Origin of the sequence: Brenneria nigrifluens DSM 30175 = ATCC 13028 (assembly GCF_005484965.1) — a bacterium.
Lineage (GTDB): Bacteria > Pseudomonadota > Gammaproteobacteria > Enterobacterales > Enterobacteriaceae > Brenneria > Brenneria nigrifluens.
Genome location: NZ_CP034036.1, coordinates 3,614,790 through 3,672,002 on the forward strand (window position 1 = coordinate 3,614,790; position 57,213 = coordinate 3,672,002).

The 57,213-nt window shown below is 55.1% G+C and carries 55 protein-coding genes and 3 pseudogenes (1 of these 58 cut by a window edge); 21 read left to right on the forward strand and 37 right to left on the reverse strand.

The window, feature by feature from the left end:
* The 4 genes from nusB to nrdR all read right to left on the reverse strand — a co-directional run.
* On the reverse strand, positions 1–32 hold the beginning of the coding sequence (gene nusB / locus EH206_RS16965) for a transcription antitermination factor NusB (protein ID WP_009114050.1). It extends 388 nt beyond the left edge of the window; only the first 32 of its 420 coding nucleotides appear in the window; it begins with the start codon at positions 30–32; its stop codon lies off the left edge, out of view.
* A 10-nt stretch (positions 33–42) separates the two neighbouring features.
* Positions 43–519 carry a 6,7-dimethyl-8-ribityllumazine synthase gene (gene ribH / locus EH206_RS16970; protein ID WP_009114051.1) on the reverse strand — a complete coding sequence of 159 codons (477 nt, stop codon included), beginning with the start codon at positions 517–519 and terminating at the stop codon, positions 43–45.
* Positions 520–608: 89 nt separating this feature from the next.
* A complete protein-coding gene (gene ribD, locus EH206_RS16975) occupies positions 609–1,760 on the reverse strand; it encodes a bifunctional diaminohydroxyphosphoribosylaminopyrimidine deaminase/5-amino-6-(5-phosphoribosylamino)uracil reductase RibD (protein ID WP_009114052.1) in 1,152 nt (383 codons plus the stop codon).
* A gap of 45 nt (positions 1,761–1,805) precedes the next feature.
* A complete protein-coding gene (nrdR, locus tag EH206_RS16980) occupies positions 1,806–2,255 on the reverse strand; it encodes a transcriptional regulator NrdR (RefSeq protein WP_009114053.1) in 450 nt (149 codons plus the stop codon).
* A gap of 215 nt (positions 2,256–2,470) precedes the next feature.
* Here nrdR and EH206_RS16985 point away from each other — a divergent pair, with 215 nt between their 5' ends.
* The gene (locus EH206_RS16985; protein ID WP_009114054.1) at positions 2,471–3,043 is read left to right on the forward strand and encodes a SadB/YajI family lipoprotein; all 573 of its coding nucleotides are present in this window, start codon (positions 2,471–2,473) and stop codon (positions 3,041–3,043) included.
* Between the two features lie 188 nt (positions 3,044–3,231).
* Here the strand turns inward: EH206_RS16985 and secF are convergent, their stop codons facing one another.
* From secF to queA, 5 genes are all read right to left on the reverse strand, one after another.
* On the reverse strand, positions 3,232–4,200 hold the full coding sequence (gene secF / locus EH206_RS16990; RefSeq protein ID WP_009114055.1) for a protein translocase subunit SecF: 969 nt from the start codon (positions 4,198–4,200) through the stop codon (positions 3,232–3,234).
* Positions 4,201–4,210: 10 nt separating this feature from the next.
* Positions 4,211–6,058 carry a protein translocase subunit SecD gene (gene secD / locus EH206_RS16995; protein WP_009114056.1) on the reverse strand — a complete coding sequence of 616 codons (1,848 nt, stop codon included), beginning with the start codon at positions 6,056–6,058 and terminating at the stop codon, positions 4,211–4,213.
* Positions 6,059–6,085: 27 nt separating this feature from the next.
* On the reverse strand, positions 6,086–6,418 hold the full coding sequence (gene yajC, locus EH206_RS17000; protein ID WP_009114057.1) for a preprotein translocase subunit YajC: 333 nt from the start codon (positions 6,416–6,418) through the stop codon (positions 6,086–6,088).
* An 86-nt stretch (positions 6,419–6,504) separates the two neighbouring features.
* Positions 6,505–7,662 (reverse strand): tRNA guanosine(34) transglycosylase Tgt, encoded by a 1,158-nt coding sequence (gene tgt, locus EH206_RS17005; RefSeq protein WP_009114058.1) that lies wholly within the window; start codon positions 7,660–7,662, stop codon positions 6,505–6,507.
* Between the two features lie 106 nt (positions 7,663–7,768).
* Positions 7,769–8,836 carry a tRNA preQ1(34) S-adenosylmethionine ribosyltransferase-isomerase QueA gene (gene queA / locus EH206_RS17010; RefSeq protein ID WP_009114059.1) on the reverse strand — a complete coding sequence of 356 codons (1,068 nt, stop codon included), beginning with the start codon at positions 8,834–8,836 and terminating at the stop codon, positions 7,769–7,771.
* A gap of 113 nt (positions 8,837–8,949) precedes the next feature.
* Between queA and EH206_RS17015 the strand changes: the two genes are divergently transcribed.
* The 3 genes from EH206_RS17015 (at position 8,950) to EH206_RS17025 (ending at position 11,820) form a co-directional block, all read left to right on the forward strand.
* Positions 8,950–9,531: an acyl carrier protein phosphodiesterase gene (locus EH206_RS17015; protein ID WP_040344043.1), complete on the forward strand. Its 582-nt coding sequence runs from the start codon at positions 8,950–8,952 to the stop codon at positions 9,529–9,531.
* Between the two features lie 212 nt (positions 9,532–9,743).
* Complete coding sequence (locus EH206_RS17020) at positions 9,744–10,346, forward strand: peroxiredoxin C (RefSeq protein ID WP_009114061.1); 603 nt, start codon at positions 9,744–9,746, stop codon at positions 10,344–10,346.
* Between the two features lie 202 nt (positions 10,347–10,548).
* Positions 10,549–11,820, forward strand: coding sequence for a mechanosensitive ion channel family protein (locus tag EH206_RS17025; protein ID WP_009114062.1), 1,272 nt, complete (start codon positions 10,549–10,551; stop codon positions 11,818–11,820).
* A gap of 56 nt (positions 11,821–11,876) precedes the next feature.
* On the opposite strand, the gene proY is transcribed toward EH206_RS17025, so the two are convergent.
* From proY to phoB, 5 genes are all read right to left on the reverse strand, one after another.
* Positions 11,877–13,238: a proline-specific permease ProY gene (gene proY / locus EH206_RS17030; protein ID WP_009114063.1), complete on the reverse strand. Its 1,362-nt coding sequence runs from the start codon at positions 13,236–13,238 to the stop codon at positions 11,877–11,879.
* A gap of 72 nt (positions 13,239–13,310) precedes the next feature.
* Entirely contained in the window at positions 13,311–14,630 is a 1,320-nt protein-coding gene (brnQ, locus tag EH206_RS17035; RefSeq protein ID WP_009114064.1) for a branched-chain amino acid transport system II carrier protein, read from the reverse strand.
* A gap of 455 nt (positions 14,631–15,085) precedes the next feature.
* Positions 15,086–16,192, reverse strand: coding sequence for a cobalamin-independent methionine synthase II family protein (locus EH206_RS17040; RefSeq protein WP_009114065.1), 1,107 nt, complete (start codon positions 16,190–16,192; stop codon positions 15,086–15,088).
* 239 nt (positions 16,193–16,431) lie between these two features.
* Positions 16,432–17,754: a phosphate regulon sensor histidine kinase PhoR gene (gene phoR, locus EH206_RS17045; protein WP_009114066.1), complete on the reverse strand. Its 1,323-nt coding sequence runs from the start codon at positions 17,752–17,754 to the stop codon at positions 16,432–16,434.
* Positions 17,755–17,781: 27 nt separating this feature from the next.
* Entirely contained in the window at positions 17,782–18,471 is a 690-nt protein-coding gene (gene phoB / locus EH206_RS17050) for a phosphate response regulator transcription factor PhoB (RefSeq protein WP_009114067.1), read from the reverse strand.
* A gap of 217 nt (positions 18,472–18,688) precedes the next feature.
* On the opposite strand from phoB, the gene sbcD reads away from it, so the two are divergent.
* From sbcD to rdgC, 3 genes are all read left to right on the forward strand, one after another.
* The gene (gene sbcD, locus EH206_RS17055) at positions 18,689–19,915 is read left to right on the forward strand and encodes an exonuclease subunit SbcD (protein ID WP_009114068.1); all 1,227 of its coding nucleotides are present in this window, start codon (positions 18,689–18,691) and stop codon (positions 19,913–19,915) included.
* On the forward strand, positions 19,912–23,595 hold the full coding sequence (locus EH206_RS17060) for an AAA family ATPase (RefSeq protein WP_009114069.1): 3,684 nt from the start codon (positions 19,912–19,914) through the stop codon (positions 23,593–23,595). Before sbcD ends, EH206_RS17060 begins: the two co-directional genes overlap by 4 nt.
* A gap of 146 nt (positions 23,596–23,741) precedes the next feature.
* Positions 23,742–24,653, forward strand: coding sequence for a recombination-associated protein RdgC (gene rdgC, locus EH206_RS17065; RefSeq protein WP_009114070.1), 912 nt, complete (start codon positions 23,742–23,744; stop codon positions 24,651–24,653).
* Between the two features lie 55 nt (positions 24,654–24,708).
* Here rdgC and EH206_RS17070 read toward each other — a convergent pair whose 3' ends face one another.
* The 5 genes and pseudogenes from EH206_RS17070 to EH206_RS17090 form a co-directional block, all read right to left on the reverse strand.
* Positions 24,709–26,499 carry a methyl-accepting chemotaxis protein gene (locus EH206_RS17070; RefSeq protein ID WP_009114071.1) on the reverse strand — a complete coding sequence of 597 codons (1,791 nt, stop codon included), beginning with the start codon at positions 26,497–26,499 and terminating at the stop codon, positions 24,709–24,711.
* Between the two features lie 345 nt (positions 26,500–26,844).
* Positions 26,845–27,129 carry a pyrimidine/purine nucleoside phosphorylase gene (gene ppnP, locus EH206_RS17075; protein WP_009114072.1) on the reverse strand — a complete coding sequence of 95 codons (285 nt, stop codon included), beginning with the start codon at positions 27,127–27,129 and terminating at the stop codon, positions 26,845–26,847.
* Between the two features lie 155 nt (positions 27,130–27,284).
* Positions 27,285–27,806, reverse strand: coding sequence for a shikimate kinase AroL (gene aroL, locus EH206_RS17080; protein WP_009114073.1), 522 nt, complete (start codon positions 27,804–27,806; stop codon positions 27,285–27,287).
* Between the two features lie 180 nt (positions 27,807–27,986).
* A complete protein-coding gene (locus EH206_RS17085) occupies positions 27,987–29,036 on the reverse strand; it encodes a type II asparaginase (RefSeq protein ID WP_009114074.1) in 1,050 nt (349 codons plus the stop codon).
* A 277-nt stretch (positions 29,037–29,313) separates the two neighbouring features.
* A pseudogene (locus EH206_RS17090) lies at positions 29,314–29,550 on the reverse strand (multidrug ABC transporter permease/ATP-binding protein); the annotation flags it as partial.
* A 165-nt stretch (positions 29,551–29,715) separates the two neighbouring features.
* Here EH206_RS17090 and EH206_RS17095 point away from each other — a divergent pair.
* The 5 genes from EH206_RS17095 (at position 29,716) to EH206_RS17115 (ending at position 33,966) form a co-directional block, all read left to right on the forward strand.
* A complete protein-coding gene (locus EH206_RS17095) occupies positions 29,716–30,867 on the forward strand; it encodes an alpha/beta hydrolase (protein ID WP_050815616.1) in 1,152 nt (383 codons plus the stop codon).
* A 108-nt stretch (positions 30,868–30,975) separates the two neighbouring features.
* Positions 30,976–32,250 carry a SpoIIE family protein phosphatase gene (locus EH206_RS17100; protein ID WP_009114076.1) on the forward strand — a complete coding sequence of 425 codons (1,275 nt, stop codon included), beginning with the start codon at positions 30,976–30,978 and terminating at the stop codon, positions 32,248–32,250.
* Positions 32,247–32,801 (forward strand): SiaB family protein kinase, encoded by a 555-nt coding sequence (locus tag EH206_RS17105; protein WP_009114077.1) that lies wholly within the window; start codon positions 32,247–32,249, stop codon positions 32,799–32,801. Before EH206_RS17100 ends, EH206_RS17105 begins: the two co-directional genes overlap by 4 nt.
* Before the next feature lies 1 nt (position 32,802).
* Positions 32,803–33,252, forward strand: coding sequence for a DUF1987 domain-containing protein (locus EH206_RS17110; protein ID WP_009114078.1), 450 nt, complete (start codon positions 32,803–32,805; stop codon positions 33,250–33,252).
* Positions 33,253–33,258: 6 nt separating this feature from the next.
* Positions 33,259–33,966 (forward strand): GGDEF domain-containing protein, encoded by a 708-nt coding sequence (locus tag EH206_RS17115; RefSeq protein WP_009114079.1) that lies wholly within the window; start codon positions 33,259–33,261, stop codon positions 33,964–33,966.
* On the opposite strand, the gene mltB is transcribed toward EH206_RS17115, so the two are convergent.
* The gene (mltB, locus tag EH206_RS17120) at positions 33,960–35,057 is read right to left on the reverse strand and encodes a lytic murein transglycosylase B (protein ID WP_009114080.1); all 1,098 of its coding nucleotides are present in this window, start codon (positions 35,055–35,057) and stop codon (positions 33,960–33,962) included. The two genes, EH206_RS17115 and mltB, sit on opposite strands and share 7 nt — an antisense overlap.
* Before the next feature lie 115 nt (positions 35,058–35,172).
* Complete coding sequence (locus EH206_RS17125; RefSeq protein WP_009114081.1) at positions 35,173–35,514, reverse strand: zinc ribbon domain-containing protein YjdM; 342 nt, start codon at positions 35,512–35,514, stop codon at positions 35,173–35,175.
* Positions 35,515–35,932: 418 nt separating this feature from the next.
* Here EH206_RS17125 and EH206_RS17130 point away from each other — a divergent pair, with 418 nt between their 5' ends.
* From EH206_RS17130 to EH206_RS17145, 4 genes are read left to right on the forward strand one after another with little or no spacing between them, the layout of a single operon-like run.
* A complete protein-coding gene (locus EH206_RS17130) occupies positions 35,933–37,588 on the forward strand; it encodes an ABC transporter substrate-binding protein (protein WP_009114082.1) in 1,656 nt (551 codons plus the stop codon).
* 26 nt (positions 37,589–37,614) lie between these two features.
* A complete protein-coding gene (locus EH206_RS17135) occupies positions 37,615–38,538 on the forward strand; it encodes an ABC transporter permease (protein ID WP_198008300.1) in 924 nt (307 codons plus the stop codon).
* Positions 38,535–39,446: an ABC transporter permease gene (locus EH206_RS17140; RefSeq protein ID WP_009114084.1), complete on the forward strand. Its 912-nt coding sequence runs from the start codon at positions 38,535–38,537 to the stop codon at positions 39,444–39,446. Before EH206_RS17135 ends, EH206_RS17140 begins: the two co-directional genes overlap by 4 nt.
* Entirely contained in the window at positions 39,443–41,077 is a 1,635-nt protein-coding gene (locus EH206_RS17145) for a dipeptide ABC transporter ATP-binding protein (RefSeq protein ID WP_009114085.1), read from the forward strand. Before EH206_RS17140 ends, EH206_RS17145 begins: the two co-directional genes overlap by 4 nt.
* A gap of 74 nt (positions 41,078–41,151) precedes the next feature.
* Here EH206_RS17145 and EH206_RS17150 read toward each other — a convergent pair whose 3' ends face one another.
* On the reverse strand, positions 41,152–41,802 hold the full coding sequence (locus tag EH206_RS17150) for a DUF421 domain-containing protein (protein WP_009114086.1): 651 nt from the start codon (positions 41,800–41,802) through the stop codon (positions 41,152–41,154).
* Between the two features lie 372 nt (positions 41,803–42,174).
* Positions 42,175–42,300 (reverse strand): hypothetical protein, encoded by a 126-nt coding sequence (locus EH206_RS23525; protein ID WP_255342497.1) that lies wholly within the window; start codon positions 42,298–42,300, stop codon positions 42,175–42,177.
* A gap of 163 nt (positions 42,301–42,463) precedes the next feature.
* Here EH206_RS23525 and EH206_RS17160 point away from each other — a divergent pair.
* Positions 42,464–42,895, forward strand: a pseudogene (locus EH206_RS17160) (D-serine ammonia-lyase); the annotation flags it as partial.
* 532 nt (positions 42,896–43,427) lie between these two features.
* Here the strand turns inward: EH206_RS17160 and EH206_RS17165 are convergent.
* From EH206_RS17165 to EH206_RS17200, 9 genes are all read right to left on the reverse strand, one after another.
* Complete coding sequence (locus tag EH206_RS17165; RefSeq protein ID WP_040344051.1) at positions 43,428–44,345, reverse strand: nucleotidyl transferase AbiEii/AbiGii toxin family protein; 918 nt, start codon at positions 44,343–44,345, stop codon at positions 43,428–43,430.
* Entirely contained in the window at positions 44,338–45,111 is a 774-nt protein-coding gene (locus EH206_RS17170) for a type IV toxin-antitoxin system AbiEi family antitoxin (RefSeq protein ID WP_009114088.1), read from the reverse strand. Before EH206_RS17170 ends, EH206_RS17165 begins: the two co-directional genes overlap by 8 nt.
* A gap of 151 nt (positions 45,112–45,262) precedes the next feature.
* Positions 45,263–45,433: a hypothetical protein gene (locus EH206_RS23100; RefSeq protein WP_009114089.1), complete on the reverse strand. Its 171-nt coding sequence runs from the start codon at positions 45,431–45,433 to the stop codon at positions 45,263–45,265.
* A 26-nt stretch (positions 45,434–45,459) separates the two neighbouring features.
* Entirely contained in the window at positions 45,460–45,852 is a 393-nt protein-coding gene (locus tag EH206_RS17175) for a type II toxin-antitoxin system death-on-curing family toxin (RefSeq protein WP_009114090.1), read from the reverse strand.
* A complete protein-coding gene (locus EH206_RS17180; protein WP_009114091.1) occupies positions 45,849–46,070 on the reverse strand; it encodes a type II toxin-antitoxin system Phd/YefM family antitoxin in 222 nt (73 codons plus the stop codon). The genes EH206_RS17175 and EH206_RS17180 overlap by 4 nt, the downstream gene beginning before the upstream one ends.
* A gap of 498 nt (positions 46,071–46,568) precedes the next feature.
* Positions 46,569–46,715, reverse strand: coding sequence for a hypothetical protein (locus tag EH206_RS23210; RefSeq protein ID WP_009114092.1), 147 nt, complete (start codon positions 46,713–46,715; stop codon positions 46,569–46,571).
* Between the two features lie 127 nt (positions 46,716–46,842).
* Positions 46,843–48,360, reverse strand: a complete 1,518-nt coding sequence (locus tag EH206_RS17190; RefSeq protein WP_232216520.1) for a hypothetical protein — start codon at positions 48,358–48,360, stop codon at positions 46,843–46,845.
* Between the two features lie 345 nt (positions 48,361–48,705).
* The gene (locus EH206_RS17195; RefSeq protein WP_009114094.1) at positions 48,706–49,815 is read right to left on the reverse strand and encodes a hypothetical protein; all 1,110 of its coding nucleotides are present in this window, start codon (positions 49,813–49,815) and stop codon (positions 48,706–48,708) included.
* A gap of 145 nt (positions 49,816–49,960) precedes the next feature.
* Positions 49,961–50,155, reverse strand: coding sequence for a helix-turn-helix transcriptional regulator (locus tag EH206_RS17200; protein ID WP_009114095.1), 195 nt, complete (start codon positions 50,153–50,155; stop codon positions 49,961–49,963).
* 286 nt (positions 50,156–50,441) lie between these two features.
* Between EH206_RS17200 and EH206_RS17205 the strand changes: the two genes are divergently transcribed.
* A complete protein-coding gene (locus EH206_RS17205) occupies positions 50,442–50,945 on the forward strand; it encodes a hypothetical protein (RefSeq protein WP_009114096.1) in 504 nt (167 codons plus the stop codon).
* Between the two features lie 41 nt (positions 50,946–50,986).
* On the opposite strand, the gene EH206_RS17210 is transcribed toward EH206_RS17205, so the two are convergent.
* Both EH206_RS17210 and EH206_RS17215 read right to left on the reverse strand, forming a co-directional pair.
* Positions 50,987–51,910 carry a tyrosine-type recombinase/integrase gene (locus EH206_RS17210; RefSeq protein ID WP_009114097.1) on the reverse strand — a complete coding sequence of 308 codons (924 nt, stop codon included), beginning with the start codon at positions 51,908–51,910 and terminating at the stop codon, positions 50,987–50,989.
* Positions 51,911–51,930: 20 nt separating this feature from the next.
* Positions 51,931–52,107 (reverse strand): annotated as a pseudogene (locus EH206_RS17215) (JAB domain-containing protein); the annotation flags it as partial.
* Positions 52,108–52,246: 139 nt separating this feature from the next.
* Here EH206_RS17215 and EH206_RS17220 point away from each other — a divergent pair.
* Genes EH206_RS17220 through EH206_RS17230 form a run of 3 tightly spaced genes read left to right on the forward strand, consistent with a single transcriptional unit; the run spans position 52,247 to position 55,505 of the window.
* On the forward strand, positions 52,247–53,506 hold the full coding sequence (locus EH206_RS17220; RefSeq protein WP_009114098.1) for a tyrosine-type recombinase/integrase: 1,260 nt from the start codon (positions 52,247–52,249) through the stop codon (positions 53,504–53,506).
* Entirely contained in the window at positions 53,503–54,495 is a 993-nt protein-coding gene (locus tag EH206_RS17225) for a tyrosine-type recombinase/integrase (protein WP_009114099.1), read from the forward strand. The genes EH206_RS17220 and EH206_RS17225 overlap by 4 nt, the downstream gene beginning before the upstream one ends.
* Positions 54,492–55,505 carry a tyrosine-type recombinase/integrase gene (locus EH206_RS17230; RefSeq protein ID WP_009114100.1) on the forward strand — a complete coding sequence of 338 codons (1,014 nt, stop codon included), beginning with the start codon at positions 54,492–54,494 and terminating at the stop codon, positions 55,503–55,505. The genes EH206_RS17225 and EH206_RS17230 overlap by 4 nt, the downstream gene beginning before the upstream one ends.
* Positions 55,506–55,602: 97 nt before the next feature.
* On the opposite strand, the gene EH206_RS17235 is transcribed toward EH206_RS17230, so the two are convergent.
* From EH206_RS17235 to EH206_RS17245, 3 genes are all read right to left on the reverse strand, one after another.
* On the reverse strand, positions 55,603–55,998 hold the full coding sequence (locus tag EH206_RS17235) for a JAB domain-containing protein (RefSeq protein ID WP_009114101.1): 396 nt from the start codon (positions 55,996–55,998) through the stop codon (positions 55,603–55,605).
* Positions 55,985–56,539 (reverse strand): hypothetical protein, encoded by a 555-nt coding sequence (locus tag EH206_RS17240; protein WP_009114102.1) that lies wholly within the window; start codon positions 56,537–56,539, stop codon positions 55,985–55,987. Before EH206_RS17240 ends, EH206_RS17235 begins: the two co-directional genes overlap by 14 nt.
* Before the next feature lie 73 nt (positions 56,540–56,612).
* Positions 56,613–57,035: a DUF2787 family protein gene (locus EH206_RS17245; protein ID WP_009114103.1), complete on the reverse strand. Its 423-nt coding sequence runs from the start codon at positions 57,033–57,035 to the stop codon at positions 56,613–56,615.
* Between the last annotated feature and the right edge of the window lie 178 nt (positions 57,036–57,213).

A 57,213-nucleotide genomic window follows, 5' to 3' on the forward strand; every position in this document is an offset into this window, starting at 1 on the left:
TCACGGGCGCGGCGACGAGCAGCAGGTTTCACGAAATTCCCCTTACTTAATGGCTTTTAATACGTTAATCATTTCCAGCGCGGTCAGGGCGGCTTCTGCGCCTTTATTACCCGCTTTGGTGCCGGCGCGTTCAATCGCCTGCTCGATGCTTTCCGTGGTCAGTACCCCGAAAGCGACGGGCACTTCACTATCCACGGCGATACGAGACAAACCGGAACTGCATTCGCCGGCAACAAACTCAAAATGGGCGGTTCCACCGCGGATGACCGTTCCCAGCGCGACCACCGCGTCATAACCGCCGTTTTGCGTGCTCTTGGTCAGCGCACGAACGGCTAACGGCAGCTCGTAGGCGCCGGGAACCCAAACAACGGTAATATTCTCGTCTTTAACCTGACCGATGCGCTTTAATGCGTCAATCGCGCCGTCCAGCAGGCTGTCGTTGATAAAATGGTTAAAACGAGCAATCGCAATCGCCACGCGGGCATCAGGAGTAGCAACAACACCTTCAATAACGTTCATAGCTTTCCTTTGTCTGGTCTTTATACCCCGCAGGGGGGCGGATTCTATCATATTCTTCCGGTTGCGTATGCGGTTTTGTCGGACGCCCATCAGGCGCCCGATGACCCGTTTTGCGGCTTGAGCCGCAGCCGCAAATCCGGCCCTATCTGGCGTACATCGCTTATTTCGAACTCGGGAGCCTGGGACAGCCGGTTCAGCCCCGGCAGAACGCAAAGCCCGCGGGCATTATCCCCCAAAAGCTTCGGCGCGAGATACACAATCAGCTCATCGACCACGCCGGCCTTTAACAGCGCCCCCGCCAGAGTGGCGCCGGCCTCCACCCAGACGGAGTTAATCTGCCGCTTGCCCAGCACCATCATCAGCGCAACCAGATCGATCCCGCCAGCGTGCTGCGGCAAACTCAGCTGTTTGACCGTTTCCGGCCACGTCCGTTCATCGCTGCCCGTATGCGCCAGCCAGGTTTGCCCCGGCTGCGCAATGATGCGGTGCTGCGGCGTAACGCGCCGCCGGCCGTCAACGATAACGCGCACCGGCTGGCGGACATCCGCAGCGGCGTAATTGCGCTGCGTGTCGGCATCCAGCTCCCGCCAGCGAACCGTTAGCGAGGGATCGTCCGCCAATACCGTGGCGCCGCTGCTCAGAATGGCCGCGCTCTGCGCCCGAAAGCGCTGTACGTCCTGCCGGGCCTGCGCAGAGGTGATCCACTGGCTTTCCCCGGACGCCATCGCCGTGCGCCCATCCAGCGAGGCGGCCATTTTCAGCTGTACATAAGGAAAACCGGTGCGCATACGTTTAAGAAAGCCGCGGTTGAGCTTCTCCGCTTCCGCCGTCATCAACCCATGGCTCACCGCAATGCCCGCCTGTTGCAGGCGATGCAGCCCGCGCCCCGCCACCTGCGGATTGGGGTCCTGCATGGCGACGACGACGCGCGACACCCCCGCCGCCGCCAGCGCGTCGGCGCAGGGCGGGGTTCGGCCATGATGGCTGCATGGCTCCAGCGTGACATACGCGGTGGCGCCGCGCGCCCGCTCGCCGGCCATACGCAACGCGTGAACTTCGGCATGGGGTTCGCCGGCGCGAAAATGGTATCCCTCGCCGACGACCTCGCCATCCCGGACGATCACGCAGCCGACATTTGGATTGGGCGCGGTGGTAAAGCGTCCGCGGCGCGCCAGCTCAAGCGCCCGCGCCATATAGGTTTCATCCTGCGGAAGTGTTAATTCGCCCTGTGGACCGACCATTCCCTGCCCCTCTTAGTCCGCGGCGATTGCGCCGCCACATCATGCTTAATCCTGAAGACGGGCAATCTCTTCGCCGAACTCGCGGATATCCTCAAAGCTGCGGTACACCGACGCAAAGCGGATATAGGCCACCTTATCCAGTTTCTTCAGCGCATCCATCACCAGATTGCCCACCATTTTCGCCATCACCTCGCGCTCGCCGGTGGCGCGCAGCTGAGATTTGATATGATTGATCGCCATCTCCACGTCATCAGCGCTGACCGGCCTTTTCTCCAGCGCCTTAAGCATGCCGCTGCGCAATTTATCTTCATTAAAGGGTTCGCGCACATCGTTGCTTTTCACCACTCGGGGCATAACCAGTTCCGCCACTTCAAAGGTGGTAAAGCGTTCATTGCAGACCAGGCACTGCCGCCGACGGCGTACCTGCGAACCTTCGCCAACCAGGCGGGAATCAATGACTTTAGTGTCAACGGCGGAACAAAATGGGCAATGCATAATGCGTCCTGAGCGGTAATCCTTAACATAGCGACAGTTTACCCTGAATCGACAGCGTAACCCAAACTCCAGCGCATTGTTGCGAACCGATCCGCATCCCTTCCGGCGCGGCATGAAAAAATTCCGCCCGCCTATGACAGGCGCATAATCGCGGCTACACTGTCAACAAGGGAGATTGCAGGAACAATAAGCAAAACATCAAAGGGGAAACAGCAATGATAACCCGCCACCCTGTGCTGGCTATTTTACCGGCTTTGGTTTTTCTGGCCGGCTGCGCGCAACAGCGCCAGATGCCGCAGTTGCAACATCAACTGGGTCAGTTAAATCAGCAGCTACAAACCCTGACCAATCAGGCGACGGCGCTGGAACAGCAAAACGCGCTGAACGCGCAATCCACTTCCGGCGTTTATTTACTGCCCGTCGCCCAAAGCCGCGCGATCTTGCAGAGCGATATCGGCCAGCTTGGCGTATCGCTCAGCGATATCGAGAGCGAGGCCAACGGCAGCCGCGCGCTGCTGCATATCCGCACCCTAGATGCGGCCCGCCTGTCCGCATTCAGCGCCCGGCTCGATTGGGGACAAATCGATCCCGTTACCGGCAAGCCGCTGCCCCGAGATATTCAGACGCAGGCCTTCGTCTTTTCACCTTCGCTGCTGCCGAAAGCCGAGACGGTGATTGAACTGCGCCTTAGTGGACTCTCTCCCGAGCAGCTAGGATTCGTTCGTTTGTATCATATTGTCGGCCAGGAGCGGACGCCGCCGCCCGTTGCCGCTATCGAAGCGCCCTGATCCGGTTCTCCCGCGTCATAAAAAAACGCCGGGAGCGTTTTTCAACGTCGCCTGCGACGGCCCGCAGGGTGACGGGCAGGATAGCCCGTCATAAAAAATCGCCGGGAGCGATTTTCAACGTCGCCTGCGACGGCCCGCCATAAAAAAACCCCAACGAATGGGGTTTTTTATTATCGCATAACGCAGGCTTAAGGCAGAATCGAAGGCTGATCGGCGCCCTCTTTCTCCACCTTCTGCACCAGCAGATGCTCGCGTTTCATCCCCAGCTTCAGCGCCAGCGCGGAAGCCACGTAGATGGATGACACCGTACCGATCGATACGCCGATCAGCATCGCCAGCGAGAATCCCGCCAGCATCGCGCCGCCGAAGATATACAGCATCAGCACCACCACCAGGGTGGTCGCCGACGTCATAATGGTGCGGCTCAGGGTTTGCGTCAGCGAGACGTTCATGATCTCATAAGGCGTGCCGCGGCGAATTTTACGGAAATTCTCGCGGATACGGTCGGAGACTACGATGCTGTCGTTCAGCGAGTAGCCGATGACCGACATTAGCGACGCCACAATAGTCAGGTCGATCTCTATCCTGAAAAGAGACAGCACCCCCATGGTGATCACCACGTCATGCGCCAGCGCGATAACCGCCCCCAGCGCCAGCCGCCATTCGAAGCGGAAACCGACGTAAATCAGGATACAGATCAGCGCGCTCAGCAGGGCCATGCCGCCCGCCTGGGCCAGATCGCTCCCCACGCTGGGACCGACGAACTCGATGCGTTTTACCGTCGCCTGTTGCTCGGTGCCCTGATTGATAACGCTTAATACGCGGTTGCCGAGCTCCTGGCCGGAGGTGCCGACGTTCGGCGACATACGTACCATCACGTCGCGGCTGCTGCCGAAGTTCTGGATCAGCGGATCGTGAAACCCGGCGTTCTGCAATGAATCACGGATCAGATCCAGATCGGCAGGTTTTTCAAGATTGATCTCAATCACCGTCCCCCCGGTGAAGTCCAATCCCCAGTTAAAGCCCCGTACGCCCATCACGATCAGCGAGAGGATCAGCAGCGTTCCTGAAATCAAAAACGCGACGTTATCCCAACGCATAAAGTCGTGGACCCGGCGTCCGTAGTTCAGTTGTTCAACAGTATAATCCTGTGCCACAACGCACTCCTCAGATAGACAGCTTGTTAATGCGTTTGCCGCCGTAAAGCAGGTTGACGATGGCACGAGTACCGACAATCGCCGTAAACATTGAGGTGGCTACCCCAATCGCCGTGGTGATGGCAAAGCCTTTAATCGAACCGGTACCGACAGCGTACAGGATAATGGCGGTAATCAGGGTAGTCAGGTTGGCATCCACAATACTGGAGAATGCGCCTTTATAACCTTCGTGAATCGCCTGCTGGACGCTGCGTCCGTTTCTCAGCTCTTCTTTAATACGCTCGTTTATCAGTACGTTGGCATCGACCGCCACCGCCAGCGTCAGCACGATGCCGGCAATGCCCGGCATGGTCAGCGTCGCCCCCGGCAGCAGCGACATCACGCCGACGATCATCACCAGGTTGGCGATCAGCGCGGTGGTGGCGATCACCCCGAATTTACGGTAATAGACCACCATAAAAACGATGGAGGCGACCAGGCCCCACAGGCAGGCTTCCAGACCCTGGGTAATATTCTGCATCCCCAGCGTCGGGCCGATGGTGCGCTCTTCCACAATCTGGATCGGCGCAATCAGCGCGCCGGCGCGCAGCAGCAGGGAAAGCTGACGCGCTTCGTTCGGGTTGTCGATGCCGGTAATGCGGAAGCTGTTGCCCAGACGCGACTGAATCGTCGCCACGTTGATCACCTCTTCCTGCTTCTCCAGGATCGCCCGGCCGTTGGCGTCTTTCTTGCCGCTGTCCTTGTATTCAACGAACAGCGTCGCCATCAACTTGCCGATGCTGTCCTTGGTGAAGTTGGACATGGTGTTGCCGCCGGCGCTGTCCAGTGAAATATTCACCTGCGGACGGTTGTATTCATCGGTGCTCGACGTGGAGTCGGTGATGTGGTCGCCGGTCAGAATAACGCGCTTATACAGCACCACCGGCGCGCCGTCGCGCATGTTCTTCACTTCGGAATCGCCCGGTACGCGGCCGTTGGCCGCCGCGGTGGCGTCGGCGTCGCTGTTCACCAGGCGGAACTCCAGCGTGGCCGTGGCGCCCAGAATTTCCTTGGCGCGCGCGGTATCCTGAATCCCCGGCAGTTCGACGACGATACGGTCGGCGCCCTGACGCTGCACCAGCGGTTCGGCAACGCCCAGTTGGTTGACGCGGTTACGCAGGATATTGATGTTTTGCTGCACCGCATATTCGCGCGCTTCGCGCAGGCGCTCGTTGCTCATCACCGCGCGCAGCAGATTGCCGCCGCTGGCGCTGAACACCAGATCGCGGTGGCGGCTGGTCAGATAACTCACGCCTTCATCCCGGGTCTGAGCGTCGCGGAAACGCACTTCGACGCCGTAGTTTTCGGTTTTACGCACCGCGGCGTAAGGGATGTTTTTCTCGCGCAGATCGCTGCGCAGGGAATCCAGGGTCTGTTCCTGCAGCTTGCCCAATGCGGTATCCATATCCACTTCCATCAGGAAGTGAACGCCGCCGCGCAGGTCTAACCCCAGCTTCATCGGTTCCGCGCCCAGGACGCGCAGCCAGGTCGGGGTGGCCGGAGCCAGGTTGAGCGCCACAACAAATTTGTCGCCCAGTTCAGTGAGGAGAGCTTCACGAGCACGGATCTGAACGTCCGGGTTGGAGAAGCGAGCCAGAATCGCACCGTTTTCCAATGCAATCGACTTACTGGTGATATTTTGCTCTTTTAATACATTCTGGACTTGGATCAGCGTCGTTTCGCTGGCGGCGGTTCCCCGCGCGCCAGTAACTTGTACCGCCGGATCCTCACCATACAGGTTAGGAAGCGCATAGAGCAGACCGATGAGCAAAGCCACGATCAGCGTCAGGTACTTCCACAAAGGATAACGGTTTAACACGGCAGTTCCCTTCGGGAAAATCAAAAATTACAGGGCCTTAATCGTGCCCTTCGGCAGTACGGAAGCCACGAAATCACGTTTGATAACCACTTCATTGGTGTCATTCAACGCAATGGCGATGTAGCCGGTTTCAGACACTTTCGTCACCCGCCCGACCAGACCGCCGGTGGTCAGAACCTCATCACCCTTGGTGATGGAATCCATTAATTTTTTATGTTCCTTGGCGCGTTTCTGCTGCGGACGCAGGATCATAAAGTAGAAAATCAGACCGAAAACGGCCAGCATGATAACCAGAGAGTACGGGCTTCCCTGAGCCGGAGCGCCAGTCGCTGCTACAGCATCGGAGATAAAAAGACTCATTTAAATTTCCTCTTTTTTGTCAAAAAGATAAGCTATCGAAAGATAGGCTATCAACGTTACAACAGTGAATAATATAAAAACACATTTCAAAGCTGGCGGTCAGTTACTGTCAGCAACGTTTTTTCAGCAAGCGGCGGTATCGGTTTGCCTATCCGTTGGTAAAAATCCACCACAAAGTGCTCTAATTTACCCTCTTCGATAGCCTGACGTAAACCCGCCATCAAACGTTGATAATAACGCAAATTATGGATGGTATTGAGTCGCGCCCCGAGTATTTCGTTGCAACGGTCAAGATGATGCAAGTAGGCGCGGCTATAATTGCGACAGGTGTAGCAATCACAATGCTCGTCAAGCGGGCTCACATCGTCCTTATGCTGCGCGTTGCGGATTTTCACCACGCCGTCGGTGACGAACAGATGACCGTTGCGCGCGTTGCGCGTCGGCATCACGCAGTCAAACATATCAATGCCGCGCCGCACGCCTTCCACCAAATCCTCCGGCTTGCCGACGCCCATCAGGTAGCGCGGCTTATCCGCCGGGATCTGCGGACAGACGTGCTCCAGAATACGGTGCATGTCCTCTTTCGGCTCGCCAACCGCTAAACCGCCCACAGCGTACCCATCAAAGCCAATGTCTACCAGCCCTTTTACCGATACGTCACGTAAATCTTCGTAAACACCGCCTTGAATAATGCCGAACAGGGCATTGTTATTATTCAGTTCGTCAAAACGCTGACGGCTACGCTTCGCCCAGCGCAGGGACATCTCCATCGAGCGCTTGGCATAGTCCCAGTCGGCGGGGTAAGGGGTGCATTCGTCAAAGATCATCACCACGTCCGAGCCCAGATCGTACTGGATTTCCATCGATTTTTCCGGGCTGAGGAAAATGGCGTCGCCGTTGATGGGGTTACGGAAATGTACGCCCTCTTCGGTGATCTTGCGGATATCCCCCAGGCTGAACACCTGGAAACCGCCGGAGTCGGTGAGGATCGGCCCGTGCCACTGCATGAAACCATGCAGGTCGCCGTGCAATTTCATAATTTCCTGGCCGGGACGCAGCCACAGGTGAAAGGTATTGCCCAGCAGGATCTGCGCGCCGCTCTCTTTTACTTCTTCCGGCGTCATCCCTTTTACCGTGCCGTAGGTGCCCACCGGCATAAACGCCGGGGTTTCCACCACGCCGCGTTCAAAAATCAGTCTGCCGCGCCGCGCCCGGCCGTCGGTTGTTTGCAGTTCGTACTTCACTTAACCTCCAGCATCGGAAAAACAGTCCGATGTTGATGTTGATAATATCAAATGAACGCCTGACAGAGCCTGGTCTGCGGCGCGTATGGACGGTCCGGCCGGGAAACTATCCGGCTTGCTCCTGCTCGGCCGCGGGGTTGCGGGTAATAAACATCGCATCGCCATAGCTGAAAAAGCGGTATTGCTCGGCCACCGCCTGCCGGTAGGCGGACAGGGTGTGCCGATAGCCGGCAAACGCCGACACCAGCATAATCAGCGTGGATTCGGGCAGGTGAAAGTTGGTCACCAGCGCATCGATAATCCGGTAGCGATAGCCGGGATAGATAAAGATCCGCGTGTCGCCGAAAAACGGCGCAATCAGCGCATCCTTGCTGGCCTGCGCGGCGCTTTCCAGCGAACGCACCGAGGTGGTGCCGACCGCCACCACCCGGTTTCCGCGCGCCTTACAGGCCAGCACCGCGTCAACCACCGCCTGCGGCACCTCGGCATATTCGGCGTGCATCACATGATCTTCTATCGACTCCACCCGCACCGGCTGAAAGGTTCCGGCCCCGACGTGCAGGGTGACGAACGCCATTTCCACGCCCTTTTCACGCAGCGCCGCCAGCATGGGTTCATCAAAATGCAAACCGGCCGTCGGCGCGGCCACCGCGCCCGGACGCTGGCTGTAAACCGTCTGATAGAGCTCGCGGTCTGCCTCTTCGTCCGGCCGGTCGATATAAGGCGGCAGCGGAATATGGCCGATGGCGTTCAGAATCGACAATACGTCGCGGGAGTCGTCGAAATGCAGTTCAAACAATGCGTCATGACGGGCCGCCATCGTCGCCCTGACGCTCTCGTCATCGCCCAGCAGCAGCTCGGTTCCGGGCTTTGGCGCTTTCGACGCGCGCACGTGGGCCAGCACCCGGCGTTCATCCAGCACCCGCTCCACCAGCACCTCCAGCTTGCCGCCGCTGGCCTTGCGCCCGAACAGCCGCGCGGGGATCACCCGCGTATCGTTGAACACCAGCAGATCGCCCGCATCCAGCTTATTCAGCAAATCGGTAAACACCTCGTGCGTCACCTTTCCCGTCGGCCCCTCCAGCGACAATAGCCGGCAACCGCTGCGCTGCGCCTGCGGATAGTGGGCAATCAATGATTCGGGAAGTTCAAACGAAAAATCGGCAACGCGCATGACAATTCACTTAGCTGGTTAATACGTTAAAAAAGGGCGGCCTAGTCTAGAGCCGCAAGCGGCAGGCTGCAAGAAATAAGCGCGCGGAGGACGCAATGCATTATACTGTCGCCATGAATTTTCTTGCTCACCTCCACCTGGCCGCGCTGGCCGACAGTTCGCCGTTAGGCAATCTGATGGCGGATTTCGTCCGCGGCAATCCCCAGGACAGCTACCCCGCCGATATCGTTGCGGGTATTCGTCTGCATCGCCGGGTCGATTCCCTGACCGACAGCCTGCCGGAGGTAAAACAGGCGCGCCGGCGTTTCAGCGCCGACTACCGCCGCGTCGCGCCGATTACGCTGGATGTGTTATGGGATCATTTTCTCGCCCGCCACTGGCAACGGCTGGAGCCGCGGATATCGCTCTCCTCCTTTGTCAGTCAGGCGCAGGGGCAAATTACGCCGCATCTGGCGCAAACACCCGATCGCTTTCAGCATCTGAATCGTTATTTGTGGTCGGAACGCTGGCTGGAACGCTATGCGGAACTGCCGTTTATTGCCGATGTGCTGCACAGAATGTCGATTCGGCGGCCTAAGCTGGCGGCGCTTTCCGGTTCGTTCGGCGATATCGAGCAAAACTATGCGCAATTTGAAACGCTTTTCTGGCAATTCTATCCGCGGATGATGGCGCTGGCGCAAACACAACGACTGTAAACCGGCGGGTTTATCGTCATCTTTCCGTCGCCGCTTATCCTTACAATGATAAGGGTTAATGCCGGGCTATGATATATATGCCCTATTGGTTCAATAGGTAAAAACTATCTCATCGATTGGTCTCTTTGCCTGTATTCGCCGCGCTAAAATCCCTATACTTACTGCTGTTTTGTACATCACTCCACCATTAACGACAAATTACAGGAGTAATTATGGTTCTGGTCACTCGTCAAGCGCCTGACTTCACCGCCGCGGCCGTTCTCGGCAGCGGCGAAATCGTTGAAAACTTCAACCTGAAAAAACATATCGCCGGTAAAGCGGCGGTGATCTTCTTCTGGCCGATGGATTTTACCTTTGTCTGCCCGTCGGAGCTGATCGCTTTCGATCACCGTTATGCCGAATTCCAGCAGCGCGGCGTTGAAGTGGTCGGCGTCTCTTTCGACTCCGAGTTCGTGCATAACGCCTGGCGTCAAACCCCGGTCGCCAAAGGCGGCATCGGCGAAGTGAAATATGCGATGGTTGCCGACGTTAAACGCGAAATCCAGAAAGCCTACGGCATCGAACACCCGGATGCCGGCGTGGCGCTGCGCGGATCTTTCCTGATCGACAAAGAGGGCATTGTGCGTCATCAGGTGGTGAACGATCTGCCGCTGGGCCGCAATATTGATGAGATGCTGCGCATGGTCGACGCGCTGCAATTCCACGAAGAGCACGGCGAAGTGTGCCCGGCCCAGTGGGAAAAAGGCAAATCCGGCATGGGCGCGTCGCCGGACGGCGTAGCGAAATACCTGTCGGAAAACGCCGACAAGCTGTAATCGCGCCGTACTTCCCCCTAAGCCAGCGACCCAGGGCCGCTGGCTTTTTTATATCCCCCGGTTACCGCTCTTTTCCTGCTATTGTCACCCCCTTCAGGCGCTAAAAACAAAAATTGACGGACCGCACCCAAAATCTTTAGCCTTAACGGTACGCACCATCAACACCGCCGACCGGTTTGCCGGCATACAAAAGAGGAAACGCATGCAACAAAATCTTGCGCTGTGGCTGGAAAACGCGGGAATGCAACAGGCTGGCATGATTGCGCTACTGATTGTTCTGGGGCTGATATTGCTGATTTCAGCCGTCATCCATCTGATTCTTCATCAGGTGGTGTTAAAAAGAGTGGTATTACGTTCGTCAACCAAAGCGGATAACGTCGGCGTCCCCGATTGGAAGCAGGCTTTAACGCAGCATAATCTGTTTAATCGTCTGGCCTTTCTGCTACAGGGCATTATTCTCAATATTCAGGTGGTGCTGTGGCTGCCGTCGCACAGTGAAACCCGTGAAGCCCTGGTGATCTGTTCTCAGGTCTGGATCATGATTTTCGCTTTGCTGGCGCTATTTTCGCTGCTTGATATCTTGCTGAGCGTTTCATCGCGTTCGAAAATCGCCAACCAACTGCCGCTGCGGGGAATATTTCAAAGCCTGAAGCTGATCGCCACCATCGTGATCGGCATTATGGTGGTGTCGCTGCTGATAGGAAAATCGCCGTTGATTCTGATCAGCGGTCTGGGGGCGATGACCGCAGTCCTGATGCTGGTTTTCAAAGATCCGATTATGGGGTTGGTGGCAGGTATCCAGCTCTCGGTCAATAATATGCTGTTGCTGGGGGACTGGCTGGAAATGCCGAAATACGGCGCCGACGGCGCGGTAATCGATATCGGCTTGACCACGGTTAAAGTCAAAAACTGGGACAATACCATCACCACCATCCCTACCTACGCCCTGATATCGGACTCTTTCAAAAACTGGCGCGCCATGTCGGAATCGGGCGGCCGACGCATCAAGCGCAGCGTCAATATCGATACCACCAGCGTACATTTTATGACCGAAGACGAACAACAGCGGCTGCTGCGCAGCAGGCTGCTCTCGCCGTATATCGCGCACAAAACCAGCGAATTGCAACAGCATAATGCGCAGGACGGCGCCGATCTCTCCTCCCCGCTCAACGGACGCCGGCTGACCAATCTGGGGACGTTCCGCGCCTATCTTCAGGCTTATCTGCGCACGCATCCGGGGATTCATAAAGGCATGACGCTGATGGTGCGCCAGTTGGCGCCGACGCCGGAAGGCTTACCGCTGGAAATTTACGCCTTTACCAATACCACCGCCTGGGTGGAGTACGAAAGCATACAGGCGGACATTTTCGACCATATCTTCGCCGTTATGCCGGAGTTCGAGTTGCGCGTGCATCAGACGCCGACCGGATATGATATGCAGGCGCTGACGCGGCAGGTGACTTCAGTCCGTTAAACAACCGCCCGCGGAAAGTAAAACGGGGATAAAACCTTTATCCCCGTATGCTCACCCTACCGCCGCTGACGGCGCGTCTTGAGCTGATAGCCCGCCAGCAGCAAGACAATCCAGATAACGCCGACATAAAGCGAAACCCGCGTGGCCGGGAAGTAGCCGATTAAACCAATAATAAACACCAGGAAAATGATGGCGCACAGCGAGGTCGCCGTACCGCCGCGCAACGGGAAAGCCAGCGACTTCACTTCATCGCGGCTCAGGCGGCGGCGGAAAGCGATTTGCGAGCACAGGATCATGATCCATACCCAAACGGTGGCGAAAGTCGCCAGCGAGGCGATAACCAGAAAGACTTTGCCCGGCATGATGTAGTTCAGATATACCGCCACCAGCAGCGCCGTCATCATCACCACCACCGTTACCCACGGGATCCCGCGCCGGGAAAGGCGGGTAAAGATTTGCGGCGCATGGCCCTGTTCGGCCATGCCGTGCAGCATGCGGCCGACGCCGAACACATCGCTGTTAATCGCCGACAGCGAGGCGGTGATCACCACAAAATTCAGGATGCCGGCGGCGGCGGTAATCCCCAGATGCTGGAACGTCAGCACAAAGGGGCTGCCGTGGGTGCCGACCTGGTTCCAGGGGTAGATCGACATGATCACAAACAGCGTACCCACATAGAACACCAGAATGCGCCAGGGAACGGAATTGATGGCCCGGGGAATGGATTTTTGCGGATCCTTGGCTTCGCCGGCGGTAATACCAATAATTTCCACCCCGCCGTAAGCAAACATCACCATCTGCAACGAGAGGATCATCCCCATCACGCCGTTACTGAAGAACCCGCCGTTGGTCCACAGGTTATGAATGCCGGTGGGCTCGCCGCCGTTGCCGATGCCCCAGACGATAATGCCGATCCCGGCGACGATCATGATAATGATGGTGGCGACCTTGAAGAAAGAGAGCCAGAACTCCAGCTCGCCGAAGACTTTCACATTCATCAGGTTAATAGCGCCGATGATCAGCACCACGCTCAGCACCCAGATCCAGTGGGGAACCGCCGGGAACCACACGCCCATATAAATGCCGAATGCGGTGACATCGGCAATGGCGACAATTAGCATCTCGAAGCAGTAGGTCCAGCCGGTGATATAGCCCGCCAGCGGCCCGAGGTAATCCTGCGCATAGCGGGAAAAAGAGCTGGACTGCGGGTTATGCACCGACATTTCGCCCAGCGCCCGCATAATGATATAAGCCACGACGCCGCCGATCAGGTAAGCCAGCAGAACACTGGGCCCGGCCATCTGAATGGCGTTGGCCGAACCATAAAAAAGACCGGTTCCGATCGCCGAACCCAGGGCGATAAAACGGATATGCCGCGTACTTAGCCCACGCTTAAGCCTGGCGGATTGTTGTTCCATAGATAAGCAACCTGTTGAAAAAGAAAAACCACAGGCTATCGCCTGTGGCGCATACATCCCACATTGACCGCGTTATTGATGTACTCTGGCTTCCTGATGAGTACCCAACCGGTCGTAAATCGCCGCCGCCAGCAAAACCACCAACGATGGCGGCAGCCAGGCCAGCCCCTGCTCGCTCAGCGGCAGGCGCAGGCTCCACTCCGGCAACAGCGCGTTGAAGGCCGACGATTTTATACCATCAATCAGGCCGAACAACAGGCTGACCAGCATAACGGGCGCCACAATACGCGAATTGTTATTCCACCAGGAGCGCGTAAAGCTCAGCAATACCAGAATGATGCAGGGGGGGTAGATTGCCGTCAGCACCGGGACGGAGAGCTGAATCAGGTGGCTTAAACCAAGGTTGGACACCACCATGGAGAAACCGCCCAGCACAAAGACCAGCGTACGGTATGAGAGCGGCAGATACTGCGCGAAGAACTCCGCACAGGCGCAGGTCAGACCGACCGCCGTTACCATACAGGCGATAAATATCAGCAACGCCAGAAAACTGCTGCCCAGGCCGCCGAACGTGTGCTGGACGTAGGCATGCAGAATTTCAGCTCCGTTGGAAGCCTCCGGCACCAAAGCGCCGCTGGAGGCGCCCAACTGGAACAGACTCAGGTAGACCAGCGTCAGGCCGATGCCGGCAATCAGCACCGCCCATATGGTGTAGCGCGTCAGCAGCCTGGCGCTCTCAACGCCGCGCGAACGGGCGGCGTTAACGATAACGATACCGAACACCATCGCGCCCAGCGTATCCATGGTGAGATAGCCGTTCACAAAACCGTTGGAGAATGGCACATGCTGGTAGGTTTCCGTCGCCTGGATGGGGGAACCGGCCGGCCACAGCACCGCGGCGACGCCCAGTACCGCGAGGGCGGCGATTTTCAGCGGCGCCAGCACATGCCCTACCGTATCCAGCAGTTTTCCGGGGTATAACGAAACCGCGATGACAATCGCAAAGTAGATCAGGCTATAAATCAGCAACGGAGAAGCGGCGTTTCCCACCAGCGGCGCCAGCCCGACCTCAAACGAGACCGTGGCCGTACGCGGCGTGGCGAACAGCGGACCAACCGCCAGATAGCAGACGGTCGCCAATACCAACCCCGCCTTTTTGCCGATCGGGGAGCTTAACGCGTCAATACCGCCGCCGACGCGCGCCAGCGCCACGACGGTCAGCACCGGCAGCCCCACCGCGGTAATCAGAAAGCCGACCGCGGCCATCCAGACGTGTTCGCCCGCCAGTAAACCCACCATCGGCGGGAAAATGATATTCCCCGCGCCGACAAACAGGGCAAAGGTCATAAAACCTAATGCCATGATATCTTTGGACGTTAAACGATGACTCATAGTTATGTCGCGTTGCCTGTATAAATCGATAAGAAGAAGAAAAAACCGTGTCGCAACCACCGTCCATAAGCCAGGACAAAGACGGAGTGCAAATTTATAGGAGTATTCTTTTGGCGCACAGCCATATTGGGGGGCAATTAGAACGTTTATAGCGCTAAAAGACAAGCCGGCATCGAAAAACCAGAGTTTTCAACTAAATTAAACAACAATAACAACAGATAATATTAGCTATCGCAAATTACCTGATACATGATTTGTGCATTTCAAGGCGATACATTGCAATAAACTGCATAAAATTCATAAAAAATGCATGATGAAGCCATAGAATAAACTTATGAGATAAAAAATCGCCGGCCGCGACGGCCTGAAAGGTGGCGGGCAGAGACAGCCCGCCATAAAAAAACGCCGATTCAGACGAACCGGCGCGGACGATTTTCAGTATAAAAACGAGACGATCACCAAACCCGATCGGCGATATCGACCACCAGCCTCAGCTTATTCCACTGCTGCTCTTCCGTCAGGCTGTTGCCCTCTTCGGTGGAGGCGAAGCCGCACTGCGGGCTAAGGCAAAGCTGGCCGATATCGACGAATTTCGCCGCTTCCTCAATACGCTCCTGAACGCTTTGCGCATTTTCCAACTCGCCGTTTTTAGTGGTAATCAGTCCGAGCACCACCTGTTGATGACCCGGCTTGATAAAGCGCAACGGCTCAAAACCCCCGGCGCGCTCCGTGTCGTACTCCAGGAAAAAAGCATCCACATTCACTTCGCCAAACAACGTTTTCGCCACGGGTTCGTACCCGCCTTCCGAAATCCAGGTAGAGCGGAAATTACCGCGGCATACGTGCAGCCCAATCACCAGATCGGCCGGCTTATCCGCCAGCGCCTTGTTCAGCACCGCGGCGTAGGTACTCACCAGTTGCTCGGGATCTTCGCCGCGCTCGCGGATCTGGCGCTTTTGGTCGTCCGAGCACAAATAGGCCCATACGGTGTCATCCAGTTGCAGATAGCGGCAGCCTGCATCATAAAATGCGTGGATCGCGTCGCGCCAGGTTTGCGCCAGATCGTTGAAATAGTCCGCCAGATCCGGGTATACCGTGCTGTCTATCGCTTTACGTCCGCCGCGGAAATGCAGCACGCTGGGGCTGGGAATGGTTATTTTCGCCACCGCATCCCCTGCAATGCCGTTCAGATAGTGGAAATCCTCCAGCATCGGGTGATGTGGATTAAAGCCCACTTTCCCCGTCACTTTAATGCCCAGCGACTTGGTCTGAATACCGTTGAACTGAATCCCCTGATCAGCTTCATAGCGTTCAACGCCGTTCAGCTCGGCAAAAAAGTCAAAATGCCACCAGCTGCGGCGCAACTCGCCATCCGTCACCACCTGCAGGCCCGTTTCGCGCTGCCGCTCGACAACTCGCAGAATTTCCCGATCTTCTATTTGCCGCAGCTGCAACGCATCAATCTTACCGGACTGATACTGCAAGCGGGCCTGCTTGATTGCCGCCGGGCGCAGCAAACTGCCGACGACGTCGGCACGGAATGGGGGAAGTGTTTTAGCCATGGTCGCTCCTGGTTGCCGGCCCGCGCCCTGATGGGCGATGGCGGCGAAATAGTGGAATAATGGACAGCGTGCGTGATAGTCACCGACGGCAACTATTCAGACATCTGGACGTCTAAATTCCCCGTATGCTGCCACGCGCCCTGTTCCCCGGCAATTGAAGAATTTTCACCGTGATTGAATAAATTTCAAGTTTATGCCCAACCCCCCGGCTCAAGGTTGAGCAATGGCGTCCGCCTCCGTCAGGCTGAGGGTTTCACGGTATTTTCAGCCGCGGAGGCAGGCGCAATCAGCCGATTAGGCAGCGTAAACACAAAGCGGGAACCGGCTCCCTCCTCACTGAGGATCTCCAGCCGGGAATCATGGTGGCTGAGCGCGTGTTTGACAATCGCCAGTCCTAACCCGCTGCCGCCGGTCTGGCGCGAACGCGCCTTATCGACGCGATAAAAGCGCTCCGTCAGGCGCGGCAGATGTTCAGCGGCGATCCCCGCCCCGTTGTCGCTCACCTGAAACTGCGCGCCCTGCGGCGTTTTCTGCCAGCAAACCTCAATGCGCGTGCCCGGCGGCGTATGGTTAACGGCATTGTAGACCAAATTGGAAACCGCGCTGCGCAGCTGTTCTTCGTTGCCGAAAATCTGCAGCCGCTCATTCACCCGAAAAACCAGCTCGTGGCGATCCTGACTCAGCGCCTGGGCTTCACGCTGCAAGACGCGCAGCATCAGCGGCATATCCACCTTCTCGTTCAGATCGATCGCCGCCGCCGCTTCGATACGCGATAACGTCAGCAGCTGTTTTACCAGTCCGTCCATACGCCGCGTCTGCTCCTGCATGGTATTCAGCGCCTTGCTGCGCAGGGCGTTGTCCAGCGTTTCATCCTGCATCATCTCCAGATAGCCCTGCAATACCGTCAGCGGGGTACGCAGCTCATGGCTCACATTGGCGAAAAAGTTGCGTCTGGCGCCTTCCAACTGGTGCATCTGCGTAATATCGCGCGCCACCATCAGCAGTTGCCCTTCCGAATAGGGCATCACGCGGAATTCAACGTGGTGGGCGTTATTTAGCTGCAGCGTTAGCGGACGGCTGAAATCCCGCCTTTTCATATAGTCGGCGAATTCGGGATAACGCAGCAGGTTGAGGATATTCTGCCCGTTATCTTCCGGCCAGCGGAAACTGAGCAGGTGTTGCGCCAGATGATTACACCAGAAAATGGCGCCCTCTTCGGTGGTGATCACCAGCGCATCCGGCAAGGATTCGGCGCCGCTGCGAAAACGCTTAATCAACAACGCCAGCTCGCGCCGCCGCCGCCGGTTGCGCAGTTGCATCTGATAAAGACCGTAGAACAGCGGTTCCCAGCTCCAGCGTCCGGGCGGCGGGGTCATGCTGCGATCGACCCAAAGCCAGTAGGAGAGTTTAAGCTGGTTATAAAAATTCCAGCACAGCGCCGCCAGAACGGCGGCTAACAGAAACCAGGGCAGATAGCCGAAGATCAATCCCAGTAACAGCGCGGGCAGACAAAAAAAAGCCAGCTCCAGCGCCAGCCTTTTCCATGAGAGAGGTTCTAGCACGTTAATGTTTCTCCGCTACGACGACCTTCAATAACGCGTTGAAAAACGATACCCCGTTCCCCGAACGGTCTGCACCATTTTATCATGCCCGCTGGTTTCCAGCGCCTTGCGCAAGCGGCGGATATGCACATCAACGGTACGATCTTCAACATAAACGTTAGTGCCCCACACATGATTCAGCAACTGCTCGCGGCTGTAAACCCGCTCAGGATGCGTCATAAAGAAATGCAGCAGTTTAAATTCCGTGGGCCCCATATCCAGCGCGAGCTCTTCCGTCGTCACCCGGTGGGAGGAGGGATCGAGGCTCAATCCGCGCATTTCAATCACCTCTTCAACCGCCATCGGCGAAATGCGGCGCATCACCGCCTTAATGCGCGCCACCAGTTCCTTGGGGGAAAACGGCTTGGTAATGTAATCATCCGCGCCGACTTCCAGCCCGCGCACGCGGTCCTCCTCTTCGCCGCGCGCGGTCAGCATCATGACCGGTATATCGCGGGTAAGCGCCTCGCGTTTCATATGCTTGATAAACTGCAGACCCGAACCGCCCGGCAGCATCCAGTCCAGCAGCACCAGCTCTGGAAAAGGCTCCGACAGTTGCGTTACCGCGCTGTCATAATCTTCGGCCTCGACTGGCTGATAACCATTCTGCTCCAGTACGAAGCATACCATTTCCCGAATCGGTGCTTCATCTTCCACGACCAATATGCGTCTAGCCATCATTAATCCTGCCATTAATCATCGTCGCCGTTGCATGCGGGAGGCATTATGCGTCAGTTTTGTGACAGATTTATTAAAAGCATTTTTTCAATCCCGCACAATAACAGTCCGACGCATTTTCGAGCCGCTTTCCAAACTTTCGGTTTTCGCCACGACACTGCCCCGATGGCTGTTTATAATCAAGCGCATTGCGATTACATGCCGTTCAGGGAGTTCCATGCGTATTATCCACACCGCCGACTGGCATCTGGGGCAGTATTTTTACACCAAAAGCCGGGCGGCCGAACATCAGGCTTTTCTGCACTGGCTGCTGGAACAGGTCGAACAGCAGCAGGCGGATGCGGTAATAGTAGCAGGGGATATCTTTGATAACGGTTCGCCGCCGAGCTATGCGCGGGAAATGTACTACCGCTTTGTGGTCGATATGCAGCGCACCGGCTGCCGGCTGGTGGTGCTGGGAGGTAACCATGATTCTGTCGCCACGCTGAACGAATCGCGGGATCTACTGGCCTGCCTCAATACCCGGGTTATCGCCAGCGTCGACGGCGACGTCGACAAACAGGTGCTGGTGCTGGAAAACCGCCGGAATCAGCCCGCTGCCCTGCTGTGCGCCATCCCTTTTTTACGCCCGCGCGATCTGATCGCCAGCCAGGCCGGGCAATCCGGAGATGAAAAACAGCAGGCCTTGCTGGACGCCATCACCACGCATTACCGCCAGTGTTACCAGTCGGCCTGCCGGCAGCGCGATATTCTGGGGCTGCCGCTGCCCATCATCGCCACCGGGCACCTGACCACCGTCGGCGTCACCGCCTCCGATTCCGTACGCGATATCTATATCGGTACGCTGGATGCGTTTCCGGCGCAGGCTTTTCCACCGGCGGACTATATCGCCCTCGGCCATATTCACCGCCCGCAGCGGGTAACGAAAAGCGCGCCCATTTACTACAGCGGCTCCCCCATTCCGCTGAGCTTTGATGAATTAAGCAGCCGGAAATCGGTTTATCTGGTGGATTTGGCGCCGGGCGGCCCGCCGACGGTAGAGGCGCTCCCGGTGCCGGTCACCCAGCCGATGCGCCTTATCAAAGGCGATCTGGCGGAAATAGAACGGCAGTTGGCCGCCTTCAGCGACTATCAGGGCGAAAAGCCGGTGTGGCTGGATATTGAAATCACCACGCAGGATTATCTGAGCGATATGCAGAAACGCATTCAGGCGCTGACCGACGGTTTACCCGTCGAAGTGCTGCTGTTGCGCCGCGCCCGCGAACAGCACCTGCAGGCGATAGTCCGCCAGCAGAAAGAGACGCTGAACGAGTTGACGGTGCACGAGGTTTTCGAACGCCGGCTGGCGAGCGCCGCCGATCTGGAAGAAAGCCGTCAGCAGCGCGTACGCACGCTGTTCGATCAGGTTATGGATGAATTGGAAAATAGCGAGCACGGCGCATGAAAATACTCAGCCTGCGGTTAAAAAACCTCAATGCCCTGAAAGGGGAATGGAAAATTGATTTCACTCGCGAGCCCTTTGCCAGCAACGGCCTGTTCGCCATTACCGGCCCCACCGGCGCGGGGAAAACCACGCTGCTCGACGCCATCTGCCTGGCGCTGTATCACGCGACGCCGCGGCTGAAAAACATTTCCGCCAGCCAGAATGAGCTGATGACCCGCAACACGGCGGAGTGCCTGGCCGAAGTGGAGTTCGAGGTCAAAGGCGTCGGTTACCGCGCCTTCTGGAGCCAGCGCCGGGCCAGAAACTCCCCGGACGGCAACCTGCAAACGCCGAAAGCCGAACTGGCGCGCATGGATGACGGCACGATCCTGTGTGAAAAGCTGACCGAAAAACTGGAGATGACCGCCGCCATCACCGGGCTGGATTTCGGCCGCTTTACCCGCTCGATGATGTTATCGCAGGGGCAATTCGCCGCCTTTCTGAATGCGGACGCCAACGAGCGCGCCGAACTGCTGGAGGAACTGACCGGCACGGATATATACGGGCTGATTTCCGAGCGCGTTTTCGACCGGCACAAACAGGCCAGAATCGCCCTGGATACCCTGCAGGCGCGCGCGGCGGGAATCGAACTGCTGAATGACGAACAGCGCCGGCAGTTGGAGGCGCAGCTGTCATCGTTAACGCAACGGGAGCAGGCGCTGATTAGCGAGCGAGAGCAAGCGCTAACTTATCAGCGCTGGTTTGAACAACTCGCTCAACATCAGCAAGCGCTGACGGCCGGCAAAGAACGGCTCGTCGCGGCGGAGGAGGACATGCGCCAGGCGCAGCCGGCGCTCGAACGCCTGACGCAAAGCGAACCGGCGGAAAAACTCAGGCCGCTCCAGCAGGAGCGGGACCGTTACCACGCCGAGTCCGCGGCGCTGCAAAAGCAGCTCGACGGCCTGACGCAACATCGGCTAACCCAGGAGAGCGTCCTGCTGGCGCTGCGCCGGCAAGAGGATAAAACACAGCAAGAACAGCGCCGGCAAGCCGACTACCGCCAGCAGCAGGAGACGCTGATCGGCGAACGCATCATTCCGCTGGATCACCAGATCAACACCCTGCGCCAGCAGCGGGACAAACAGCAGCAGGAACTGGAGCAAACGCAGGCGCGCCAGCAGGAGGATCGCCGCAAGCTGGAACAAGCGGAGCGGCAGCGCCAGTCCGCCAAGCAACGGCTGGAGCAGATCCACGACTATCGCCGGCGGCACCCTCATCATCAACGCTGGGGGGAATACCTTTCGCTGTGGCGCGCACAGTTTCAGCGGCAACGGCAGTTGGTTGAGGAGCTGGCGAACCTGCGCCAAAAACAGGCGCGCTATGAGCAACAGGCGGAACAGCTGAATCTGGAAGCGGACAAACTGACCGCCCAGCGCGGCGGACAGCACGGCGCGGTCAGCCATGCTCAGCAACAGTTCGACCAGCATCAGCAGGCGTTGCAGGAAGCGGACGACCGGCAGCCGATTAGCGATCTGTACCAGCAGCTTAACCAGTCCATCGCCCGGCGGCCCGATCGCCAGCGCCTGGCCACCCTCGGAGAGCTGTTCCGGCAGCTCGGTTCGCGCAGGGAGCAGTCGGCAACCCGGCAAACGCAGCTACAGGAACAGCGCGGCCGGTTGCAGGAACAGCGGCAACGGCAAAGTACGGAGCTTGAGCTGCGCCGTCAGCATCTGGCCGAGGTGGATAAAAATCATCAGTTGGAAATACGCATTGTAAAGCTGGAAGAGGAAAGGCGGCGGCTACGGCCGGGCGAAGCATGCCCACTGTGCGGCTCGACGCACCACCCGGCGGTCGAACGCTATCAGGCGCTGCAGACCTCGGAAACCGAACAACGTCTGCTACGACTGAGCCAGGAGGTCGGCCAGTCAGAAAGCGCGCTGGCGCACGTCGAGGCGCAACTGGCGGCATTGCAACAACAGCTTGACCAGTTGCAGCACGATCGCGGCCGCATGGATGAGGAATATCAGACGTTACTGCAACAGTGGCGCGAGGTCAGTGAGCGCTTACCGGGGGATTACGCCCCCGAGCAATTCGCCGAATTAACCGCGTGGCTGGCGCAGTGCGAAACCCAGGAACAGCAGATTCAACGGCAGATTGCGCTGCGCGAGCAGGCCCAACGGCAACGGCAGGAAAGTAAGGATTCACTGACCAATGCAAATACCCTGCTGCAACAGACGGAGCAGCAGATAGCGCTGAACACCCAACAGCGGCAAACGCTGAAGAATGCCCTCTCCGAGCTGCGGCAAGCGCAGCAACAGAGCGCGGAGCAGCAGGAACAGCATCGGCAGGAAATGGAAAAAACGCTGGCGGATTTCTCCCTTGGCGTGCCGGAGACGGCGCAACAGGAGACCTGGCTGGCGCAACGCGCCGAAGAGTGGCGGGTCTGGAAAGAGGCAGAGCAGGAACAGCAGCAGCTATCGAACGCCGCTGCGGCGCTGGAAGCGGAGCGTCAGCATCTGACCAAAACCATCGAGCTTGGCGAACAGCAGCTGTTGGCGTTACGGCGACAGCTGCTGTCGCACGCCAACGCGCTGGAGGAATCCCAACGGCAGCGGCAACAGCTTTTCGGTGATAAATCGACGGCGGAAGTCAGCGCCCAACTGCGTGAAAAAAGCCGGCAGTGCGAACAGGCCGGCCGGGAAATTCAGGCGCAACGCCAGCAGGCGGAGTCGTCGCTGGACCGCCTGACCGGAGAATTAACCGGCGTACAGCAGCAACAGACCCGCGTCGCCGCGCTGCGCCAGCAGGCAGAGCAGGATTTCGCCCAGGCGTTGCAACACAGCGTTTTCGCGGATGAAGAGGCATTTCAACGCGCCTTGCTGGATGAACGCGAGCATAACGAACTGCGCGAGCGCAAAGAAAAACTGCATCAGCAATGGCAACAGGCGACCGCGCTGTATCAACAGGCGGAGCGGCTTCTGACCGCCCATCGGCAACAGCGCCCGCAAACGCTGGCGGCGGAAGCCGCCCTGCCCTGGGTGCAACACAGGCTGGGCGAATTAAATGAAACGCTGAAAAGCAATCTTCAGCAGCAGGGGGAAATGCGCCAGCAATTAACCGCCGACCAGCGCCACCGCCAGAATCAGCAGGCGCTGCTGGCGGAAATCGACCAAAGCCAGCGGCACTATGACGACTGGAGCTGTCTGAACGAGCTGATCGGCTCCCAGAAAGGCGATAAGTTCCGCAAATTCGCCCAGGGACTGACGCTGGATCATCTGGTGTATCTGGCCAACCGGCAGCTTGTCCGTCTGCACGGCCGTTATCTGTTGCAGCGCCAGACCAATGACGAGTTGAAGCTACAGATCGTGGATACCTGGCAGGCCGACGCGCTGCGGGATACCCGCACGCTTTCCGGCGGGGAAAGTTTTCTGGTCAGCCTGGCATTGGCGCTGGCGCTCTCCGATCTGGTGAGCAATAAAACCAGCATCGACTCGCTGTTTCTCGACGAGGGCTTCGGCACCCTGGATGCGGAAACGCTGGACGCCGCGCTGGACGCCCTCGATAACCTCAACGCCGGCGGTAAAACCATCGGCGTCATTAGCCACGTCGAAGCGATGAAAGAACGCATTGCCGTACAGATTAAGGTCGCCAAGGTTAACGGCCTGGGCATCAGCCGGCTGGCGCCGGAATTTGCGCTTTAGTTCAGGCCTCGGCCGACGCGCATGCGCCCTGAAGTATGACGGGGATAAGCTGATTTTGTTCTGCATCGCCCGGCCGAATTCGTTATCATGCGCGCTGCATTAATGAACCCGCGTGCAAGCCTGCGCGCCCAGTCAGGGATAACACCATGCTGTGGTTTAAAAATTTAATGATTTACCGCCTGAACCGCGACGTCGTCCTGTCGGCGGATGAGATGGAAAAACAGTTAAGCGCCTTTGCCTTCACGCCGTGCGGCAGTCAGGACATGATGAAAAGCGGCTGGGCGTCGCCGATGGGCTCCCACAGCGATGCCTTAACGCACGCGGTTAACGGACAGATTGTTATCTGCGCCCGCAAAGAGGAGAAGATCCTGCCTTCGCCGGTGATTAAGCAGGCGTTGCAGGCCAAAATAGAGCGGCTGGAGGCGGAACAGCACCGCAAGCTGAAAAAAACCGAAAAAGACGCCTTGAAAGACGAGGTGCTGCACAGCCTGCTGCCGCGCGCGTTTAGTCGCTTCAGCCAAATCTGGTTATGGATCGATACCGTCAACGGCCTGATCATGGTGGATGCCGCCAGCGCCAAGAAAGCGGAAGACACCCTGGCGCTGTTGCGCAAAACCCTCGGCTCGCTGCCGGTGGTGCCGTTGACGATGGAAAATCCCATCGAGCTGACGTTGACCGAATGGGTGCGTTCCGGTACTCCTCCCGCCGGTTTCGCCCTACAGGATGAAGCCGAGCTGAAAGCGATTCTGGAAGACGGCGGCGTGATCCGCTGCAAAAAACAGGATCTGGTAAGCGACGAAATCGCGGTACATATCGAAGCGGGCAAGCTGGTCACCAAACTGGCGCTGGACTGGCAGGAACGGGTACAGTTGGTGCTGTCGGACGACGGTTCGCTGAAACGGCTGAAGTTCTCCGATACGTTGCGCGAACAAAACGATGATATCGATCGGGATGATTTCGCTCAGCGCTTCGACGCCGACTTTATTTTGATGACCGCCGAACTGGCGGCGCTGATCGCCAACCTGATTGAAGCCCTGGGCGGCGAGGCTCAGCGCTAGCCTCGGCGTTTATGCCGTGCGCTCGCCGCCGCCCTCGCCGCGGCGGGCAGGCTGATTACACGCGGAAGTGCCCTACCGCCGCGCTCAGGTCTTCAGCCTGGGACTGCAACGCCGCGGATGCGGCGGCCGACTCCTGAACCAGCGCCGCATTCTGTTGCACCATTGAATCCAACTGCGCCACCGCCTGGTTGATTTCATTGATGCCGCGCATCTGCTCATCCGCCGCATGGGTGATTTCAGACATCACCGAGGTTACCGTCGAGACGCCGCCAACAATTTCATTCATGGTATTGCCGGCCTGGCGAACCTGAACCGAACCGGAGGTGACGCCGGCGACCGTAGACTCAATCAGCGTTTTAATCTCTTTCGCCGCCTGCGCGCTGCGCTGCGCCAGATTGCGCACTTCCCCCGCCACCACGGCGAAACCGCGCCCTTGCTCGCCGGCGCGCGCCGCTTCCACCGCCGCGTTCAGCGCCAGAATATTGGTCTGGAAGGCGATGCCGTCAATCACGCCGATAATGTCGCCGATTTTACCCGACGCGACCACGATATCGTCCATCGTCGCTATCACGTCCGAGACCACTTTTCCGCCGCTGCCCGCGTCTTTCGCCAGCAGCAGGGCTTTGTCATTCACCTGCCGCGCAGAGCCCGCGGACTGCGTGACCCCGGCGGAAATCTGCTCCAGCGCGGCGGCCGTTTGCTGGATGCTGGAAGCCGCGGACTCAGTGCGCGACGATAGGTCATTATTGCCGGCCGATATTTCATTCGCCGCCAGCTGTAGCGAGGCGCTGATATCGCGGATCTGAATCATCACCTGGCCGAGCTTGTCGATAAAGATATTGAACGAACGCGCGATCTGCGCCACCTCATCATGCCCGTCATCAGGCAGGCGCCGCGTTAGGTCGTTGTTACCGTTGCTGATATCGTCCATCGCATCGCGAATCAGCAGCAAACGCCGCAACGTCGATGTCACCAGTACCCCCAACACCAGCGCGCCGAGTACGGCGATCGCCAGCAGCGTACCCACCGAGGTAAGCAGCAGAGAGCGCATGCCCGCGGTGGCCTCCGCTTTATCCAGCGCCACCAGGACATACCAGTTCGTACCGCGGATAGGCTGGGCGAGCGCCAGCTTCGCCGCCCCGGCAACATCAACGGCAAGCGGATGCGCGGCCGTCAGCAGCGCGGACAGACTAATACCCGGCGCAATCTCGGCGATGTTTTTCAAGGTAAGGCTTTCATCCGGGTGGGCGATAATCGTGCCGTCCTGCGCTATCAATACGCCAAAGCTGGCAGGGGTAGGATTGATTGACTTCACGTTTTCAATCACGCTCTGCATCGTCAAATCACTGCCGGTCACCCCCTTGACCCTGTTGCCGTCCAACACCGGGACCGCGAAAGAAACAATCAGCTCTTTGGTGGATACATCGATATAGGGCGCGGTGACAATCGGTTTGCCCTCCTTCACCGCCTGTTGATACCAGGGGCGAACCGTCGGGTCGTAATCGGCGGGGATGCCGACGGCGTCGGAAAATTTCGCCGTTTTATTCTCGTATCCCATATAAACATTAATAAAGCCGCCCGCGGCGGCGATCTGCTTAAATAGCGGCACCGGATCCTCATCCGCCAGCACGCCGTCGTGCAGCGAGGTAATCATCCGCGTATTGGATTCCACCCACTCGCCAATCGCCATGCCGTGACTGGCGGCCACCGCATGCAGCATACTGTCGATAGACTCCTCGTTAGCGTTATTGGCGATGGTGTGATTAAGAAAAGTATTAATGATGAGAGAAAGCACCACAATGGTCGTACAGGCCGCCAAAATTCGGGCGCGTGTCGTTTTCAGCATAGGAAAGCTCCCGGCGCAGGAAAGTAATGAGAGTCATAACGGCACCATAAAATAAAACTTGAGTTCACCCGCCGGGCACGGCCGAGGGTTATCAGGATAATGAAAGAGAAAAAGAGTGGTGGGATCCAGCGGACTTAACGCCAGAACAAGAATTATCCAATTGATTTATATAGAATAATTTATCACCTTATCAAAAAACGCCATATTTTCAGCAGATAAAATCCGTTTCCATGCATAAGAAAAAGCTATTTAAAAACAGCGTCGCGCTGCGCGCTTATATTAAAAAAGCGGCTTGGCGTTAATCAACGCAAAACCGCTTCGTATTTAGGTATAAATAATGAGAAGCTACAGGTATTTACAAAAATAGGCGGAAGACTCCGCCACCTGTAAGTTGAATTCACTCTGCGCCGGAACGAAAAACGACTCGCCGGGCATAAAAACCTGCCAGTCAGGGGCGCCCGGCAACAAGACCTTCAGCGCCCCGCTGATCACCGTCATCTCTTCCGGCTGACCGGTGCCGAAGGTGTACTCTCCGGCGTCCATGACCCCGACGCTGGCACGCCCGATACTGCCGCTGTCAAAACCAATGGATTTCACTTTCCCTGCAAAATACTCGTTTACCTTCAACATAGAGCGGCACCTATAAGTTGGAAAAAATCAGGAAAATTCATCTTAAAAGCTGCAATAAGCCGCTGTCACTATCTATTCAATGAAAGTGCGTTGTCGGTAGCATCGACCGGCGATTATTTTACCAGTCAAGGGAAAACACTGCACCGCGGGAAGGATTAGGCTGCCGATAAACGCAGCATCCGCATCACATTCTCCACGATGATCGTCGGATCCTGCGTCGCATCGATGACGTGGTGAGCCACCTCGCGGTAGAGCGCCTCGCGGGCGGCCAGCACGTCGGCCATTTCCTCGGCGATCGGCCGCCCGGTAAGGGTCGGGCGCTGATGGTCCAGCGGGCTGGCCTCCAGACGCCGGGCCAGTAATTCGGCCGGCGCGTGCAAATAAACAACCGAGCCCTTGTCGCCCATAAACCGCCGGTTCAACGCCGACAGCACGATGCCGCCGCCGGTGGCGACCACGCGACGGCAGGCGGTCACTTCCTGCAATACCCGGCTTTCCCGCTGACGAAAACCCTGCCACCCTTCTTGCGCCACGATCTCGGCAACCGTCATCCTGCCGCTCTGCTGCATAAAAAGGTCGGTATCGATAAACTCGTATCCTAATGCCTGCGCCAGTCGGCTTCCTACGGTGGTTTTACCACAACCTCTGGCTCCAACCATAAAAATGGGCTGTGTCATTTAATGACGTATCCTTGTTTTCGTCAGGCCCGTTCTGAACGGCGTGGTTCTGCCGGCGGGTTACTCATATTTATTCGAAGGATGAATCATACCGGTAAAATTCGCGAATATAAAATCCGCTTATAGAAGAAAAAACCCCGCAATAAATCACGGGGCTATGCTATCCACCAGCCACAAATATCAGTAGGTGTGGAAATATTCCTGAATCACCGCCGGATTGCTGGTTTTGGTCAGCGCCAGCATCAGCAGAATGCGTGATTTGGCCGGGTTCAGCGAATCGGCGACCAGTCCGGGCTGGGAAGCATCCGGCGGCACGATACCGCTGCCGGTGCGGCTGGCGCGAACCACGACGATACCTTTGCCTTCCGCTTTGCGAATACCGGCACCGCTGCGTTTAGACACGCTGCCTGCGCCCATGCCGGCATAGACGATGCCTTTCACGCCGTGCGCGATGGCTGCGTCATACATATATTCCGGGTCGTCCTGATAACCGTAGATAATATCCACCGCCGGCAGTTTTTCCAGGTTGCTTACGTCGAATACCGAACGGGTGGTATGAATTTTATCCAGGCGATTCTGGAAATAGATTTTATCGCCGATAATCACGCCAAGGTAGCCCTCTTCCGGCGCTTTAAAGGTATCCAGCGTAGAGGCGTTGGTTTTGCTGATAAAACGGGCGGAACCGATACGGTCGTTCAGCACCACCATCACACCGCGGCCACGGGCATTTTTATCCGCCGCCACTTTAACCGCGCCGTACAGGTTCATCGGGCCGTCGGCGCTGATTGAGGTCGCCGGGCGCATCGCCGCGGCGAAAACCACCGGTTTGTCGCTTTTTACCGTCAGGTTCATAAAGTAGGGAGACTCGTCGAGCGTGTCCGTACCGTGGGTGATCACCACGCCGTCCACATCGTCGCGGGCCAGCAGTTCGTTGACTCTTTTGCTCAGCTTCAGCAAAACGTCGGCGGTCATGTTCTCGCTGCCGATATTGGCGACCTGCTCGCCGCTAATATTGGCGAGCGTTTTCAGTTCCGGCACCGCATTGATCAGCGTATCCACGCCCAATGCGCCGGCTTTATAACCCGTGGTTTGCGTGTTGGCGGCGGCGGAACCGGCGATGGTCCCCCCGGTCGCCAGAATCACCACGTTGGGCAGGTTTTCCGCCGCACTCGCCAGGGCGGGAAAACAGACCAAAACGAACACAAACAGCGAACTAAATATCCTTTTCATACCTATCCGACCCAATATGTTTAAACGGCAGGCCTCTGCTCGAAGGCTGCCGGTGAGTGATAAATAATATCCTGCCTGTCGGCCGAGACTGGCCGACATCGGCGCTTATCATGCCCCAGAGCTCGGCGGCTGTATAGCTTTGGCTATAAAATCATTGACATAGGTTAATGTTATCCTTTCCGTTCATCGTTTGATCTGCGCGCCGGCACCCTGACTTGCCTGGTCGCGCGCGGCGCCCTGCGGCCCGATCATTTGTCCGAAGAGATGGAAATCGGTAAGTTAGCACGATGCCCTGCACCAGCTCGGGCAGGCGGACAAACGCCAGGGTGATATTACGAATGTCGCTGGACGGGCAGGCAAGCAGTTGCGCATTGCCAATCTGTTCTATGCGCGCGATATTGGTATCCAGAATGCGTTTAATAAACTGTCCGCGCAGGCGATAAACAAAATGGCGCCCCGGCGTCGTCAATGCCAGTTGCGAACCCAATGTCGCCGCCATCAGCAATAGCAGCAGCTCGATAGCATTCTTTTCTCGATAATGGTGGGAATCGCACGCAGTGTAATCGGACGGGAATTGATATCAAGAATAATTCTCATATCCCCTAAATAATTCAAGTTGCAGGACAAAACGTTGTCGTTTCAACCCCCCTTACGGGCCGCCGCCTTGGCGGCGATTTTTATGAAAACACTCTCCGGCCTGAGCGTCGTCGCCGGCCTGCTTATCCTGTCAGGCTGCGCGGGCAGGCAGCATGACATTACACCGCTTGGGCAAACGACCTTTGCCCGCTATCAGCAGGAGACCGCCCGCTGGGTTGCGCAGCACCGCGCCTTTCAGAGCGCCGATAAAAACCTTGAGCTGGCCTGGAATACGCCGCAGGAAATGCGCCCGCCCGGCAAGCCGGACAAGGGAATTTTGCTGGTTCACGGGCTGGGGGATTCTCCCGGTTCATTCAACGACATTATGCCGCGGCTGGCGCAGCAGGGCTTTCTGGTCAGAACCGTGCTGCTGCCGGGGCACGGCACCCGCCCGGCGGATCTGCTGCATATCACCGTCGACGATTGGCGCAGAGTGGTCGCCGAGCAGACGGCCATTCTGCGCCATGACGTGGATGAGGTCTATCTGGGCGGCTTTTCCACCGGCGGAAATCTGGTTTTGGAATATGCGCTGAATCACCCGGAAATTAATGGGTTGCTGCTGTTTTCACCGGCGATAAAATCCGACGAACGGTACGATTTCCTCACGCCGCTGCTTTCCGTCTTTAGAGACTGGATACTCACACCCCGGCCCGGTTATCCGCAGCAGTTGATAACGCGTTATATGGTGGTGCCGACCAACGGTTTCGCCCAGTTTTACCATTCCAGCGCCGCCGTGCGCAGGCTGCTGGCCCAAACCGCCTACGACAAACCGGTACTGATGGTGCTCACCGAGCATGACTCGGTGCTGGACACCCCCTACCTGCTTGAGCTATTCGAGCGTAAATTCACCAACCCGCACAGCAGGCTGATCTGGTATGGCGACCGGCCCGCGGGCGCGCGCTCGCCGCGCGTGCTGACCCGCAGCGACTATTTGCCCGAGTGGCGCATCAGCCAGTTCTCCCATATGTCGATACTGTTTTCGCCGGATAATAAACAGTACGGCGAGTCAGGCTCGATCATCGTCTGCGCCAACGGGCAAACGCCGGCCAGCCGGCAGATCTGCCAGGACAGAAACCAGCTATGGTATTCGGACTGGGGCTATCAGGAAGAGGGCAAAACCCACGTCCGCCTGACCTTCAACCCTTATTTCGACTGGCAAACGCAGGTGATGAATCAGGTGCTGGAGAGCGAATAGTCGGCCAGCGACAGGCGTCGGACTCCCCCTGCCGCGCGCCATGTCATAATTCGGTCATTAACATCGTTTATTTTTTGTACCAAGGACGATTAGCTGACCAGGACAATCATGACTTCCACCGCTGTTTCACGCGCTCAGCAAGGTATTTGGGGTCCGCCCAAAGCGCTGGCTCTATGCATTTCGACGCCCGACGTCTCCCCGGATATCAATAACGCCGAGGTGCTGGATATATTCAGCAAACACAAGGAGTTGGTTAGCCTGCCGGTAGTGGAGAACGGCCGGCCTTTCGGGCTGATCAACCGCCATATCTTTATGTCCCAGATGTCCCGCCCGTTTTTCCATGAGCTGTACGATAAAAAGAGCTGCATCGCTTTTATGGATAAAAATCCGCTGATTGTCGATGCCGAGACATCGTTGAATGACGTCGCGGCCCAAACCGTTATCAGCGGAGATAAGTCGCTGACCGACGGTTTCATCATTACGGAAAACGGACGCTATATCGGCATCGGTCTGGGGATCGACCTGATAAAGGCGGTTTCCGATATGCATTCGCAGCAGCACCAGCAGATTATGCAAAGCATCGAATACGCCAGAGTAATCCAGGAAGCCATGCTCGCCACCTCGCGTCAGTCGATGTCCGGCTCGCTGAGCGACTGGTGCCTGGTATGGGAACCGCGCGACTGCGTCGGCGGCGACTGCTATTACTTCAAAACTTATCGCCATGGCTGGCTCGCCTGCGTCGCGGACTGTACCGGACACGGCGTTCCCGGCGCTTTTATGACCCTGATTTTCGCCTCGGCGCTGGAGCAGGCGCTGACGTTGCACGGGCCGGAAACGCCGGCCCTGTTGCTACAGGCAATCAACCGCCATATCAAGGATACGCTGGGACAGTGCGACAAGGAGCGGCGCCCCTCCTCCAACGACGGCTGCGATGTCATCCTGATCTTTTGCGATACCGCCCACAGCACGCTTGCCTGGGCAGGCGCCCGCATGTGCGCATTTATGCTGAAACAGCAGACCGAGCAGCTGTGCATACTCCCCTCCGACCGCATGGGCGTAGGTTATACCGATACGCCCTACGATTACGCCTGGCCCGGCCATCAGCTAAGCCTGGATGCCGGCGATCTCTTTTTCACCACCACCGACGGACTGACCGATCAAATCGGCGGTGAGCGGCAGGTTATGTTTGGCAAACGCCGGCTGCAAGAGCTGCTGCTGCGCTATCAGGATAAGCCGATGCAAGAATTCTCCAGCCTGTTATCACAGCAACACCTGTCTTATCAGGGCAATCAGGTCAGACGGGACGATCTGACTTTTTGGGCTTTCAGACATCGACCGACATTTGCGCGCGCAACGTTTTTACCACCAGGTGATGCAAAATGACGCCAGATAGTAAATACGCCGGTTTTTTCGACGCGACCAGCCAGCGGGACATTACGCTGTATTACGTCGGTTATTTTTCGCAAAACATCATCAGCTCCCTGGCGGAAACGATGCGGTTGCAGTTGGAAAAAAAACAGGTTCCCGCGGGTATCCGCCGCAAGCTGTTTTCCGCCTTTATCGAAATGGTACAGAACATCACCCGATACTCCGCGGCCCATTTGGCTCTCCTCGATCAATCCAATGAGGTTCGCCACGGCTCCGTGTGTATCGGCTATGAAAATGGGAAATATTTCTTACTTTGCGCAAATCAAGTCCACCCCGAGGATATTGAAAAACTGCGCGGGCGTCTGGAACCATTACGTTATATGACGCTCGATGAAATCAAGCTCGCCTATAAAGCCTCCCTGCGCGATGAAACACCGCCCTGGAGCAAAGGGGCCGATATGGGTTTGCTGACCGTCGCGCGCGACGCCAGCGAACCTCTCCAGTTCACTTTTCGGGCTGACGCATCAACGGGGCTGTCGACGTTTTATCTGAAGGCTATCATTTGAAATGGCAAACATTATGAATATGGACAATCTACACATCGCAGGAACGCCCTGTACCCCGGCCGTCGATTTTTACTTCGATACTTATCGGCTCTCCCTGTCAGGCGAGTCTTATCCTGAAAATGCGGCGGCGTTTTACCGCCCGCTGATTGCAAAAATACAGGATTACCTCCATCTGCTAACCGTGGAAAACGATGCCGCGCAGGCAAACGATTTCCTCGCTCAAAACCCGCCGCCCGCCATCGAAATTCATGTCTCGCTGGTTTATTTCAACAGTTCCAGCACCAAAATGCTGTTCAGCCTGTTCGACACGCTGAATCAGGCGGCGCAACACGCCCTCACGATTGCGTTGCACTGGTATTACGACAAGGACGACGATATCGCGGAAGAGTTCGGTGAAGAGCTGCATATCGACTTTCCGGCGCTCGACTTCCACAGCCATATTCTGGAGTAATCATCTATGACTGCGTTTGAGCTGTTCACGCCGGAATACGACATCCTGCTCGCGGCGCGCAATGTCGCCAACCAGCAAAACATGCCGGCGGAGGTTTACCGCGACACCCTGCTGGCGCTGACTGAACATTACCAGCGTCTGGTGCGCGAATCACACCGGCTGATTTCCCGCAGCGACCGCGCGGAAAAAGAGTTAAACCGCCTGAACGCGCAATTAAATAGGCTGGCGATTGAGCTGGAATACAAAGCCAGCCACGATCCTCTGACCGACGTTTACAACCGTGGGGCAATCATTGAGCGTATCAATCAAACGCTGCAACGCAATCAGGCGGCGCTTATCGTGCTGGACATCGACCATTTCAAGCGGATAAATGACGCCTACGGCCACCCAACCGGGGATGCCGTGATATGCGCGTTAACCTCACGGGTGCGGGAGGTGCTCAAAGGACTCGGCAGTATCGGTCGGGTGGGCGGCGAAGAGTTCACCATTCTGCTTGATGGCTTTATCCTCGAACAGGCCGTCTCTATCGCCGAACGTCTCCATTTCAGCCTGAATGACGCGCCGCTGGATGCGTTGCCTCAGCAGGTGGTGACGGCCAGCTTCGGCGTCAGTTGGGCGCCGCAGACAACCGGCTTTGATACGCTTTACGGCGCGGCGGACGCCGCGCTCTACAAGGCAAAAAATCGGGGCCGAAACCGGGTGGAATATCAGTAGGCGCCGCCCTGCCGCGCCCGGCCCACCGCTTCACCCAACTGCCATACCGCCATCGCGTAGTGGGTACTGTGGTTGTAACGGGTGATGGTGTAAAAATTGGGCAAACCGTACCAGTATTGGTATCCGCTGCCGATATCAAGCCGCAGCAGGCTGGCCTCCTGGTAACCGCCCAGCGAGCTCTGCGGCCGCAGGCCGGCGGCCTGCAACGCGGCGAGGGAGTAGCGCGTGTTGAAGCCATGCTCCAGCGACGGCGCCTGACCGGCGGCCGGCACGGCCACAATGCCCCCGTTGACCCAGCCGTGCCCCTTGAAGTAGTTGGCCACGCTGCCGATGGCGTCCACCGGATCCCACAGGTTGATATGGCCGTTGCCGTCAAAATCCACCGCATAGTTTTTAAACGACGAGGGCATAAACTGACCGTAGCCCATCGCGCCGGCGTAGGAACCGCGCAGGCTGAGCGGGTCATTCCCCTCATTGCGGGCCATCAGCAGGAAGGTTTCCAGCTCGCCGGTAAAATAGTCGGCGCGGCGCGGATAGTCGAACGCCAGCGTCGCCAGCGCATCAATAATACGCGTCTTGCCCAATACGCGTCCCCAGCGGGTCTCAACGCCGATAATGCCGACGATAATCTCCGGAGGTACGCCGTATACTTCCCAGGCGCGCTGCAGCGCATCCTGATGCTGATTCCAGAAAAGCACGCCGTTTTGCACGTTATCCGGCGTGATGAACTGGCTGCGATAGCGGATCCAGGCGCCATTAGGACCGGACGGAGGGCGTGAGGTCGGCGCCTGCCTGTCCATCAGGCGCAGCACCCAGTCCAGCCGCCGCGCCTGGGCCAGAACGTCATGCAACTGTCGGCGATCGAAGCCGTGCTCGCTCACCATTTTGTCCACAAAGCGGCCGGTCGCCGGATTAAAGGCAAAATCGCCCCGCGGCAGATGCTCCGACTGCGCGGGCTCAAGCAGAAAGCCGCCGCCCTTAAAAGGATTCCCCTGGGCGGGGGCGGGGACGGGAGGTGGCGGAGGAGCAGGCTTACTGCTACAGGCTGAGAGCAGAACAATCAGTGAAAAGAGAGTAGCCAAATGACGCATTGGGTGTCCGTATAAGCAGATTAAGATAAGAAAAGAATAGCGGCTGCGGCCAGCATTGCCTGACGCGATAACAGCGGCGCCATGCGCCCTGACGTCAGGGCGCCGCGCGCTACCGTCAGTTTTTCTTCACAAACTCGGATTTCAGCTTCATGGCGCCAAAACCGTCAATCTTGCAATCAATATTATGATCGCCTTCGACGAGACGAATGCCTTTAACCCGGGTGCCGATTTTCAGCGTTGAGGAACTTCCCTTTACTTTCAGATCCTTAACTACCGTCACCGTGTCTCCATCCGCCAGCAGATTGCCATTGGCGTCCCTGACGGTCAGTCCTTCCTCCTGAGCGGCCGAATCGCCGTCCATTGCCCATACATGTCCGCACTCAGGGCAATTCAATAACTCATTATCCTGCCAGGTGTACTCAGAGTGACATTTAGGACAATTAGGTAGCTGTTGCATTATAAAATTCCCGAAAAGAATAAAATTTATATAAAAATCCAATAAAATCAAAGATGGCATAACCAGCAACATACATTTTAACGTTTTATTGCCACGGTGAGTAGCCAGCGCTTTATTCTTTTCCCCGCCGGCCAGAGAACGGAGAACGATAACGTTCTGATTATCAGGGTGATTAAGGGGTCGATTTATTCAACAAAGCCCGTCAATAGACGAAAAATACAATTATTTATCCGATTTTCTTGTTTGCATCCAAAAACGTTTACCTCCAAGATTCCATTAAATATCAAGAATAAAGATATTTTTTATTTCTGCAAATCAACGTTAGCCTGCATTTATACGCTGCCGTCGGCGATGGAATGGGATCGCCGAGACCTGACAGCGAAAGGGCGCATGACATCGGACGTGACAGGAGTGAGTAATGAATTTCACCAGACGTGATTTCAATCGCCTTTCCGGCGCCATTCTGGCCGCCGCCATCCTGGCTTTCGGGCTTGTCGGCGGCCTATCCCTCCCGGCGCAGGCGCAGTCGGCCGAGATCCAGCGCGGCGGAACCCTGAAGATTGCCTTTCGCAGCGACAACACCGCTCTGGTCAGCCTCGACCCGTTTCAGGTCTACTGGATTGAGCACCGTTCGGTGTTAAGGGCGGTGGTGGATCAACTTACCGACCAAGACCCGCAAAGCGGGGAAATTATTCCCTGGTTGGCCACCCGCTGGGAATTAAATAATGACGCCACGCAATACATATTTTATCTGCGTGACGACGTTACGTTCAGCAACGGCGAAAAGTTCAACGCCGAGGCGGTGAAACTCTCGTTCGACGCCAATATCGCGCTGCTCAAGGATCTTCCGACCGCTTTCGGCAAATCCTACATTGATGGCTACGTTTCCTCGGAAGTTGTTGATGAATACACCATAAAGGTCAATTTCAGCGTTCCCAACGCCGCTTTCCTACAGGCGACGTCTACCACCAATCTGGGAATTTTAGCCCCGGCCACATACAAAAACAGCACGATACGGGAACGGAATCTTGGAAAGCTCATCGGCTCCGGTCCTTTTATTTTAACGGAGTACTCGCCGGAGGAACGCATTGTTCTGAAAAAACGTGAAGGCTACGCATGGCCGTCCGCGGTTAGTGAAAATAAAGGAGATGCGTATCTGGATGAAATTATCGTGCGTTATATTCCGGAGAGCAGCAACCGGGTCGGAAGCGTGATTTCAGGGGAAGTCGACATCGCCTGGCCCAGAGATCCGTTCACCAATGAAGATTACAACTACATTACCGGCAAAGGACTAAATATAATTCAGCGCTCTATTCCGGGTATAACCGAGAGTTTATATCCCAATGTAAATTATGACCGGCCGTTTTCCAATGCGGCAGTTCGGCAGGCTTTCCAGAAAGCCATTGATCGGAAAAGCTACGCGGCGACTATTTATGGAAAACATTTCCCGGTGGCCGAAGGCGTTCTGGAGCCGTCAACGTTATATTATCAATCCCAGTCTGAGAGTTTGACCCACGATCCGCAGGATGCGGCGGAGATCCTTGAAAAGGCCGGCTGGTTGGTCGCCGGCGACGGTTATCGCTATCGCGACGGGAAAAAACTGACGGTTGTCTATCCGCTTACCGAGGAAAAACCGGGAGATGTTCTGATTCAGGATCAGGTCAGGCAAGTGGGTTTTGAATTGATTTTGCAGCCGGTGACGGCAGGCGAGGCTAATGCCCGTTATGTCTCCGGCAATTACGATTTGCAACGCGGGGTCCTGACGCGCGGCGATCCTGCGGTGATCCAATCCCACGCGGACGTTCGTTATTCGGGATCCGCCGTGTCAAAAAATCGTTTTACCGCGCAGGCGCAGTCGAAACTGCAAGAACTTCTGGACAAGGGGCTGGCCGAAGCGGATCCGGCGGCGCGCAAGGCTATCTATAAGGATGTGCAGGACTTTATTTTGCAGGAAAACGCCTATTTCCCGATTTTCGCGCGTACCCAGCAGGCGGCTATCGGTTCCAGGGTTCACGGGGTGAAATTCAGCGGAGAAAGCTTTCTCCACGTCAATGACATCTGGATCGAAAAGTAATGACTGGCTATATCGTTAGACGGATCATGCAGGCCATTCTAGTCCTGTGGCTGGCTTACACGGCGTCGTATATCATACTGTATGTTCTGCCGGGCGATACGCTGGTGTATTTACTTGCCACCAACGATCTCCAGATAGACGCGCTTTCCCCTCAGGAGCTACAGAGAGTCAAAGAATACTACGGGCTGGATAAAGGCCCGATAGAGCAGTATTTATCACACCTGGCGGGTATTTTGCAGGGAGACTTCGGAATCTCGGCCACCAAAAGCCAGTCGGTTAACGAGATCGTCTTTTCCCGGCTGCCAAGCACTGCGCTACTTGGCGCTGTTTCGGTGGTTTTCGCCCTGGTGCTCGGATTGAGCGTTGCGATTGCGGCGACTTATGTGCAGTGGAAGCCGCTAAAGATTTTCCTAAGCCGCCTGCCGGTCCTTGGCGTTTCGCTTCCGTCATTCTGGGTCGGTCTGCTGCTGATTCAAGTTGTCGCATTCGGTTTGGGGTGGCTTCCCTCAAGCGGTTCAGATGGATGGAAAACCCTGATTCTGCCCAGCATTACCATGGCGCTGCCATCGGCGGCGGTACTGGCGCAGGTGCTAATCCGCAGTTTGAATGACACGCTCAAAGAGCCTTACATCCAGACCGCGAAGGCGAAGGGGATATCCCATTTTGCGGTTTACACCAGGCACGCGCTCAAAAATGCGGCCCTTCCCACGCTCACCATTCTGGGACTGCTGATCGGCGCAACCGTTACCGGAGCGGTAACCACCGAGACCGTGTTTTCGCGGGTGGGAATCGGCAGACTGGCCCAGGAAGCCGTACTGGCTCAGGACGTTCCCGTCGTTCTGGCCATCGTGGTGATTGCGGCAACCGCCTTTGTGGTGACGAACCTGATAGTCGATTTGCTCTATCTTGTCATCGATCCCCGCATACGCCACGTCGAGAAAGTCACATGAATAGCAGTGAAGTAAATTCACGCCCGCGACTGGTTGATGACGCCAACGAGTGGGACGACGACGCCACACGGCCGGAAATCTGGCGGGCAAGGCTGGCTCACGCCATCGGGCTGCTGATTCGGCGACCGGGACTCGGTATGGCGATACTGTTTATTCTTTTCGTCATCGCCGCGGCCGTTTTCCCGGGTTGGTTTACCAGCCACGATCCCTTCGCCACCTCTCCGGCCAACAAAATCCTGCCGCCTTCGTGGGAACATCTTTTCGGCACGGACCACGTCGGGCGCGATCTCTTCACCCGGGTGCTTTACGGCTCAAAGTTGACCATTCAGGCAACCGCTCTCGCGATCCTGATCGCCGCGGTAGTTGGGCTGCTGCTAGGGATTTTTTCGGGGTTTTCAGGGGGAAAGGTTGATGCCGCGCTGATGAGGATAGTCGATGTGACTTTGGCCATTCCCTCTCTTCTCCTGGCCTTGGCAATTGTGACCGCAATAGGTTTCGGCACCCTCCAGGTGGCTATCGCCGTCGGCGTGGGAAGCATCCCTGCATTTGCCAGAACCACTCGCTCGGAGGTGCTAAAGGTCAAGGCCCTTCCTTTCGTGGAAGCCGCGCGCCTTTGCGGCGCCGGTTGGTTGATGATTGTCTGGAGGCATATTTTACCGAACTCCTGCGCACCTGTTGCGGTGTTGATTATTCTCGAATTCGGCGGCGCCGTGCTGGCGGTTGCGGCTTTGAGCTTTCTCGGTTTCGGCGCCCAGCCGCCGGCTGCCGAATGGGGTACGCTGATTTCCGAAGGACGCGGTTATCTGATGACCGCTCCGTGGGTTTCTTTGCTCCCCGGGTTGTTCGTTGCGCTGGTGGTGTTCAGCCTCAACCACATAGCTAAAACTCTGGAGGAACTGCAGCGATGAGCCGCCCGAACCAGCCGCTAGTGACGGTGGAAAATCTGTACGTAAAGTATCAGGTTCAAACCCGGGATGTCAGAGCCGTGAATAACGTCAGTCTGTCGATATTTCCCGGCGAGACCGTCGCCATTGTCGGCGAGTCTGGTTCCGGCAAGTCTACGCTGGCCGGCGCGCTTATGGGACTGCTGGCGGGCAACGCGCGCATTACCGGGGGAAACATCACCATTGCGGGCGAGGATGTTACGCATTTCTCCGAGACTCGCTGGCGACAGCTGCGCGGCCGTACCGTCGGTCTGGTTCCCCAGGATCCGATGGTGGCGCTCAACCCAACCATGCGGATTGGCCGGCAAATCGGCGAAGTTGTCCGGCGCGTTCGCGGCTCGCGAGGTCGGGCGCTTGATGCCGACGTGCTGGAATTGCTTGAACAGGTCGGTTTGGATCAGCCCATATTGCGCGCCCGCCAGTATCCGCACGAGCTTTCAGGCGGTCAACGCCAACGGGTACTGATCGCCATCGCCCTCGCCGGGCGGCCTCGGCTGCTGATTGCGGACGAACCGACCTCGGCGCTTGACGTCACGGTGCAACGCCGCATTCTCGACCATCTGGAGACGCTGGTGCGCAGCCAGGGCATCTCTATGCTCATCATTACCCATGATTTGGGCGTTGCAGCCGACCGTGCCGACCGCGTGCTAATCATGCAGGGCGGACGAATTATGGAGCAGGGGGATCCCGCCACCGTGCTGGCCGCGCCCGCGCACGACTATACCCGCATGCTGTTGCAGGCGGCGCCGGTGTTGAATGTGCCGCCGCGCCCTGCTTCGCAAGCCTTGCCCGCGCGCGAAATACTGCGTTTCGACGGAGTGGGCAAAGTGTTCAGGTTACCCGGCGCGCGCGGTCAGGCGAGTCATTTCCAGGCTCTGGACGCGGTATCCTTTAGCGTTGCCGCCGGGCAAACATTGGCTATCGTAGGCGAGTCGGGTTCGGGCAAGACTACGACGCTGCGTATCGCTCTTGGACTGGAGCAGGCGAGCGCAGGCAGGGTCATATTCGACGGCGCCACCGATCTTTCGCGCCTGAGCTGGTCGGAGTTTCGGCCATTGCGCAGGCGCATGCAACTGGTACAGCAAAACCCCTATGCTTCCCTCGACCCGCGTCTGACTATCTTTGAAAGCATCGTCGAACCTTTGCGCGCCTTCGGTCTTCTCAAGGGGGCCGCCCTGGAGAACGAGGCCAGAAGTCTGATCGACCAGGTACAACTGCCGCGCGCCATGCTCAATCGCTTGCCGCGCGAACTCTCCGGCGGCCAGCGCCAGCGTGTGGCCATTGCACGCGCGCTGGCGTTAAAACCCGAATTGCTGTTTCTTGACGAACCGGTATCGGCGCTAGACGTCTCGGTGCAAGCCCAGATTCTCGAGCTTCTGGGAGAACTGCAGCGCGAACTCGGCGTGAGCTACGTACTGGTTTCGCATGATTTGGCGGTGGTTGCCGCAGTGGCGCACCACATCGTGGTTCTGCGCCAAGGACGCGTGATTGAGCAGGGACCGGCAACCCAGGTGTTCGGTTCTCCGGGCGAAACCTATACGTGCGAACTGCTGGATGCGGTGCCCGGACGGCGGCTGGCACAGGCGGCCTTGTAAGCCGGAGTGATTCGAATGGCAACGCGGCCGATTGCGGCGCTCCCGGCTATCGGCCCCTCCGCCCGAGCGCCGTATCACTTCACTATGGTGCCGTCGCGCAGGATAAACATCACTTTTCCATCCCAGAACTCGGCGATAAAGATATCCTCCGCCTCCAGATCGTGGCGCTTCAGCTCTTTTTCCAGCCAGTCCCGCTCCTTTTCTATCTGTTTCAGCTCTTCCGGCCTGACTTTGCCGTCTTTCATAACAATAACCGACGGCATTTTCGCGTTATCGCAAACCACGGTCAACTGCCCGCCGGGCTCTATTTGGGCATAGGTTACCTGCTGAAAGGCATTGATTCCCTGCGCATGCAGCTGTGAAGCGATATTTAAAATATCGATTTTATTTTTCTTGTGCAGAATATTATCCATCAGAAAGCGCCCTTTTTTCACGATAGGCAGTGGATTGCCGATGGCTATGGCGCGAAACAAATGCACATGCTTACTCACGGCATTCAGCGACGATATCAGCACGACGCCGATAAATAGCACCACCACATATTGATGCAGCGGAATGCTGTCGCTGTATATCACCCCGCCGATAATCCCCCCCAGCACGAAATTGCCGATGAAATCAACCGGCGTCATTTGCGATAGCTGGGTTTTTCCTGAAAGATTGAGATGCATGATGACAATGCAAAAGCCGATGACGAACTTGATTAACACTAAACCGTAATATTCCATATATCCTCTATCCACTGCCCTAGGCGGTCCGCGATATCAACAAGACCTGCGTCCATACAAAACCGACTGCCGGCCGCCGCTGACGCGGCGCCCTCCATGATTTATATAGATTAAAATCGGCGTTTATGCCGTTTTTTCAGGGAAAATAGGCGGATTAGGCCGGTAAACCAGACGCCTTCGGCGCGGTTTACCGGCCCCGGAGCGCTGAGGAATCCCCAGAAATCAGGGAAAGGTCGTAAACAAAAGCCAATACATATCCGCCATCCATGCCGGCGCGAATATGGATTATCGGCCTATGAAATATTGGGTTCGTCAGGCGCTAAAAAACAATTAAACGGCAAGATTAAGATAGGCATACTTTAGCCGTTTCTCTTATAAAGAAGCTTCTATATCCGCCGATGACTGACCGGTTTCAATGGCCGTAGAGGTTGCAACAGAAAGAACGATTTTTTCAGAAGAAACACGACTAGCCGATTTTACTTTGACCAGATTCTTCATGACCTTCTCTGTGTTGAATACCAATATAAGACGGCTAATCTCAGGCGAGATCCTTATCTGAAAGATGGGCGATTTGCCTGGTACCGGAACACTAGACAGAGGCTAACTGTGGTGCTTTACCATGTTGGCGCGACGGCAATTGTCGCTTCGGTTGTTGCACTGGCCGGCACATTCCTGCTTTCTTTTATTATCTAAGCGCAACGAGGCATACGATGAAAAACGCCAATATGACCGCATTAATCGCCCACTTTCCGTACAGGAAATTGACATCGATAACCTGACGGCCGCAGACGGCCTGGCTGTAGACCGCGCTTCGGGTTTTGTCGGCAGGGCAATGGAGCGGCTTCTTGACGGACTCTATACCCTGGACGATCAAACCATGTATGACATGGCGCAGGAAGAAGGCATTCGCCTGGAGCCGTCGGCGCTGGCAGGCATGGCCGGACCTCAGCGCGTTTGCGCCTCGACGGATTACCGGCGGATGCACGCATTCAGCGCTGAGCAGTAAAATAACGCCATGCATCTGGTATGGGCGACCGGCGGGGGGATGGGGCCGGAAGAGGAAATGGCGCAGTACCTGGCGCAAGGACGCTAACACTTTACCTCGACAAAGTTGCGAGCAGCTTCGCGCGCCCGATCAATATTCGCAAAATCAGATACATTTTCCATCGCGGCTCTGATAACGTCCTGTGGTGCTTTACCGCCGTGTGCGCGGCCTCCGCCGCAATCAATCCGCCGCCGAATCCTGTATATTCGCCGTTGCGCTGATTTTCATCCCGCCTCATACAGGTGAATAACCTGGGGTGTCGGTGATAAGATAAGGCTCGACCATTTTTCCCGCGCCTTTCGAGCTAACAGATAGAGTGAAAAACCGAGTAAAATCAATATGAATCAGTCGATTGACAAGGACCTTGCCAGCCATACGCCGATGATGCATTGGTGTGTTCTCATTGATATTTAATGGTTATTTTGATGAAATCAGGAAAACCTACGTTTTAACCTACACTTTACTAACTAATTGATTTATCTGTTGTTACTACCCTATAGTACGTTGATGGATTATCGCATGCAGTTTACGAAATACCATTTAGTTACACTCAGAGTGAATATAAAGGTAAAATACTAAACTACCTCAGCCACCCAACAAGCACCCCTTCAAGCTTCGCCAGCGCCTGAATATGCTTTTCTTTTTGCATTCGACCGATATTTTGCAACTTCCATTTCACCGCCGGTAAATGCTTAATTTGGTCTTCAGGAGCGAGACTCCAATCTGGTTGACCACTTTTGAAAGACATCAAAAAATCATAGTCCCGCTGCGTGAATTGTACTTTGAGAGCAGTAACCATTAATTTGGGTATCGCATTGAGTTCTTCCAGAGAGACCTCATCGAATGTCATTCCGTTAAATTCATGCGCATATAGCTCAGAAATATCTTTCCAGCGGGGATTTAGTACCTCTGATAATGGGCGTGGGTGTCCCAGCAGATAAGCGATGAAACCATTAAAGATGTGGCGATCAATACCCTGCGTTTCGAGTAGCATTTTGACGTCATAAAAATCCCGGGGATGCTGCCTGTCCATGGCGGCACAAAGCTTACCACCATAAAGGTCGGCAAGGGAGACAACCTGAATGGTAGCAAAACCGAATTCATCCTCTACTGCGTCAACAACGTCACGCTCCTTAGGAGGATACAACGTACCTCGCGCAACAGGCGATACCTCAATCTTTATCTGTGCCTCCTGAGAAGAAACCACAATGCGCATTTCATCAGGGTTATTCGTTTGCAGCACCGCCGAAATATCGGCTTGTTGTTGCAGTATTTCGGCAATACGGTTCAATGCAGCGCGAACGTTTGGCAAAGCCTCATTCCTACTTTCCAGCGGGATGTAAGCCAAATCGATATCAACCGATAAGCGGGGAAAATCACGAACGAACAAGTTAATCGCCGTTCCGCCTTTTAATGCAAAACAGCGCTCTGTTGCCACAAGCGGCAGTGCTCGCATCAATAATGCAACCTGCCGGTAATACGGTGAATTTTTATCCATGTGATAACCCATCATTAATAAACTTTCCGGGTACGGTGATCTGATACTGCTTATCCAACTTACCACCGGCTACTATCTGTCGTTTTCCGGCTCCTAAATCAATGTTGTTTTTATCGATCCGTTTGACCCAGGGATGTGCATAGTAATCGGCTAAAAAAAGGTATAAACGATTGGTCTGCACTGCCCGGCTGGCACGAAGAAGCATTTCCACCTTACGCGGACTCAGATTAACTAATCCCTGAAAAAGCTCGGCGGCATGCTCAAAAGTGATACATCTTGGCACAGCATCTGCCAGCTCGTAAGCCGCCAGTTCAGGTACGCTGGCTTTTAACGCTTTACCTTTAATCTCGACTTCTATCAGATACTTCTCGTCAAGCTGCGACAACTTCTGATTAGATAGCAACAGCCACTCAACGCCGGGAAACTCCCTAAACCACTTTGGCAACGCCGCCTTCTCTCCGACATACAACCAGATACGTTGCTGTTTAAGCTGGAGATAATGGGAACGCCCCTGATAAACAAGACTGGTCAGCCCGGCCAAATGTACTGGGATTGATAACTGATTTTGCAGGCATAACACAGCATCACTCCACTCCGGTTCACGTCCTACCCGAACATACACTCCGGCACGCAATTTTCGCAGCCAGTTACTTTGGGTGTACTTATGCGCCAAAGAAGGGCTGATGCCGTACTCTGTCAGCCAGGACTGTACCACCAGAGAACCGGGATCGGTATTCTGCAAAAGCCAGTTTAATTTTGATGCCATACATTCACCACTGGTGCAATAATACATAAAATAATAAACTATTAAGCTGACAAGATGTCAACATTGAAAGTAATCGCCCCAGCGATAAAAGGTAGACATGCGACTTGCATCGCCACTGGCTGAGTAATGATTTAGCAAAGGGCAGGCACGGCTAATCAGCCAGGCGAAGATGTGCAAACTTGTTGCGTAGAATTTTAAGCGAAGCTTCGATTTGGCTGGAGGACTGCCTTGTCTCAAGTGCTGTCGAGGTCGCAACAGAACGAGCGATATCTGCGCGGGACGGCTTGGCATAAGACACCTGTATTTTTTTATAGCCGCTCATAATAGTTCCTGAAAGGTTGAAGGTGCTCAACGCGTTGGGGTAACATTGTCCACTAAGTCCCGTAAAGACCGCGCTAACTGGTCAACGGTTTTCTCGCCTGTTGCTGCCTCTACCGTTAAGTTTTCCAGCGTATTGTCGGTATCACGGATACTGATACCGTTGCGGTAGAGAAACGTCATGGTAACAAAAAACGCAGTGCGCTTATTACCATCATTAAAAATGTGTCCACGAGCGATAGCGACCCAGTAGGTGGCGGCGAGCTCAAAAACATCTGTAACGCCTTCATAGTGTGTGCGGTTTTGCACCCGATAGATGAGTGCTTCCGCTCTGCCGGAGTCCGGCATGCCGGCAACGCCGGGAAACCGTTGCAATATACAGTCATGGAAAGCGATAACTTCCTGAGCGCTGACCCATATCATCGGTTTGTCAGCGCCTCTACAGTATGACCGTGGCGTTGCATAATCACATCGAACTCGGCATCCAGTTTAGCATTCTGGTATGTCTCGAATTCAGCCTTGCTGATAACCACTGCGGAACTGCCATCTCTGCGGGTGATTTCAACCGGTTCACCCTGGGTGGCGACATCCAGTACTTCTGAGATATTGGCCCGAGCCTGAGTTGAGGTGTAAGTACGCATGATGTGTCTCCTGAAGTGTACATTTATATTGTACACTTAGTGTTATTTTGATTCAAATATAAAAAATCATCATCAAGGGCTACGTAACTCTACGCATGAGGTCTTTTTTTACAATGAAGCAACCGAGAATGTGCCCTTTAAATCCGGTGCCTCATAAGATCTCTGTCTTATTGCTTTGTCCGATACCGTCATGTTTCTTAAAGATATTCTTTGGAAAGAAACATCGGAATCATTGAAAGTCTCAGCTATCATTGTGTTGGTAATCAGATCAAAGTTTTTCTCATTTTTTTCAGATATATTAGAACAGATTTTTTTGATTATGCCGATATTATTTTCGAATTCAAAAATAATAATAAACGCATGAATCCTGTCATATAATCCAAGCTCGCCTTCGTCTTTCCCAATGAAGTAAACTGGCCTGATCGTGGGAAATACTCTAACTGAATATAAATAATGGATATCTTTATCAATTAAGTGCTTTTGAATTCTAAATTTATTTTATATATATGGGGATTCAGGCTCAACATTATCATCAGATGCATTCAATATATCAAGGATAAATAAATCTTCTATTGGAGGTAGGGGTTCACCCCCCTTGGAAATATAAAATTGTGCATTTTTGGTTAGCTCTAACTTCTCAAGCATCACAGTATCCTTTAGAGGTAGAAATACAGAATATATTCGAGAAATAGTTTCAACAACAACCTACTAGATTAAAGAAAATTAATCAATTCATTCTGTTTTTTATCCTCTGACATTGATGCCACCGATTTTACTCCTGTGCTTCGTTTTTCAGCACAATGCGCAGGTACGGGTGTTTCCAGTCATCATCAGACAGTTTGCTCAAACTGACAAAACCATCATGCTCCAGTGCGCACACTCCGTTGTGGCTGGCAACATAATCGTAGATGGCGCGACTTTCCAGCCCCTGTAACATATGCGCAAGCAGCTTTCGGCGCATCTGCGAGGTTTGCCATTTTTTCGCTTTCCGGACATTTTTCCATGTACAGTTAAAATTCTGTCCCACCGAACTTCTGACGCAAAGCCCATAGCGGTTGGTATTGCCGGATGAAAGGTAATCCTCAATAAGGCGTTTAAGATTCTCCTTTAACGGCTCCATCAGCTTTTTCCAGCGAGTCAGCACCCTGCCAGCCTCAGCTTCTCCCAGTTGTTTGTTCAGACGTTTTCTGGTCACGCTTTGAAACGACAGACTTACCGAACCGGCGTTGAAAATGGTCGAAAAACGAAAGCTTTTAACATCATCTTCATCAACCCCCAGTTTTTTACTGATATAGCTGGTTTCAAGACGTTTCATATTTTTGGGCGACACGCCAATGCGTACAAGCTCATGCCGCAGGATCTCCAGTTGACTGCTTTTAATATCGTAGTTATATCCTTTCGCCAGACACGCCCATTTCATCCCTTTCGGAAGGTACTGAAACCCTTTACCCACCTCAAACGAACGCCCCCCCAGACGGGCGGTTTTGTACGACTGGGGATAAGCCACAATCAACGGACTGATACTGATGGCTTTCACCCCCACATCGCAGAGATGGCTAATAAAATTATGGTAATACATCATATTGACGGAAGTTGGATGCGCATTGCAGTAATCCCTCAATGCATCAAGATTGATATGCAAGTAGTCAAGCTGGTCATAGACCTGCTTAACCCGCTCCCTGAAGGCCGTATCCGGTATTTTACGCTTTGATACCTGATGACAAACGACAGGCTTCTGAATGGATGCCAGCGCAACCAGCTCTTCCAGTGTCAAAGGCTCCTGCCGTTTATCATAAATATCGGTCAGATAGCTGTAGCGATCTTTACGTTGTAGATATTCCTTGCGATCCCCTGGAAACAATGCTTCCAGCAGTCGCTTTGAGAGTGCAAACTCACGGCATTTATGCTTCGCGGCGTCATGCCTGATGATTTTGATAAGTTTTGCCGCTTCCAGCTTTTCCAGCGCCCTCTCAAAGGGAAGCTCGCGTGACTGCTTAAAAACCGCAGGGGCAACGCTCTCACCGAGAGAGTATGGGAAAGGGACAGAACATGTCCATTTACCGTTACCTTTAAAACGAGCTTTTTTACAAGTATTTCGACTTGCTGTTGCGCTGCATATAAGATGCTGTATAAGGATGGCTATCGATATGTAATAAGTGGGTTTACATCTTCCATCGCAATTATCATCAAAGGGAACGCTAAAAATGGCTTTCCTGAATATCTTGAGCGTTCTTTCTGTAACGAGAATATTATTCTTTGTACAATAGGCTTTCATTTCATTGTGCTCCATTTATTAATTCAACACTGTTTACAAACAGCAGATACAGCACAATTAATTACGCATGCACAAAAAACATATTCTCTAGCCCCACTTATTTATGGGCTAAATTAAAAACACAAAATCAGTAAAAATGTGCCCCAGGGGATGAGGGATATCTGTGGATGAATGTCTGGAGTGAATTCGTGGAATTAGCTAATACTTGTATCCCCATACTATAGCCATACAACGCATATATGACCTGTGTGGAGGCTTGCCTCAGGCTACTGCCTGTCACCATCTCCATCTGATACATTTTTTTGTTGACCGCGTGACATGCATATAGCGGCTTCCGTGCCGCTGAGTCTCCTGACTGGCTTATTTCCCGCGATACTCAAGCCATTTCTGGCGGTTGTTGTACTCCCAGTACTGCGGTTGCGCCAAAATACCCAATTTCGCCAGTACTGACGGTAACAGACCCCAGATGGCCTCTGCGTCAAATAGCGTCACGCGATGCTCTTTCATGCGTTTATCCACGCGTTTCTTAGCGGCTTTTTGGGTGGCGCTGACAGCCTTGCCGTTCAACTTACTGGCAGGACGAAACTTCGCGCGGGCATCTGGAACGGGCATTTCTCCGAGCCGTTTAACGAAATCAGGGTCCAGCCCCTTATCCTCAAGCATATCCCGGTGCCAGAATGCCAGACGGGATACCAGATTGGTCATATGCGACAGATTGCGCAGCATCAGCTTCTGTTTACCAGGCGAGAAGCGCAATTCCAGACGCAGGAAATGCTCAAGCTGGCTTTCCTCCAGCGTCAGCAATGCCGCAGCATAACGCTCCTCGACACTGAGAGACGGCGCATTAACCTTGGCATAGACGGAGGCAACCAACGTGCTTAAACCGAGCCGCAGCCCTTCTTCCGGGCCGTGCAGGTCATAGTATTCACCCCCATGCATTTTTTTAAGGCCGATCAGATAGTCATGAAACTGCATCCCCACCACATCCAGCGCGTAATGGATGGTTGTCACCCATGCGCTACGCAGCCCCCGGTACAGATATTTTCCGAGGCGTCCCTTGCGTCCCAGCCACAGGAACAGATCAGTGATCTGCACAGGTGAGTAGTGCTGTGGGCTGAACTCCATACGCATCACGCCACGATTCTTACTTGTGGGCGAAAAGTAGATCATCATCAACACCGGATGCACAGAGCGTTTGTCAGCAAGCCGGATCTCCATGACAGAGCGGTAGAGATCATCACATTCTTTCTTACCCGCAGGACGGCATTTGATGAGATAGCCGCTACCTGATTTCAGGGTATTCAGACGTTCAATCAGCACTTTATTTTGTTCACTGCCAAGATCTGTTACCCATGACATTTTATCAATGTGGCCGTAACAGAGGTTTCCGGCGCTATTTCGCACCAACCGAACTATATTTTTCAGACTGTCCACGCGTTTACTATCGTACGTATTTTTCGCTTTTTTCATTGTCGGCTCCCGGCTTGTTTAAGCCAGCAACGGGCAATAGCAGTCCCCCCGGATATATACGGGATCTCACTGCTATTACCTCTGATTAATGAGCTACCAGTTATAGTGGGTAGGTTGGGGGTTATATGAGGCTTATAGATGCTCACTATTTTGCGAGTGCCACTTTTTGCAGTTCACTGATGTGTGCCTCAACCTCTTTCAGTCGCCACGCAACACGACGGGCACCAATCTGGACAGGTTCAGGGAACTTGCCCGCTTTGATTTGGCGGTAAAGCGAAGCGCGAGATACAGGGTAGATATCGAGAACGGTTTTAAGATTGATAAGTTTGCAGCTATTCATTTTATGTTGCTCCACGAAGAGCCGTTCGGGATGAACGGCAACGTGGGCGATTTACAACAACGATTACAGCGACTATTTTTTGGAAAAAATGACCCGTTTTAGCCACAAAATTACAGAACAGTCACAACGGTCACGTGACGGTCGTGACAATTTACCTTTTTGGTGAAATTCATCCTCATTAGGGATAGTGTGATTTTTGTGACAATCACGACAGTCACGTGACCGTTTCAGGTGTAAGCTAAGTCTCAGATGACAAAAACCTTAACGTCAGTCAGAGGCATAAAAAATGGCAAAAGATAAAAACAAGATAAAAGGCTCGGCCCCCAAATCAGAAGCTCAAAGGCAGTCAGTTCGAAGGGAAAAACTCGAAAAAGAATTTGGTAAAGCCGTTACGTTACACATGTCAGAGGCTAATAAAAAAAGACTGGATCAGGTTACGGAAAAGCTGACCGGTAACTATCGTCCTGGCACACGTGAACGGAGTGTGACTATAGCCGAACTGGTTAATCAGTATTACATCAGTTATATCATGCCCCGCTCAGGCAAAATTGCAGAATATATTTATGAGAAATATGGTGAAATCTGGGAAATGCAGTTTGTCGAGGAAATGAGAGATAAGGAGATCGTTGCAATAATGAATAAACGTGGAGATGAAGTCCCGACAAAGAATGAAGATGGAACTATTTCACTGGAAAAAAGAAAATGGCAGGAAGATGATGTTTCCCTATATCGGGATGCTGAAAGCGTTGGCAAACTGATGAAGAAAGTCAACGACTCTTCCGATTATTAGGGTGCAAGTGCTATCGGTGATTTACAGATGGCGCTGTAGCTTTAAAACCGCAACGCCGACGAAGCGCAAGTCAGTATCGTTGCTGAACGCCGGTCATAGAGCGCAGTCGTGCTGATATCGCTGTGTCCGGCAAGCTGACGCACAATGTTCAGGTCTGCGCCCTGTTCCAGCAGCCGGGTGATAAACGTGCGGCGCAGGTCATGAGGCGTGAACGGCTGAATCTGCGCGGTTTCCTGTAGCTGTCGAAGTATTCCTGTCAGCCCGGCAGTGGTCAGTGTCTGACCTGTGATACTGCCACTGCGGTGTATACGGCAAAACAGACAATCGTGGCCAGCGCTGATTCTTATCCATGCCGCCAATGCCCTCCCGACCATCGGAGCCATCATGACAGAGCGATTTTTACGTCCTTTGCCCTGTCGGACAGTCAGCGTTCCTGTCGCGGGATCATAATCTCCTGCCTGTAGCGCTACCAGTTCCCCAGCCCGTAGCCCGGCCCCGCACAGCGTCAGCAGTATCGCCCGATCCCTTTTCTGGCGGGTTTTATGGGGATGGACTTTTGTGGCGTCCAGTAACAGTCGCACCTCTTCCCGGCTCAGGGCGCGTCCGGTGTGTTCACTGTCTCCCCGGACAACCTTTACAGCCCGTATACGTGCCAGTGCGTCCGCATCCATCAGGCCGAGATTGAAGGCCGTCTGCGCCACGCCTTTCAGTGCCGCCAGTACCATGTTGACGGTCGCCACTGCATAGCCTTGCTCCGGCAACATGGCGCGAAGAGTTGCCACATGGACATAGCGCAGTGCGGTCCAGTTGTAGCTGTCTGCGGTGGCGTTGTGCCGGAGTATGGCGGCGCTGAGATTCAGCAGGGAGCGCATACTGCGCCGCCCGGTCGGAGCCAGTCCGTCCAGCCAGACGCTGGCGGGGTTGATAGCTGGGCGTGATGATGTTTTTTTACGTTGCTGCGGCATACAGCCTCCATTAATACACATTAAACCAAGTCAGCACGAAGTAGCCCGCTCTCTGCCATTGAGACCGTTCGGTCTCCGGCAACGATGAAATGATCCAGTACCCGCACGTCTATCAGCGCTAATGCCTTCTGGAGCGAGTGCGTGATGTTGATATCCTGCTGGCTGGCTTCCGTACTGCCCGACGGATGGTTATGCACCTTATGTGCCCTACTTTATTATGTGCCAGGGTATATTCGCAGCTGCATGGATTAAGGATTTCTGATCTTTCTCACGGCACATAATCGCAAGTCTGGTCCAGCATGACATTCCATCAACTTTTTCAGAAGGATGGTTATCATGTTGGAACATTACTTCCGGTCATTCAAAACCATTGACCACATCCAGGCCTTGTGGCTCGGACCGCAGATCGAACGTTATGCGCAATGGCTCCACGAACGGCACACCAGTCACGGCTCCGCCCGGCAACATGTTCGTGCGCTCGGACACTTCAACAACTTCGTGATTGCCAGGGGGGTTAGCCGGTTGGAAGAACTGCCCGATCATGTCGAGGCCTTTGTCGCTTACTGGAAGTCCAGCCATAGCGGCTGGTGCAAGAGCGCACAGGATCGCGCCATTGTCGTTACGCAGAGCCGTGTTCCAGTGGAGCGGATGCTCTGTCTGGCCTTGCCCGACTACTCGCGCCCTGACAACCGGCCTGATATGCCGTTCGCCGCTTCAGTTCCTGGTTTTTTCCCTTTTCTGCTCAACGAGAAGGGATTGCGTCAAGCCACGTTGCACGGCTACACCTATACTCTGCGACCGTTCGAAGCCTATCTGGAGAGGGGCGGCGTTATATTGTCAGCACTGATGCCCGCCGACATCAACGGGTTCATCGAAGAACGGGCCAGGACGCTGCACAAGTCCGGCATGCTCAATAGCGCGTGCGCATTGCGCGTCTTCCTTCGCTATTTGTACCGCGAGGGCATCCTCTCCATTGACCTCGTACATTGTGTGCCTCGTGGTCGCGTCTACCGGCAGGCTTCCCTTCCTCGCGCCATTGGGTGGACGGACGTCGAACGATTGTTACTCAGCATCGACCGCCGTTCGGAACTGGGCAAACGCGACTACGCCATTCTGACATTGCTGGCCAGTTATGGGCTGCGCGCCAGAGAGATCGTCGCCCTGAGTCTGGACGATTTTGACTGGATACATAATCAGATCAGCATTCCGATGCGCAAAGGCGGTCATTCGACCCGCTATCCGCTTTCAGCGACCGTGGGAGAGGCGGTCATCGATTATCTGCAAGTTCGACGCGCCGATGTCGACCATCGCCAGGTTTTCCTCACCGTCAAGTCGCCCTATACTCCTATACAGCACTGGCGAGTTTCATCCATGACCGGCGATCGCATGCGCGACATTGGCATCCCGGTGGCACGCGCAGGCTCTCACACGCTGCGCCACGCCTGCGTACAACATCTCGTGGAAGCCGGCCTGCCCTTCAAGACCATTGGCGATTACGTGGGCCACCGCGACCCAGCATCAACCCTGGTTTACGGCAAAGTGGCGGTGCATAAACTGAGGGAGATCGTCACCGGTCAAGGGGAGGAGATGCTATGACTACCTACTGGAATGGCTTTCATAGCCCTCTGGCTCCTCACATCGAACAGTACCTGCGGGTCAAGCGCGCCGTGGGGTGTAAATTCTCCTGTGAAGATCGTCAGCTACGACTGCTCGATCGGTACCTTGATGACTGCGGCATCGACAGTATCAACGCGATTGATGGCGAGTGCCTACAGGCATTTCTGGATTCGCGCTATCGAACCAACCCCCGCAGCTACAACAACCTGCTGGGATATGTCCGGCGGCTGTTCGACTGGATCGTCTGTCAGCAGTTCCTCGCCTCTTCTCCGTTGAGGTCAGGGACTCATCCCCAGACCGCACGCCGACTTCCTTATCTGTTCTCACCCGAGACGATCAGGCGCCTGCTGGCGCTGGCCGGGACATTGCCGGATAACGCACGCGCGCAACTGCGAGGCGCCACCTATGAGATGATTTTTGCATTGCTCGCCGGGCTTGGGCTACGGGTGAGCGAAGTCGCCTGTTTGCAATGGGGCGATGTCGACTGGGAACGTGACCTTCTGGAGATCCGCGATACCAAGTTCGGCAAGGATCGGCTGGTACCCTTTGGTCCCAGGCTGTCAGCCAGACTACACGCCTACCAGACTCAGCGTGAGCAGCGAGGCTATCCCGGCACCGGAGCTCATTATATGTTTTCCTGGAATGACCGCACCCCCATCAGCACGAACAGCATTCGTAATACCTTTCGGGACGATCTGTTACCGCCACTCGCTCTGGCTGTACCAACCGGTGTCTTCGGTCCACATGTCCATGGACTGCGGCATTCATTCGCGGTACGGACCCTGCTGAACTGGTATCGGCAGGGGATCGCCCCCGCCGATCGGCTACATCACTTATCCACCTTTTTGGGGCACCTGAACCCGACCAGCACGGCAGTGTACCTCACCATCACCAGCGAACTGCTCGACGCGGCCAACCAGCGTTTTGAGTCCATCGCCCCGGCGTTGTCTGAAGGAGGATCACAATGAAGCAACAGAACCTTCCTGCGGTTATTCACCGCTACTTCCTGGAGTACCTGCCCCGGCACAAAGGGCTGCAAGCAAGTACGATCCGCAGCTATCGGGACAGTCTTCGCCTGTTCCTGATCTTCGCGGCCGATGCCGGTCGACTTGGCGTCAGTAAACTGGAACTGGAGCATCTGGACTACCCCGTTGTACTGGCTTTCCTGAATGCCATGGAGGTTGAACGTGGCAACGCCATCAGCACCCGTAATCAACGCCTGACCGCGCTACATGTATTTTACGAGTATCTCGGCCGGACGGTTCCTGAGATGTTGCCGGCCAGCGCCCGGGTCGCGGCCATTCCCATGAAGCGCTGCCCGCGACCGGAGATGGCGTTCCTGAAGCGCGATGAGGTCGAGGCCATGTTTGCCTGCATTCCGGCCGGTCATCGGCTTTCAGCGAGGGATCGCGCACTGTTGATGCTGTTGTACAACACGGGAGCTCGTGTTTCGGAAATCGCGCAGCTAAAGCTCGGTCAACTCGATTTACAGTCGCCCGCACGCGTCAGGTTGTTGGGAAAAGGAGCGAAGTGGCGAACCTGCCCGCTCTGGAGTCAAACCGCCAGGGCGTTGCAGATCCTGCTCAGCGAACGAGGTACGAACCTGTCGCCGGAGATGCCGGTGTTTATCGGCGCGACTCAGGCTCCGATGACCCGTTTTGGCATCTACAAGCGCATTCGCCACTATGGCGGGCTATGGGCGGCGGCCTCGAACAACGCCATATATTCGATTCGGGTCACTCCCCATGTGTTTCGGCACACCACAGCGGTTCATCTTCTTGAAGCTGGGGTTGAGGTCAATGTCATTCGGGGTTGGCTGGGGCACGTCAATTTGGAGACAACCAATCGCTATGCTGAGATCACTCTGCATATGAAAGCCGAAGCGCTAAAGTTGTGCGATCCCGTAGCGTCAAGCGTGCCACGTAAATCAGCATGGCAAGACGATGCCGCCATGCTGGCCTGGCTGTCGTCACTGTAGAAAACTGAGATACTGGATGGTCATATTGGCCATCCAGCGTCAGAACAATCATCCTTCTGACGAAGGGTGAAAGATAACCGATCCCGGCAGAACATCGTTATGTGTCCATCATTTGGCCGGTAATCATTCTCCTAGGCCACGATAATACTTCGAGGGAACATAATAAAATGGGGCACATAACGCGCATTATGTTCCGCACCACATAATGCGCGAAAATGACAGCGGCGGCGTTATGATTCAGCGCCAGTTTCACTACTTCGCGCGGATAGACCGGGGTATAGCTTATCGTGCCTTGAAACAGCTCACGCCACAGCAATACCCGGTTCTGGTTGTCCAGCAGCACCAGTCCAAACACTTCCTGTTCGCGTAGCGCCAACGTGAACAACAGAAAGTCTCTCACTTCATCGGGCGATGTTATTTGGCGTCCGCGGCGGACAGTAGCCCTAAGCAGTTTCCTTGCTTGTTCAATCAGTGCATGTTTAGCGGCCGTCATCGTGTGGCTCCTCCCGCGCAATGAAGTAAATGGCGTCACAAAACAGTTGATGCGTCCCCGCCTCTTCACCCAGCGACCAGCGCTGGCGGCGGATGCGTCGGTGGGTGCTGCTGTCAAAAAAATACAACCAGTTGCTGTCCATACGGATGAGTACTGACCAGTGATATTGGTCACTAAGCAGAACCACACGCCCTGGCCGTTCGGATAGCCACTGCTGGCACTGCATTAAAATGGAATGTGCTGTGCGCACGGGCTTACGTATAAAAGGACGGTGAACGGTGATGGGGTAGCGCCGATAGCGGCTGGATTGCAGAAAATTTAGCATGCAGTCTACTACTGGTGTGTCCATGCCATTAGTCAGACACTCTGCAATATCATGGTGTTCGTGAAGGTGGTGAACCAGTGCGCGAAACAGCGTAAGGCGTTTGATTCTCGGTCCATAGAGCCAGTACAGCATATTGACGACGCTATATATTCCGCACAGACTGTCCAGCGTTCCCTGCACGGCAGGTTTTAATATTAAGGTATTTTGTTGTTTCATTTTTATGAGCCACTCTATTGTTGCTCATGACGTCATGAATATATTTTTGCGCGCGTGTTGTTAACTTCGGTAATCAGCGTTCCTGATGAACGGAAACGGTGTAAATCTTCATTTTCCAGTAGCGGATAAAGTTACGCTGCCAAAGTTCAAACAGCGCACTGCCCTCTTCTGCATCAATATCTCCCATTAAATAGTGCCAGACATAGGGATGACGCCAACTGATATCCAATTCCTTTTCCAGTTCAGGCCACGGTCCGCCCACATAACTAAAGTCCGTCAGGTAGTCGAAATGCCATCCATCCGGGCGGGAAAGCAGCCGTATCTCAACCGGATGAAAGCCGCCCTGTTCAGCCGTGTATTTCGGGTCACGAAAATGAATAAGGGTAGCCGAGGGAATATCGGGATGTGGCGGTAATACGTCGTACAAAATATTAAGGAAAGCCTGACTGACAGACAAACGCAGCCCTGACTGATGTATCGTCATTTTACGGTTCATCATTAACTCCGATTATTTATTTAAAAATAAAAGCACATATTAAAACGTAGAGATTTAACTCATTAAATAACAAACCCCATTTATTCTAAATAATATAATACTCATTTTTATTTCAATGATTATATAGTCACAAAAAAGCACACACCATCCTCCTGAGCAGCAGGAAATAAACAAAAAA

Coding starts and splice junctions, on each gene's coding strand:
- ribH (WP_009114051.1), bottom strand. CDS start 519: ATGAACGTTATTGAAGGTGTTGTTGCTACTCCTGATGCCCGCGTGGCG.
- EH206_RS17070 (WP_009114071.1), bottom strand. CDS start 26,499: ATGCTGAAAACGACACGCGCCCGAATTTTGGCGGCCTGTACGACCATT.
- EH206_RS17125 (WP_009114081.1), bottom strand. CDS start 35,514: ATGCAACAGCTACCTAATTGTCCTAAATGTCACTCTGAGTACACCTGG.
- ppnP (WP_009114072.1), bottom strand. CDS start 27,129: ATGTTGAAGGTAAACGAGTATTTTGCAGGGAAAGTGAAATCCATTGGT.
- sbcD (WP_009114068.1), top strand. CDS start 18,689: ATGCGTATTATCCACACCGCCGACTGGCATCTGGGGCAGTATTTTTAC.
- EH206_RS17115 (WP_009114079.1), top strand. CDS start 33,259: ATGACTGCGTTTGAGCTGTTCACGCCGGAATACGACATCCTGCTCGCG.
- proY (WP_009114063.1), bottom strand. CDS start 13,238: ATGGAACAACAATCCGCCAGGCTTAAGCGTGGGCTAAGTACGCGGCAT.
- EH206_RS16985 (WP_009114054.1), top strand. CDS start 2,471: ATGATAACCCGCCACCCTGTGCTGGCTATTTTACCGGCTTTGGTTTTT.
- EH206_RS17205 (WP_009114096.1), top strand. CDS start 50,442: ATGGCAAAAGATAAAAACAAGATAAAAGGCTCGGCCCCCAAATCAGAA.
- EH206_RS17020 (WP_009114061.1), top strand. CDS start 9,744: ATGGTTCTGGTCACTCGTCAAGCGCCTGACTTCACCGCCGCGGCCGTT.
- EH206_RS17025 (WP_009114062.1), top strand. CDS start 10,549: ATGCAACAAAATCTTGCGCTGTGGCTGGAAAACGCGGGAATGCAACAG.
- aroL (WP_009114073.1), bottom strand. CDS start 27,806: ATGACACAGCCCATTTTTATGGTTGGAGCCAGAGGTTGTGGTAAAACC.
- EH206_RS17170 (WP_009114088.1), bottom strand. CDS start 45,111: ATGGCATCAAAATTAAACTGGCTTTTGCAGAATACCGATCCCGGTTCT.
- EH206_RS17135 (WP_198008300.1), top strand. CDS start 37,615: ATGCAGGCCATTCTAGTCCTGTGGCTGGCTTACACGGCGTCGTATATC.
- EH206_RS17190 (WP_232216520.1), bottom strand. CDS start 48,360: ATGGAGCACAATGAAATGAAAGCCTATTGTACAAAGAATAATATTCTC.
- yajC (WP_009114057.1), bottom strand. CDS start 6,418: ATGAGTCTTTTTATCTCCGATGCTGTAGCAGCGACTGGCGCTCCGGCT.
- EH206_RS17130 (WP_009114082.1), top strand. CDS start 35,933: ATGAATTTCACCAGACGTGATTTCAATCGCCTTTCCGGCGCCATTCTG.
- EH206_RS17220 (WP_009114098.1), top strand. CDS start 52,247: ATGTTGGAACATTACTTCCGGTCATTCAAAACCATTGACCACATCCAG.
- EH206_RS17040 (WP_009114065.1), bottom strand. CDS start 16,192: ATGGCTAAAACACTTCCCCCATTCCGTGCCGACGTCGTCGGCAGTTTG.
- EH206_RS17195 (WP_009114094.1), bottom strand. CDS start 49,815: ATGAAAAAAGCGAAAAATACGTACGATAGTAAACGCGTGGACAGTCTG.
- brnQ (WP_009114064.1), bottom strand. CDS start 14,630: ATGAGTCATCGTTTAACGTCCAAAGATATCATGGCATTAGGTTTTATG.
- EH206_RS17095 (WP_050815616.1), top strand. CDS start 29,716: ATGAAAACACTCTCCGGCCTGAGCGTCGTCGCCGGCCTGCTTATCCTG.
- EH206_RS17085 (WP_009114074.1), bottom strand. CDS start 29,036: ATGAAAAGGATATTTAGTTCGCTGTTTGTGTTCGTTTTGGTCTGTTTT.
- nrdR (WP_009114053.1), bottom strand. CDS start 2,255: ATGCATTGCCCATTTTGTTCCGCCGTTGACACTAAAGTCATTGATTCC.
- EH206_RS17060 (WP_009114069.1), top strand. CDS start 19,912: ATGAAAATACTCAGCCTGCGGTTAAAAAACCTCAATGCCCTGAAAGGG.
- EH206_RS17145 (WP_009114085.1), top strand. CDS start 39,443: ATGAGCCGCCCGAACCAGCCGCTAGTGACGGTGGAAAATCTGTACGTA.
- EH206_RS17150 (WP_009114086.1), bottom strand. CDS start 41,802: ATGGAATATTACGGTTTAGTGTTAATCAAGTTCGTCATCGGCTTTTGC.
- EH206_RS17105 (WP_009114077.1), top strand. CDS start 32,247: ATGACGCCAGATAGTAAATACGCCGGTTTTTTCGACGCGACCAGCCAG.
- EH206_RS17110 (WP_009114078.1), top strand. CDS start 32,803: ATGGCAAACATTATGAATATGGACAATCTACACATCGCAGGAACGCCC.
- ribD (WP_009114052.1), bottom strand. CDS start 1,760: ATGGTCGGTCCACAGGGCGAATTAACACTTCCGCAGGATGAAACCTAT.
- rdgC (WP_009114070.1), top strand. CDS start 23,742: ATGCTGTGGTTTAAAAATTTAATGATTTACCGCCTGAACCGCGACGTC.
- EH206_RS17180 (WP_009114091.1), bottom strand. CDS start 46,070: ATGCGTACTTACACCTCAACTCAGGCTCGGGCCAATATCTCAGAAGTA.
- EH206_RS17210 (WP_009114097.1), bottom strand. CDS start 51,910: ATGCCGCAGCAACGTAAAAAAACATCATCACGCCCAGCTATCAACCCC.
- EH206_RS17235 (WP_009114101.1), bottom strand. CDS start 55,998: ATGACGGCCGCTAAACATGCACTGATTGAACAAGCAAGGAAACTGCTT.
- EH206_RS17175 (WP_009114090.1), bottom strand. CDS start 45,852: ATGATATGGGTCAGCGCTCAGGAAGTTATCGCTTTCCATGACTGTATA.
- EH206_RS17140 (WP_009114084.1), top strand. CDS start 38,535: ATGAATAGCAGTGAAGTAAATTCACGCCCGCGACTGGTTGATGACGCC.
- EH206_RS23210 (WP_009114092.1), bottom strand. CDS start 46,715: ATGCTTGAGAAGTTAGAGCTAACCAAAAATGCACAATTTTATATTTCC.
- EH206_RS17240 (WP_009114102.1), bottom strand. CDS start 56,539: ATGAAACAACAAAATACCTTAATATTAAAACCTGCCGTGCAGGGAACG.
- EH206_RS17015 (WP_040344043.1), top strand. CDS start 8,950: ATGAATTTTCTTGCTCACCTCCACCTGGCCGCGCTGGCCGACAGTTCG.
- EH206_RS17165 (WP_040344051.1), bottom strand. CDS start 44,345: ATGGATAAAAATTCACCGTATTACCGGCAGGTTGCATTATTGATGCGA.
- EH206_RS23525 (WP_255342497.1), bottom strand. CDS start 42,300: ATGAAGAATCTGGTCAAAGTAAAATCGGCTAGTCGTGTTTCTTCTGAA.
- phoB (WP_009114067.1), bottom strand. CDS start 18,471: ATGGCTAGACGCATATTGGTCGTGGAAGATGAAGCACCGATTCGGGAA.
- EH206_RS17100 (WP_009114076.1), top strand. CDS start 30,976: ATGACTTCCACCGCTGTTTCACGCGCTCAGCAAGGTATTTGGGGTCCG.
- mltB (WP_009114080.1), bottom strand. CDS start 35,057: ATGCGTCATTTGGCTACTCTCTTTTCACTGATTGTTCTGCTCTCAGCC.
- EH206_RS17230 (WP_009114100.1), top strand. CDS start 54,492: ATGAAGCAACAGAACCTTCCTGCGGTTATTCACCGCTACTTCCTGGAG.
- EH206_RS23100 (WP_009114089.1), bottom strand. CDS start 45,433: ATGAGCGGCTATAAAAAAATACAGGTGTCTTATGCCAAGCCGTCCCGC.
- EH206_RS17245 (WP_009114103.1), bottom strand. CDS start 57,035: ATGAACCGTAAAATGACGATACATCAGTCAGGGCTGCGTTTGTCTGTC.
- EH206_RS17225 (WP_009114099.1), top strand. CDS start 53,503: ATGACTACCTACTGGAATGGCTTTCATAGCCCTCTGGCTCCTCACATC.
- queA (WP_009114059.1), bottom strand. CDS start 8,836: ATGCGCGTTGCCGATTTTTCGTTTGAACTTCCCGAATCATTGATTGCC.
- EH206_RS17200 (WP_009114095.1), bottom strand. CDS start 50,155: ATGAATAGCTGCAAACTTATCAATCTTAAAACCGTTCTCGATATCTAC.